Source organism: Campylobacter sp. RM16704, assembly GCF_000816245.1.
Taxonomy (GTDB): domain Bacteria; phylum Campylobacterota; class Campylobacteria; order Campylobacterales; family Campylobacteraceae; genus Campylobacter_D.
In genome coordinates, this window is the sequence record NZ_CP007769.1 from 687197 (window position 1) to 744867 (window position 57671).

Here is a 57671-nt window from a genome sequence, read left to right on the forward strand (position 1 = left end):
ACCAATACTAATAATTATAAAATTTCATATGTTTTAATGGTTTAACTATTTTTAAAGCCTTATGAATAAAATAAAAAATTTAATGTATTTAGTTTTATACTGTTTTCTTTTAATAAAAAAAGAAATAGAGAATGAATTAGCAATTGAATGTAAAAAAGTAGAATGTATTTTCTATTTTATTCTTTTTTAAATATTTTTATAAAAGTCAATTTCTTTTTTGGATTATAATGATAAATTGTATTATTTTAGAATATAGAGTGTTAAAATTAATTTTTAAGAAAAAAACTGCTCCCTGAGTTTTTTAAAAATTTTAGAAAACACTTTGAAATATAATGGTGCCCGAGGTCGCCATATGATTTATTAATCAAACCCCTAAGTATCCATACTTTAAAAATTAAATATCTCAATAACATATACTTTTTAAAATTCAATAATTTGTATGGTTAAATTTCATTTTAAAGATTTAACCCCCCCCCACTTGATATAATTTTAGCTATTTTTTTCAATGCTATAAACATTTTTTAAAACCATTACTATTTAAATTTTTTTCTAATATTTATAAATTCTACATTATACTATGTTTATACTGGTAAAATAAAATATGAATACTATGCTTTAGACAGTTTTAGAAGCTAGTAGAAATATTGTATGCTTAAAATAATAACTATTTTGATTTTGGGATTGTATTTTATAGAAGGTGCTAGCGATATTGAAGATGAGGATACTCAAGTTGGTATTAATGACGCAAACAACAATGGCTGGGAAGATGATGGTTCTTGTGGAGGACAAATTTTTATCTTTAATGGAAAAGATAATAGATGTCGCTCTAAAGACAAATTTTTTGGCTTAACTGGTGGTGGTTGCTGTGATAAAGATAAAGTATTTATAGGGCTTGTACCTTGTAAAGAAGATGAAAAAAAGTTAGCAAAACTCAATAAGCAAAATAGATGTGTTGAAATAGGTGAATATTGCTCTAAAAAAATTAAATTTATAGGTTGTATTCAGCATAAAAAAACACATTGTTGTTTTAATTCAAAATTAGCAAGAATATTTAATGAGCAAGGACGCCCACAAATTAAAAGAGGGTGGGGTTCTCCAAAGAGTCCTGATTGTAGAGGATTTACTCCAGAAGAATTTCAAAAGTTAGACTTTAGCGAAATAGATTTAAGTGAATTTATTGCTGATATTGTTGGAAGTATTGATGTAGATAAGATACAAGCTGATTCTATAAAAATACAAGAAAAGATTGAAAGCAATCTTGAGAATTTAACAAGAAAACCTGCTAATTAAAAAGAAAATAAAACTAAAAGAAAGGAGATAAAGTTTAGTTAAAAGTTTGTTTGGTAAGCCAAAGGGATTATCCTAAACCCTGCAAAAGCAGGGGATACTCAATAAGCCTTGACATAGCAAAGCGTTAAGAGTATAATTATAAGGATAATTTTTATTAGCATTAAGCTCACCTCCCTTCTGGGCGGTAAATTAACGCTAAAGGGTTGCGCCCCTTTGGCGTTGCACCCTTAATACAATTATACCAAACAAACTTTTAACTTCTTTAATACAACTGATGAAAAGATTTTATATTTTATTCTTTAGTGTTTTATTTTTTGCACCTTCTTTATTATTTGGTGCTACAAATATAGATGATGATCATATCATCTTTACTTGGGGTTATGGTGAAGTAGTAAATGAATTTTATAAGTCACAAAAGATGTTTTATCTTTTCTACGCTTTTATCTTTGCTTCGATTAACTAAGAAAAGTAAAGAAATCTTTTTATATTAATATCTTAATCAATAGTGATACACTTTATAAAAACACTTTATTACAATATAATATTAATAGAAAAATTTCTAAAGATGAAAATATCATTTATGCTTTAAAAAATACTTCTAGTATCAATCAATCTTTTAAAAACTTAAAAGAATTACAAGAAGTATTATCAAAAGAAAATATATTTTTAAATTTTATAGACTTAAACAATAAAGAAAATCTTTCAGGTTTTTATAATCAAATATTAAGTAATAATCATCTTAAAGATTATTTTTATATAAAAAATAATCAATTTTTTATTAAAGAAGATATAAAAAATAAAATTGTATTTCATAATATCAATTCTTCTTCTATTATAAGTAATTATCTTAGCTTGTTAAATGATTTTAATACTTTAAGCAAAATAGAGCTTATAAATATATTAGAAAGTTTAAGTTTATACAATCTTTCAACTTTAATACAAGATATACAAAAAAGATACTTAAAACTAGAATATAACTTAAAAGGCTTTGATAAAGATAATATCTTTTTATCTAATATGATTATGAATGCGAGATTGAAGTAGGGGAAAGTAGAAAGTAGTAAGTGTGTGATTTGTTAATCAAAATAAAAACTTTGCAATTGCTTTAGAAAATATCGTGTTTTTATAAAGGCTATTTTTAAAGAATTTGGGTAATGCAATTGAATGCAACTGGGTTTTAGTAGATATATGCTTTTAAAACAAGGTTTTGTAAACCCAAATTCACAAGATGAAGTTTTTTATGATGATATTAAATCAATAACCTTGAGTGATATAAAGGTTTATATTAATCTAGATATAAATTTAAATAAAATTTATCAAGAAGCTTTTTCTATAAAGACTATGCATTTTTAAAAAAATATTTTTAAACCAAAGTTTTTACTATGACAATAAAACCTATCATTTAAGAAATTAAAACTTAAAAATGAAAATTTGATTATCAAAGTTCCTAGTGATTTTCAAAGCTTTAGAAAATATTATAAAGTATGATAATAACTCACATAGTATAATCAGTTTTATCTATGAAAAAGATTTATACCTAATATATAATTTAGATGTAAAATAAATTGTTATTATGGTTATTTATATTTATATAATATACAAAAAGCTATTTTTGAAAATATAAAAACTCTATTTTTGAGATTTTAAATATAATTTGTTAAAAAATAACACTTGAGAGTAAAAAACAAATGGTGCCTGAGGTCGGACTCGAACCGACACAAGGTTGCCCTTACCAGATTTTGAGTCTGGCGCGTCTACCAGTTTCACCACTCAGGCTTTATAAATTTTGAATTATAATATATATTTTTTTAAAATAATATAAATATGAATGCATTAAGAATAGTTTTATATTGGAACTTTTTTTGCTTATAAAATCTAAAAATAAATAACTTGTGGAGCAAAAAAATGAGAATTAGTAATCAGTACACTTTTTATACTTCAATAAAAAATTACACAGATGGGCAATCTTTACTTAACAAGTATAATTTGCAATTACAAACAGGACAAATTATTCAGCATTCTTGGGAAAATGCAAATATCTATATTAATGGTTCAAGGTTAGAATATGAGATGGCTAATATAGGTCAAATTATAGAGGGAACTAAAGCAGCACAAGAAATGGCTAAAAATACAGATACAGCTTTAAAAAATATTACAGAGCTTTTAGAAAAATTTAAAACTCTTTTGGTAAAAGCATCTAGTGATGGGAATTCACAAACTTCAAGAGAAGCAATAGCTAAAGAATTAAAACTTATAAAAGAATCTATAGTAAATATTGCTAATACTAGTATAAATGGGCAATATTTATTTGCTGGATCAAATACAGCTACTAAACCTTTTGATAAATATGGAAATTATACTGGCAATAAAGATAATATTTTTGTTGTAAGTGGAGCTGGTACGCAAATACCATATAATATACCAGGTTGGGATTTATTCTTTAAGCCCGATTCTAATGAGAATAAGCTTATTTCTACTAATGTATCTTTTATAGATAATCGTTATGATGTTATGAAAAATCCTGAACAAAAAAAATATTTAGATGAAAATTCTAAATTTTCTTATTTAATAGGACAAAATTATGTTCAACATGGTCCTTTAGATCCTGATAAAGATTTTGATTATATAGATAGTAAATTACCTTTCCCAAGTTCATCTATGTATATTCAAGGTGTTAGACCTGATGGAACCAGTTTTAAAGCTACTTTGAATATAGGTCCTGAAGATAAAATAGGTGATGTCTTAGAGAATATAGGAAAATTATATGGCAATACCGCTGGCAATAAAGTTGTAGATGTTACTATGAATGATAGTGGGCAGATTGAAATAAAAAATTTAAAAGAAGGAAATAGCTCTTTAGATTTTCACGCTGTTGCTATGACTCCACAACTTCAGGATGCAGAAGAAATTAAAGATTTAAGTGCTGCAGCTGCAGCTGAAGGTATTACAATGGATCAGTTAGCTGATCGTATTATGCAAGCAACTCATGGTGGAAATTTAAATAATGCTGTAAATCCAGTCACTGTTACAGTTAATGGACAAAATTTCACTATGAATATTCATACAACAGATTTTATAAAAAGCAGTATTAATGGCAACAGGACTAATGGAGGTGATTTTGATGTGCCTTTTGAAAAAGATGGAAATAAAGTATTTGGAAATGTTTCGCAAATTATTAAAGGTACCAGCGAATATGCTACAGAAAGTACAAAATTAAGTGAAGTTATAGCTAATGCAAATGGAAGTATGAATGGTCAAAAGCTTGAAATGAATATCACTTCAAAAAGTGGTCAAAACTATAAAGTAGAAATTGATCTTGGAAATTCTATGGTCAGTTATGTTGATCCGGCAACTGGAGCAAATATAAATTTTCCAATAATACATTCTCAGTATAACGAAGCAACTGGAACTTCATCGGGCGTACAGACAAGACCTGAAGATATCACTTATGGACAGTTAAATGATATTATTAGTATGTTTGCGGCTGATAAAGCACCAACTGCAAGTATATCTGTAGGTACTGGTGGTACTATTAGTAATAGTGATTTCCAAACCATTCAAACAAATATTTCTGATTCTAAGGATTTTATAGAAGTAAGTATGGATTATAAAGGGCGTATTACTATTAGTGATAAATTTTCAACAAATACCAATATAGGATTAACTATTAAAGATTCTAATTCAAATGCAGGTTTTCCTACGACTGGAGGTCAAGTAAATAGTGGTTCTGGCTTTGTATTTAGTGCAAATAATTCACTAACAATAGATGATCCAAATGTTGATTTGATTAAAGATTTAGATGAAATGATTGATGCTGTTTTAAATGGCAATATGAGAGCTGATTCTGAAGGTAAAGATCCTAGAAATACAGGATTGCAAGGTGCATTAGAAAGAATAGATCATTTACAAGATCATGTAAGAAAAATGCATACAACCATAGGTTCATATACTAATACCATAGAAGAGACTAATAAAAGAATGACTTTCTTAAATGTTAATGTAGCTTCTATTAAAAGTGGAGTAACTGATGCTGATTATGGACAAACATATATGCAATTTATGCAAACTATGATTTCTTATCAAGCTATGCTTTCAGCCACTTCTAAAATTTCTCAGATTAGTTTATTAAACTACTTATAATTTTTTGATATAATAGCTTTTTTCTTTTATAAAGGATGTGTTATAAAAAAAGAAGCTATTTTTGTAATTTTAAATATTTCAATTTTTTATTTTTGCCTATGTGCTTTAATACCCGAACAAGCTTTAGTAAGCATTATAGGGTATTTTTTAGCAAAGCTTAGTTATTTCTTATTTGGTTCTTTGACTAAAGTTTATCCTTTTATCTTTTTTTGGTTTAATTATCTTTTGTATAAAAATAATTATAATTTAGAGGTTATAGAGCGTAGATTTGTTGTAGCTGTATTTACTTGTATTTTTGCTTCATTTGTTTTTGCATCAATGTTTTTGCAAGATAAAGGTTATATAGCATCGGCTATGTTTGTTGTGTTAAATGATTTTTTTGGAAAAATAGGAAGTTTGATTTTGGTAATCTTACTTTTAGTTTTTGCTTTTAGTATTTCTTTTCCACAAGTGATAAAAGAAATTTTTAAAATAGAATTAGATTTTGATTTTTATTTAAAACTTGAAACTTTAATGAAAAACAAAATATTTGGTTTCTTTGGTGGCGATAAGTATGAAAATGAAACAAAGGAAGAACAAGAAAAACTTAAACAAGAACTTTTAATCAAAGAAAAAATAGAAAAAGATAAAGAGTCAAACGAATTATTAAAACAAGAAACACAAGAAAATAAAAAATTTAATCTTGAAGATTTAAAAAATCAAGAATTAGAAGAAGTGACAATTAACGAAGAAGATAAAAAATTAGGGACAAGTTATATCTATGAACTTTCAGAACCTATTGCAAATTTTGCTCAAAAAGCAAGTAAAATAAATACAAAGGAAAATAAAATGACCCCTGAAGAGTATTTATCAAAATATAAAAACAAAAGTGAAGATATTTATACTCAAACTTTAATAAGCAAGAATTTAGATGAACCAAGTTATAAAAGACGTAATATAGATTTAAATGAAGAAAAAGAACAAGAAATAGAAGAAAATTTTTTATTTGCTAAAGAACTTAAAGAGCGTGAACAGATGTTGCAAAAAGCGAAGTTGTTAGAAGAATATAAAGCTTTGCAAAAAGAAAAAATTTTAGAAGAATTAAGCGAAGATTTTAAAAAAATTGAAGAATTAAATGCTATTGAGGCTCAAAAAGAAGTTGAATTTAAAAAAATTCAAGATAAAACAAGTTTTTTAGGGGTTAAAGACTTTAAAGATGAAGATTTTATCCCGCAAAATGAAACAAAAGAATTGGATTTTAGTGAAGATGAATTTACTAAACCTATAAGCATAGAAGAATTAAGAAGCAAAAAATCCTCTGAAAGTTCTTTTGTAGTAGAAAAAATACAAAACACAGCCATATATGATATTTTAGATGATAATATTCAAAAACCTTTAGTGGAAGATTTTGAAGGTAAAATTCATCATTCTATCACCAATGAAGTAAGTGAAAATAAAGCTTTATTAAAAGATCTTGATTTTGGAAATTTTGAAAAACCAAAAGATTTTTCTTTACCTCCTTTGGACTTTCTAACTATGTCAAAAGAAGATAAAAGTGAAATTGATGAAGAGGAAATCGATAGAAAAATTTATGATTTACTTGAAAAGTTAAGACGTTTTAAGATAGGTGGAGATGTAGTAAGAACTTACACAGGACCCGTTGTAACTACTTTTGAATTTCGTCCAGCAGCTGATGTTAAAGTGAGTAAGATTTTATCTTTACAAGATGATTTGGCAATGGCTTTAAAGGCTCAAACAATAAGAATTCAAGCTCCAATCCCAGGAAAAGATGTAGTAGGTATAGAAGTGCCAAATGAAAAAATCAATACTATTTATTTAAGAGAAATTTTAGAAAGTGAAGTGTTTAAAAATTCAAGTTCGCCATTAACCATAGCCTTGGGTAAAGATATAGTAGGTGATCCTTTTGTAACTGATCTTAAGAAACTTCCTCATCTTTTGATAGCAGGAACTACAGGAAGTGGTAAAAGTGTGGGAATTAATTCTATGCTTTTATCTTTGCTTTATAGAAATTCGCCAAAAACTTTAAGACTTATGATGATAGATCCTAAAATGCTTGAATTTAGTATTTATAATGATATACCGCATTTACTTACTCCAGTTATCACAGATCCTAAAAAGGCTGTAAATGCTTTATCAAATATGGTAGCTGAAATGGAGCGAAGGTATCGTTTGATGGCTGAAGCAAAAACTAAAAATATAGAAAATTACAATGAAAAAATCAAAGAACAAGGTGGAGAAATCTTACCATTTATTGTAGTGATTATTGATGAATTAGCTGATTTAATGATGACTGCAGGCAAAGATGTGGAGTTTTATATAGGTCGTTTGGCTCAAATGGCAAGAGCTAGTGGAATTCACTTAATCGTAGCTACACAACGCCCTTCAGTGGATGTGGTTACTGGAGTTGTAAAAGCAAATTTACCAAGTAGAATTTCTTATAAAGTAGGACAAAAGATAGATTCTAAGGTTATATTAGATTCTATGGGTGCTGAAAGCTTATTAGGGCGTGGAGATTGTTTATTTACCCCTCCTGGAGTAAGTGGACTTGTGCGTTTGCATGCGCCTTTTGCAAGTGAGAGTGAAATAGAAAATATAGTAGAGTTTTTAAAAGCTCAGCAAGTGGTAGAATATGATGAAAGCTTTTTAAAAGATGATAATCAAGATAGTGTTTATAGAAAAAGCGAATTTAATGATAGTGATTTAGATGAGCTTTACGAAGAAGCCAAGGCTGTGATTTTAGAAGATAAAAAAACAAGTATTTCTTATTTACAAAGACGATTAAAAATAGGCTATAACCGTGCTGCAAATATTATAGAACAACTTTCACAAACAGGTATTTTGAGTGAGCCTGATGCAAAAGGGCAAAGAGAAATTTTATAATTAATTTCTTATAGCCTTGTTATGATCTTTTAAAGTGGAGGTAAAAATATGTTTGTTTGTTTTTTTATCTCTTACAAAGTATAAATAATCAGTTTTTGCAGGAAAAATCGCCGCTTTAATTGCTTCAAAAGATACATTACATACTGCTTCATTTGGTATACCATTAAATTTATAAGTATTATATGAGCTATTGTCTGATTTTATTCTTTGTGGGGTAATTTTTTCATGAGAATATTTTCCGTAATTTAGTGTCCCATCCATTTGAAGTTTCATTCCTTTTTTTAAACGATTTCTAATTACCGATGAAACTATAGGCATTTCTTCGTTGCTGGCTGCTTCTTTTTGGATAATGGATGCTATGATGATATATTCATACCATTTTTTTTCATTATATTCTCTAAAAATTTTATACGAAAATTTTTTAAATTCACTTGTAGAATATGCTAAAAGATATTTAATTAATAATTCTTCTGTAATACCTTTTGGAATTTTATAAGTTTCAGGAAAAAGCATACCTTCTTTAAAAGGACTTTGCTTGTTAAATTCTTGTATTAAAATCTTAGGATTTAAATTAAGTTTAGGAGCAAGTTCTTCAAAAAAAATTTCTGTAGTTTCACCAGGGATTAAAGTGATGGTTTCAAGTGCTGCCTTTGCTATTGTAAGTTTATGTAAAAATTCAGCCCTATTTAGCTCTTTTGTGCCTATATTTATCCAACCAGATTGTGGATGACCTAAAAAGTATAAAGTATATTTATCAATAGTACTCATTTTATAATTATTTTTATCTAATTGCGTTATAATCTTACCAATAGAACCTTGTGGTATAAATACTACAGAATTAGTTTGTATGGGCAAAAGAAGATAATAAAAAATGGATAAAAGAAAGATTAAAATTAAATCACAACTTATTAAAAAAATTCTTAAATTTTTAATTATACCTATAATACTTTTCATTGCTTTGTTTATTTACCTTAAAAATGGAATTTACATAGAAAAATTAGAATTTTTTTCTGTTAATTTTGAAAAATTATATATTAAATTAGATAAAAAACTTATTTTAAATGCAAAAAAAATCACTGTTATTTCCAAAGATGAAAATATACAAAGCGATAGTAGTTTAAATAAAGCTTTTAAATTAATAAAAGATATAAAATATCTTTATTGGTTTTTCCAAGAATTTAATGCTGAAAAATTTTTTGTAAATGATTATCCAATTGAATTCATTTACAAAGATAATTTGTTCTTTGTTGATGGTAAAGATTTAAATGTAAAACTTAATTTACAAGCAGATAGTAAAAAAATACAAATAACTATTAATGAGTTTTTTTTAAAAGATTATAATTTAAGTATCATGGGTTTTTTAATAATAAACCCTCAAACTAAATTTTATAATTTTAAAGGAAAAGTTGATAGTGATTTTTTGAAAAGTAATGTTAACTTGTCGCTTAAAAGAAAGGAAGTTGCTTATGAGTTAGAAAATATCAGTACTGATAATATATCTAAAATTTTTAATATTTTAATTGAAAGTGGAATAAAACTTCCAAAAAATTTAGATCTTTGGGTAGGTGGAAAAGTTAAGGCAGATTTTTATTTTATTGAGAAACTTAGTGGTTTTATTGATTTTGGAAAACATAGGTATTATTTAAATGATATTAAAGCAAAGGGATATGTTAGAAATTTAAAAATCATTCTAGATAAAGATATAGACCCTATTGTTAGTTCTTTTGTAAAGCTTGACTTTTCCAAACAAAGACTTGATTTTTCTTATGATGAATTACAATTTAATGATTATGATTTAACACAAAGCAAAATTTATATTGATAATATGCTAAATGAAAAGGCAGGAATTTATATTCATATAAAAAGTGATAATGCTAGGGCAGATTATAGAGTCTATAGGATTTTGCAATTATATGACATATATCTACCTTTTTTGCAAAACAATGGTGTAACTAAAACTGATTTGATTTTAAAAATTCCTTTTGATGAACCTGAAAAAATTTCTTATGAGGGTAAATTTAATATAGTTAATTCTAGTATAAATATAAGAGATTTTAAAATAATTCAAGCTGATGTAGATTTGAAAAAAGATAAATTAGAGATAAAAAATGTTAAAGTACAAAGTGAGTTAATTAGTGGTGATACAAATGCAAGTATTAATTTAAAACAAAAAAAAGGAAAATTAAAAACTTATATCAGCAAGATTGTTTTACCTCAAGATAGCTTAAAGCTTGAAGATAAAATTTTAGATCTAGAGTTAGATTTTGAACAAAATACAAGTGTATATAATAAAGAATTTATCACCACATTAAATTTTAATCAAGGCATGGATATTTATGTTAATAAACTTTCCAAATTTAAAGACTATTCTAAATTTATGCAAGAAAATAAAATATACGATGGAGAGTTATTTTTAAGCACCAATGATTTTTATAATTTTAATGTAGATTTAAATAATACAACTTTTGATTCATTTTTACTTTATAAAGATAACAATCCTTATGAGTATGATAGTTTTAATATAAAAATTAAAGGAAGTGATTTTAATCTTACGAGTTTAAGTGGAAATATTTTTGCACAAAAAGATAATAATGATGTTAATATAACTTTACATAATTTAAATTTATTAATTTCTCAGCAAGATACAAAGAATACTTTATATAATTTTGAAAATTCAAACTATAATATTGATGCTAAGAATATAGACTTAATTTTAAAAGATTTTAATAAAACTTTAGATTTTGATCAATTTAATGCAAAAATCTACAATGGAAATGTCCAAGCATGGGCGAATAGAAGTGAATCTAAATTTGATTTTTTTCTCAACGAAAATCAATTTCAAGTTAGAGCCTTAAAAATGGATGATGATTTTTTAAACACATTTATGAGAGAAAATATCTTTGAAAATGGCGAATTTAACCTTTATATAGATGGAAATAGCACTGATTTTTTCAAAGGTAAATTTTTATTTAAGGATACTTATTTAAAAGATTTAAAGTTCCATCAACAACTTTTAAGTTTTATAGATACTATTCCTAGTTTGCTTTTGTTTAAAGCTCCAACATTTAATGAAAAAGGCTTTAGTGTAGAAAACGCAGGCATTAGCTTTAATAGAAAAAAAGATTTATTTGATATAGATGCTCTTAATTTTAATGGCGATAGTGCTGATGTTTTAGGGCAGATAAAAATTAATTTGCGAAACAATCAAATTGATGGATTGTTAGAACTTAGAACGCTTAAATCTGCGAGTTCTGTAATTTCTAAAGTTCCAATTATAAATCAAATTATTTTAGGTAAAGATAGACAAATTAGCACACAAATTAAATTAACTGGTTTTGTGGATAATCCTGAATTTAAAACTCAACTTATAACTCAAGGATTACAACTTCCTTATCATTTGATAAAAAATATATTTGAGTTGCCAACGAATTTAATCAAATAATTATTATTAGGAGTGAAAATGAAAATTACAATTATTGGTGCAGGAAATGTTGGATCTAGTGTGGCTTATGCTTTGATTTTAAGAGAACTTGTAGATGAGCTTGTTTTAATTGATATAAATGAAGATTTATTATTAGCCAAAGAATTAGAATTAACTCAAAGTATTGCTGCTTTTAATTTTGCCATAAAAATTACTTGTTCGAATGATTATGAACATACTAAAGATAGTGATATAGTGATTTTTAGTGCAGGTGTTGCTAGAAAAGAAGGACAAAGTAGAGATGAATTATTTGCTATAAATTCAAAAATTATGTTAGATTGTGCAAAGTCAATTAAAAATTTTAGTAATAATCCTTTATTTATCATAGTAAGTAATCCAGTAGATTTTTTACTCAATGCTTTATATGAAAGTGAGCTTTTTTCTTCTAAAAAAATAATTGCTATGGCTGGAGTTTTAGATAATGCAAGATTTAAATATGAAATTGCTAAAAGATTAAATATCAAAACATCTATTGTTGATAGTAAGCTTATAGGTTTTCATAATGATAGTATGGTTTTGGTAAAATCACAATCAAAAATTTCAAATAAAACTTTAAATGAAATTTTAAATGAGCAAGATATTGAAAATATAGAGCAAGATGTTAAAACAGGTGGAGCTAAGGTAATTAAATATTTAAAAACTTCAGCTTATTTAGCTCCAGCAAGTGCTTGTGTAAGAATGATAGAATCAATAAAAAGCGGAGAATTTTTACCAATCAGTGTTATACTAAATGGAGAGTATGGTATAAAAGATAAAGCTTTTGGGGTAATGGCTAGAATTAATCTTGATGGTGTTGTAGAAACCTTAGAATTAAAATTAGATGATAAAGAGCAACTTGCTCTAGAAAAATCACTTATGCAATATAAATATAAATAAATTTAGGAGTTTATAACTCCTAATGTTACTTTGTGTTATAAAACTTATATTCTTTTTCTTTATATTTTGAATATTATTTTATCATTTTATATTTTGGATATAATAAAAAGTTTGTTGTTAGAGTGTTTTATAAAAATTTTATTCATAAGTTACTGAGAGAAAGGAAGATTAATGATTGCTCCGAATAATACACCAGTTTGGGTAGATGAAACAAGATGTAAAGCATGTAATATTTGTGTGAGTTATTGTCCAGCTGGGGTTTTGGCAATGAGAGATGAAATAAGTGCAGTTTTGGGACAAATGATAGAAGTAGTTCATCCTAATTCCTGTATAGGATGTAGTGAGTGTGAAGTGCATTGTCCTGATTTTGCAATTTTTGTTGCTAAAAGAGATGAGTTTAAATTTGCAAAACTTACTCCAGAAGCTAAAGAGAGAGCTTTGGCTATTAAAGAAAATAAATATAAAAAATTAAACGTATAGGAAAAATAATGAGAGAAGTTATATCAACAGGCAATAATTTAGTAGCAAAAGCAGCAATTGATTGTGGTTGTAAATTTTTTGGTGGTTATCCTATTACCCCAAGCTCTGAAATTGCACATGAATTGAGCCATTTATTACCAAAAAATGATGGAACTTTTATACAAATGGAAGATGAAATTTCTGGTATTAGCGTTGCAATAGGTGCTTCTATGAGTGGGGTTAAATCAATGACTGCAAGTAGTGGTCCTGGAATTTCTTTAAAGGCTGAACAAATAGGTCTTGCATTTATTGCAGAAATTCCACTTGTTATAGTAAATGTTATGAGAGGTGGTCCTTCAACTGGACTTCCAACAAGAGTTGCTCAAGGTGATTTATTTCAAGCAAAAGCACCAACACACGGAGATTATGCAAGCATTGCTTTAGCTCCTGCTTCATTAGAAGAAGCATATAGTGAAACTATTAGAGCGTTTAATCTAGCTGAAAAATATATGACCCCAGTATTTTTACTTTTAGATGAAACCATAGGGCATATGAATGGTAAGGCAAAATTACCTAAAATAGATGAGCTAAAGATAATTAATCGTAAAAAATTTAATGGAGATAAAAAAGATTATAAGCCTTATGCAGCAGGAGAAAATGAAGCTGCTATACTTAATCCTTTCTTTGAAGGCTATCGCTATCATATTACAGGACTTCATCATGGAGATATAGGTTTTCCTACAGAAGATGGTGAAATAGTTGATAAGAATATTAAAAGATTATTTGGAAAAATTAAAAATAACACAGATGAAATTTGCACTTGGGAAGAATTTATGCTTGAAGATGCGCAGTTTTTAATCATAGCTTATGGTAGTGTTGCAAGATCGGCTAAAGAAGCTATTTTAAGACTTAGAGAAGAAGGTTTAAAAGTAGGGCTTTTTAGACCTATTACTTTATATCCAGTGGCAGAGAAAAAAATAGCTCAAGTTGTATCTAAATTTGAAAAAGTTATGGTAAGTGAGCTTAATATGGGGCAGTATTTAGAAGAAATTCAAAGAGTAAGTAAAAGAGATGATTTTATTAGTTTACACCGTGCAAATGGTCGTCCTATAACACCTAGTGAGATTATTGCTAAAGTAAAGGAGAATATATAAATGGCTTTTGATTATGATGAATATTTAAGAGTAGATAAACTTCCAACTCAATGGTGTTGGGGTTGCGGAGATGGTGTTGTTTTAAAAGCTATTATTAGGGCTATACAAAAAATAGGTTGGAATATGGATGATGTTTGTGTAGTTTCTGGTATAGGTTGTAGTGGTAGAATGAGTTCTTATGTAAATTGTAACACAGTTCATACAACTCATGGTAGAGCAATAGCTTATGCAACTGGTATAAAACTAGCAAATCCTAAAAAACATGTAATTGTAGTAAGCGGTGATGGGGATACTTTAGCAATAGGTGGAAATCATACTATTCATGGATGTAGAAGAAATATAGATTTGACTCATATTTTAATTAATAATTTTATTTATGGTCTTACAAACTCACAAACTTCACCAACAACTCCACAAGGCTTTTACACAGTAACGGCTCAAGCTGGAAATATAGATCCAAATTTTGATGCTTGTGAATTAACAAAAGCAGCTGGAGCTTCTTTTGTGGCAAGAACGAATGTGATAGAAGCAAACAAACTTGAAAATATTATCTATAAAGCTTTAGCACACAAAGGTTATAGTTTTGTTGATGTATTTTCTAATTGTCATATAAATTTGGGTAGAAAAAATAAAATGGGTGAAGCAGTAAGTATACTTGAATGGATAAAGAATCGTTGTGTTGAAAAGACCAAATTTGAGCAATTAGACTATGAGCAAAGAATGGATAAATTCCCTACAGGAATTTTATATCAAGATGGAAGTAAAGTAGAATATTGCGAAGCTTATGAAGAGGTTAGAAGAGCTTTAAAAGAAAAAAGAATGGTTGATTTAGGAGCACTAAAATGAAATACCAATTAAGATTTTGCGGTGAAGGTGGTCAAGGAGTAATCACAGCAGGTGAAATTCTAGCTAAAGCTGCTATTAAAGAAGGACGTAATGCTTTTAAAGCTTCAACATATACTTCTCAAGTTAGAGGTGGACCAACTAAAGTTGATATAATCATAGATGAAAATGAAATATTTTTTCCTTATGCAGTAGAAGGAGAAGTGAGCTTTATGCTTTCAACTGCAGACAAAGGTTATAAAAGTTTTAAAGATGGTGTTATGAAAAGTGGGGTTATAGTCATAGAGCCAAACTTAGTTCATCCTAGTAAGGATGATTATGAAAATTGGAAAATTTATGAAATTCCTATTATTAATATAGCTAAAGATGAAGTAGGAAATGTAGCTACACAATCTGTTGTAGCATTGGCTATAGCTGCTTATATGAGTAAATGCATAGATATAGAAGCATTAAAACAAACTATGCTGGATATGGTACCTGCAAAAACTAAAGAAGCTAATGCAAAAGCTTTTGATTTAGGTATAGAATACGCTAAAAAATCACAAGTAGTTTCTTGATTTTTCAAGAAACTTTCCCTTATAAAACAATATTTATTAAATTATCGTTATAATATTCTTTATTTTTAGCTAAAGGAAAATAATGAAAGAGCTAAACGGTTCGCAAATGATTTGCGAAGCATTAAAAGAAGAAAATATTAAAGTAGTATTTGGTTATCCTGGTGGAGCGGCCTTAAATATATACGATGAAATTTACAAGCAAAATTATTTTAAACATATTTTAGTTAGACATGAACAAGCAGCGCTACATAGTGCAGATGCCTATGCAAGAATGAGCGGAGAAGTAGGGGTTGCTATAGTTACAAGCGGTCCAGGTTTTACCAATACTGTTACAGGTTTAGCTACTGCTTATAGTGATTCTATACCTTTAGTTTTAATTTCTGCTCAAGTTGCTAATTCTTTAATAGGAACAGATGCTTTTCAAGAAATTGATGCTATAGGAATTTCAAGACCTTGTGTGAAGCATAATTATTTAGTAAAAAATATAGAAGAATTACCAAAAATTTTAAAAGAAGCATTTTATATTGCCACAACAGGTAGAAAAGGACCTGTGCATATTGATATACCAAAAGATGTAACAGCGACTATAGGTACTTGGCATTATCCTAGAGAAATCACTATGAAAACTTACAAACCAACTTATAAAGGTAATATCAAACAAATTAAAAAATTAGTAAGTTTAATTAAAAATGCACAAAAACCTTTATTTTATTTAGGTGGAGGTTGTATAGCATCTAATGCTAGTAATGAACTTAGAGAGTTGATTCATTTTTGTAAAATTCCTGCGGTTGAAACTTTAATGGCACTAGGAACTTTAAGAAGTGATGATGAACTTAATTTAAAAATGGCTGGTATGCATGGGGGTTATTGTGCAAATATTGCCTTGAGTGAATGTGATTTATTAATTGCTATAGGTGCAAGGTTTGATGATAGAATTACTGGCAAAACAAGTGAATTTGCTAAGAGTGCAAAAATCGTTCATATTGATATAGATCCAAGTTCTATTTCTAAAATTATTGAAGCACATTTTCCTATAGTAGGTGATATTAAAAGTGTAGTGATAGATACTTTAGATGAATTAAAAAAAGAAAATTTTGATAATACTAAATATCAAGAATGGTTCAAAACTTTACAAAAATACCAGCAATTATATCCTTTGTTTTACGAAGATAGCAATGACATTTTAAAACCGCAATGGGTTATAGAAGAATGTGCTAGATTAGCTCCTGATGCAAGGATAATTACTGATGTGGGGCAACATCAAATGTGGGTGGCACAATTTTATCCTTTTAATTATGCAAGACAACTTGCAACAAGTGGTGGTCAAGGAACTATGGGTTATTCTCTACCAGCTGCACTTGGAGCTAAATTAGCTGTAGGTGAGGAAGTAGTAGTAAATTTTGTAGGCGATGGTTCTTTTTTAATGAATATACAAGAGTTGATGACTGCAAGTGCTTATGATATAAAAGTGATTAATATCATTTTAAATAATTCTTTTTTGGGTATGGTAAGACAATGGCAAAGTATGTTTTATAAAGAAAGATTTTCTAATACAGATTTAACCAATCAACCTGATTTTATTACCATCGCAAAAGGCTTTCATTGTGAAGGATATAATGTTTTTACAAAAGAAGAATTTAATAATGCTTTTTTGAAAGCCTTAAAATCAAAAAAAACTTGTGTTTTAAATGTAGCTATAGATCGTTATGAGAATGTTTTACCTATGGTTCCAGCAGGCGGAGCGATTTATAATATGATTTTACCTAGCTATAAAAACAAGGATAAAAAATGAAAAGAAGAGTAATTTCTGTCATTGTGTTAAATGAGCATGGGGTATTATCACGTGTAGTTGGGCTTTTTTCAGGAAGAGGATATAATATAGAATCTCTTACTGTGGCTCCGCTTGATAATGATGAATTTTCAAGAATAAATATAGTAACTTTAGGTGATGAAAGAGTTTTTGAACAAATCATTAAACAACTTCACAAGCTCATACCTACTTATAAAGTGATTGATTCAAGTGATTTTATAGAAAAAGAAACAGCTTTAGTAAAGATTGCAATAAGCGAAAATTTTGCAGGGTTAGATGCAATATTAAAAGCTTATAATGGTAGTGTAACTTATAGTGATGGTGAATTTATTATAGCAATGGTAAGTGATGATGCAGATAAAATTGATAATTTTTTAAAGACTATAAAAAAATATAATCCCATTAGTGTTGTTAGAAGTGGTTCTATTTTGATGGAGGTAAAATGAAAATTAGTGAAATTGCTAAATTTTTAGGTATAGAATATTATGGAGATGATATAGAAATTGTTGCTTTAAATTCATTAAATAATGCAAGTTTTAATGAGCTTAGTTATTGTGATGGAGAAAAAAATTCTAAAAAAATAGTAAGCAGTGGAGCAGGTGCTATTTTAGTTTCAAAAGAATTTGAAAATTTGGTGTCAAAAGATTGTGTTAAACTTGTGGTAGATAATCCACATTTGTCTTTTGCTCTTTTAAGTAAACTTTTTGCAAAACCTTTATTTTGTGATAAACAAGATAAAAAAACTAAAATAGCAAAAAGTGCTAAGATTATGCCAAATGTTTATATAGGCAATAATGTTCAAATATCAGAACACGTTGTGATTATGGCAGGAGTTTATATAGGAGACAATGTAAGCATAGGCGAATATACTATAATCCATCCTAATGTAGTAATTTATAATGATACGCAAATTGGAAAAAAATGCCATTTACTAGCAAATTGTGTTATAGGTAGCGATGGTTTTGGTTATGCACATACAAAAAATGGAGAGCACTATAAAATTTATCATAATGGCAATGTGATTTTAGAAGATTTTGTTGAAATTGGAGCTTGTACCACTATAGATAGAGCAGTTTTTGAAAGTACCATAATTAAACAAGGAACCAAGATTGATAATTTAGTTCAAGTTGGACATAATTGCGAAATAGGAGAAAATTGTCTTATAGTGGCTCAAAGTGGAATTTCAGGTTCGAGTGTCTTAGGTAAAAATGTTGTTATGGGTGGACAAAGTGCAACAAGTGGTCATTTAGAAATTGGAGATTTTGCTACTATAGCTGCAAGAGGTGGAGTTACTAAAAATTTAGAAGGTGCTAGAGTTTATGGAGGTTTTCCTATTATGCTTCAAAAAGATTGGTTAAAATTTCAAGCCAAAATTATTACAGCTTTTAGGGATAAACATGAGTAAAAAAATATTTAAAACTATAGAATTACATGGTAGTAAAAGTGGTGAGATTAGTTTATGTAATCTTTCTAATCCTTATGGTATAGGTAGTAGTGATATTTTAAGTATAGGTGTTGCTTTAAAAAAAGAAAGTGGTATTGATTGGAAAGTTCATATCCCTTATGAAAATTTAAAAGATCTTATTACAGCTCTTCAAGAAATAGAAAAAAATAACACCTAGTTTTTAAAAATTAGGTGTTTGTAGATCTCTTTTAAAACTAGCACTTACTATCAAAATAAAATTAATTATTACCAAAACATATATAAAAGTTGGTATGGGAAATGAATCTCCGCTTGCGTATGAATGAAGTCCTGAAAGATAAAAATTTACCCCAAAATAAGTCATTAAAATACTATAAAATGCCAAAACACTAGCACACGCAAAAACAAAAATAAAATGCGTTTTAAAGATAAATCTTAAGTGAAGCACCATGGCATAAATTACAATAGAAATTAAAGCCCAAGTTTCTTTTGGATCCCAACCCCAATATCTACCCCAACTCTCATTCGCCCAAATACCACCTAAAAAATTCCCTATAGTAAGCATAGCAAGACCTATAATCATAGACATTTCATTTATACAATGAAGTTTGATAATATTTTGATCTATGTTAGTGTTTTTTCCTCTTAGTATAAAAAGAATTAAACTTAAAATTCCAATCATAAAACAAAGAGCTAAAAATCCATAGCTTGCTGTAATAACAGATACATGTATATTAAGCCAATAAGATTTTAACACTGGAATTAAATTTCCTATTTGAGGATCCATAAAACCAAGATGAGCGACAAAAAGAGTAATACCCGCTAAGAAACTAGCACAACTAAGTGCTAATGGAGAATTTTTAAAAAATATTAAAGCACTTATTGCACAGGCAAAAGCAATATATATCATACTTTCATAAGCATTACTCCAAGGTGCATGATCACCTACATACCACCTTGTTATTAGTGCTATAGTATGTATAAAAACACATAAAGATAAAATAAAATATAAAATTTTATAAATAAATTTAGATAAAGGCATGTTTTTAAACATAGTATAAAAACATAAAATAAATAGAATCAAAGCAAAACTTATATAAGCAAAAGTGAGATTGTCAAAAATATTATAATGATTTAGTAAAATCTCAAAGTCAATTCTTTCTTTTTGCGGTAATACCTTGCTTCCATAGTGCAATTGGTAATCCTTTAATGATTGTAAAATTTCATTCGGTGCTTGCCATTCATTATTTTCAACACTTTTGCGTGTTTGTAGAAAATAGTTAACCAAAAGCATTTGTAAGCGTTCTACATCTTCTTTTGCAAATGGTAAAATTTGAACAGGCGAGAACCATTTCAAAGTTTGTTCGTTAATATCAGGAATGATAGTTAAAGCTTGGCCGCTATAAATATAATAAGCATGATTGATTTTTTCATCTAATGCCAATATATCTTTATCAAAATTTGTTCGTAAGGCAGGTTTTTTTCTATTAGCTTCTTCTACATAATTAGTTAATTTATAAGTTCCATTGTCAAAAACATCATTAAAGGCTATATATTTTTCATCTTTATCAGCTCCTATTAATTCTCTAAGTTGCGTAGTTTTTGTAGCTATCATCTTAATTTGTCTAAATTCTTGAGGATAAATCATCATAGCTAAAAAAATTTGATTATAATGTAGTTTTAAAAAATTATCTTTCCCTGTAATTTTATAAATAAATTCCATAGCAAGGGTATCTAGAGGTTTAATTCTACCATTATAATCTTGAATTAAAAGTTTTCCAAAATTTAAAGAATGCTCGTAAGTATTTTTTTGTAAATTATTTATGAGTTTTAAAATATCTTCTTTTTCATTTTGTGCATAAAGTGGAATTTGGAAACTAGCAAAAAACAAAAATACTAGTATAAAATTTTGTCTTTTTTTTAAATATACGCTTAAACGATGAAATCTTGAATTTTTATCAAATAAAATCCATAAAAATCCTAAGATAAGCAAACTATAGCCTATATAAGTAGGAAATTTGCCAGGATCTTTATTAACAGAAAGTATAGTTCCTTGCTCATCTTGATCATAAGAACTTTGGAAAAATCTATATCCTCCATAATCAAGAACATTATTCATAAAAATATCATAATATAAATTAGTATTATTGTTTTGATCTATAATTTTTACTTTAGAAGTATATGATGATGGACTCATAGAACCTAAATATCGTTCCAATGAAAAATCTTCTAGATATAGCGAAAAAGGAAGTTTTATTTCTTTTGGCCCCCAATTAATGCCAAAATTTTTTCCTTCAAAATTAAAACTAAGTATTTCTTTACCATTATAATTTGGATTTAATGTTAGAGTTTTATTTTTATTTTGATAGTCAATATTTAATTCCAAACTTGCAGGTGTGAGTGCATCTTTTTGTGGTGTATAATTTATAGATTTAATAGATATTTTTTCGTTTTCAAAAATAAAAGTTTTTTCAAAATGATTTTGAGTGAGTGAAGTAAAACTAATGGGAAATTCTAAACTTAAATTTGTATCAAAGTCTATAATTTTTATAAATTCTTCTCTAGTAACAATAGTATTAGAACTTTCTCCTTCTCTAATGTGCATACCACCTTCTAAGCCAAAATATCTAGTCAATCCTGCTCCAATTAAAATGACAATAAAAGATACATGTAAAAGTAGGCTAGGATATTTTTTTCTTTGAATGAGTTTATTATAATAAATAATTCCAATTAGATTAATTCCTAGTAGTAAGTGTAATATATCAAACCAAGCATTATCATAAATTAAGGCTTTAGCGGCACTAATGCCAAAATCATTTTCTATAAAAGTTGCGATAGCACACGATAATGCATACAAACTCATTAGTAAAAAACTCATTGCAAAGGAAAAAAAATAATGCATCAATATCCTTTATGTTAAATTTTATTTTCTTTGTAAAAATGTAAAAGTTTTTTTGCTATCGTTTCTTCATCTAAATTTTGATTCTCTTTTTGATTTAAAAACTCCATTGTAGCACTAAGTCTTTTAGCACTAATAAATCCAGGATAGTTAAATAGAGTTTGGCTTTTTTTATTGAGTATTACTATAGTAGGAGTGGCTATTATGTTGTAAATACCTGAAAGTTCACTAGTACTTAAATCACTTTTTTGATTTTTATAAAATATATGAATTTTTTTATAACTTATATTTATATAGTATGAACTATAATCATTTTTAATTTGTTTTTGTATTTTTTCATTTTGAATTATTTCTTCTTTTAATTTATCACAATATGTGCAATGATTAGCACTGAATATAATTAGAATATTTTTATCGTTACTTTTAATGTCTGTATTATCTTTAAATAAATGTGCAATTTCTTCATAAGATTTTTTATCCAAATCATTGGCTTTTTTTTGATTTTCTTTTGTGTATTGAGTTCCATCTGAAATTAAATTTGAATCAATTTTATCGCTATTTGAACAAGCAATGAAAGCCATACTTAAAATACTAAGTGAAATTGTTTTTTTAAACATTATAAATTCCTTAAAAATGTTTAGGAGAAAAAGTCCTTATTCGCTATTATAGCGAATAAGGTTATAAGATAGTATTAAAGAAAGTATAAAGCATTAAGAATAAGAACACTAAACCAGTAATTAGCATTGCAAAACCAGCAAATTTCGCTAACCATTGATATGATTTAAAGTTACTTTTATTTTCATACAATGAACTTAATTTTCCACTTTCTTTTAAGCGTTTATACCATACGCTTCTTTCTTGTTTAATCTCTTCTTCTGTGATACTTCCTGAGAAAATTACCATATCCATAGGGAAGCGATCTGCTCTAAAGTGTGTATTGAAGAAGTGAATTGCAAAAATAAATCCTGTTGCAAGTAAAGCTTCATCAGAGTGAAGTAGGGTTGCTAGATTAATAGCTTCTCCTGGTAAAAATTTACCAAAGAATGCAGGGAACCATAGAACAAGTCCTGAAATACCGATGATAAACATACCCCAAAATACCGCTAAATAATCAAATTTTTCCCAATAAGTCCAACGATCAAATTGAGGTCTTGGGCCAAAACCAAAAAACCATTTAAAATGATCTTTCATATCTTTAAAGTCTTGCCAATTTGGCATTAAAGAATCAGGACCAAAGGTTGCTTTCAATACTTTCATAAAGCTTAATTTACCGGTAATAGGATCTCTTGCCACATCACGACGATTCCAGTTTACAATGATAATTTCACCAATGTGTGAGAAGAATACTGCAAACATTACAATAGCAGATATATGGTGAATGGTAGCTGCATTGATAATATCACCGCCCATTAAATCGATCATAGGTTTAGCCCAAGGTGCATCATAGAATTTTTGTGGTAAGCCTGAGAATGCAAGTCCTAAGAAGCTTGCTGCCATAAAGAAATGCTGAATTCTATGGAAAGTACTAAATCTTCTTACTCTGACTTTATCTTCATGTGCTGCCTCTCTTGCTTCTTTCCATTCTTTAGGATATTTTATACGCATAGCAATTAAGCGTAAACACCAAAGTATAGTATGAGCTCCAAAAAATACAAACACAGAAATAACTAAAGCTGTCATAAAAATATATGCTCCATGTAATCCTGGGTAGTTTTCTCCATCACTATGATCAGCATGTGCTATCCAATTTGCAAAATTTTCATTAGAATTTGGGTGACATGATTTACAAGTTTCAACACGATTAATTGGTGATAAAGTTGAATTTCTTTCGCTAGATTTTAAAATATTATGCTTACCATGGCAATCAGAACATGTAGCAACACTTGGCGTATCACCAGGAGTGCTTAAAATCATACCTTTTCCGTGGAAAGTCATATGGAATGTTTGTGCTTTTTGCTTATGACATTGTGCACACTTTTGATCTACTAATTGCTTTTGTGAAAAAATTCCTGAGTGTTTTGGCGTTACATGCACAGAGTGACAAGTCGCACAAGAAGGTTTTTCTTTCTTTTTTTCTCCATTTTGAATAGGTAAGAAATTTTCAATTCCATGAGCACTTTTTGCTAAAGCATTACTTGCTTTTTCATGGCATGTAGCACATTTTTGATTGATTAAATTTTTACTAGCAGCAATATCTGCTCTAATTCCTTTGCCTTTTTGAGCATGGCAATCACGGCAAGATGGAGTATCGCTAAATTTAAATCTTGAGTGGATAGTATCTTTAAATTCTATCACATCTTTAGCTTTTTCCCATTTTACAGTGTCTATTTTTTCTACTTTTCTTCCAGAGGTTGCCCATGATTCTATACCATCAAGCATAACAACTGAATTTTTATATCCTAGCTCTATAGCTATAGCTGCTGCTTGAGAAGCTTCAAATCCAAAACGATTTAAACCATAAAATACTAAATTTGCATTTTTATCATTAGGTAGTAAACTTTCCCAGTTTTCTACATAAGTTGATATAGAATTAGGTATATATCCATTAGCTTGTCTATCTTGCTCTGAATTTACATCAAAAAAATAGGTATTATTTTGATCAAGCATATCTTGTGCTTGAGCTAAACTAATTGTTTTAACACCTTCTATTGACCCAATTTCTCCATTAGCTTCAGCAAATAAAAATCCTGATGGTGTAAAAAGAGTAAAAAGAACAATAAAAAGTCGAGTAATTAAATTTTTCAAGACTAACTCCTCATTTTACAAAGGAAGAATTAAAAATTCTTCCTAATTTTTATTTACCTAGGATATTTTGAGCTTCTTGGATATAAATTAAAGCTTCTTCTATAATTTTCTTAGAATAAGCAGGTCCATGAACACCCCAAGATCCATCTTTTTCTAATCTATCTGCTATAGCTTGTGCTTGATTAGTAAGGTTTAAAACTCTTGATTTTTGTTCCACTGAAAGTCTTGTTTTTTCAGCAAAAGTTTTATCAATACTTGCTATACCTTTTCTAATTTTTTCATAACCTTCTTTAACGGGATTTTGCCATTGCATTACTTTATCATAAATCATTTCTTGATTTGTAAAATGAAGTTTTTCAGGTAATGTTGATTGAACTGCACTATGACATCCACTAGCTCCTGGTCCCATTAAGTTGATATCACTAAAGCTTGTTCTACCACAACTCCACATTAAATCAATAAAAAATCTTCCTTCATCATCTCTAGCAATAGTCCATCCACCAACTTTAGGTGATCTTTCTTTGCCTTCTGGTGGATTAAGAGTTTTAGCAGTTTTATCTACTTTAATATTCCAAATATGAGATGCTCTAACATTATCAAAACCACCCTTATCTGGATTTTGAACTGCACCAAAGTTTTCACAACTCATCATATTCGGCATATGGCAAGCTGTACAATTATCTTTTGCGTGAATTCCACCTTTTTTAAAGAAACTTGCTTGAGTTTCGTGACATTCTTTACAAGTTTTTTTAAGTTTTGTTTTAGTATATCCACTTTTCCAATCATTAAAAGTTACTTCATGTGGGTCATGACAAGTATTACATCTCATACCTTTATCATAGTGAGCTGAAGAATACATTTGCGCCCCTTCGGTCCCACATGCTGGACAACTTGATTTAAAATAAGCATTTAAAGGTTTTCTAGGATTGATTTTAGCATCAGTTTCATTGTATGAAAATCTTTGATGACATCTTTCACAATTTGATGGCATACCTGCACCTCTTGCGCCATAAAGGTGTGCTCCAGCTCCGTGACACTCTTCACAGGTGATACCTTTTGAAACAGTGTGTTTTTGAAGTTCTTTTGGATTACCTAAAGCTTTATAAAATTCTTCTTTACTTTTAAAATCAAATTTAAAAGTGTGACAGGTTTCACAATATGCAGTCGCAGGTTGAAAAACAGCTTTTTCTTTATAAGTAGCAGCATAAGAATTTGTTCCCCAAACTTGAGAACCATTACCACCAAAATCTTCCATTTTAGTAGGAAATCCTGGTGCAAAAGCAGCAATTTTTTGTGCCATTTCAGGAGTTAAAAATTCACTCCAAAGCCTTGAAAATTGATTGCCACCAGCAGTTAGTTTACCAGTTAAATCACTTAAATTTCCATCTTCAACATGATAGGTTCCGCGTAATAGCCATCTATCGATAAAACCATATTTTGTTCTAGGAGTACCAATTAATGCATAAACATCATTTGGATAAATTCCATCAGGTAAAATAGTAGCTTGAGAGTTATACATAGGTTTTTTTAAACCTTCAGCACCACCAACTTCTTCCATTTCATGTGGGAAACGCACGGTTTTGGCATGGCGAGAGCGTTCCCAAGAGGCATATTGAGCAGGATGACACTCACCACATTTTTTTGGACCTACGAATTTGTTTGGAAAATCTAAAAAAGACTCATAAGGTAGACGATAAGTAATAGAAGTTTGCTTTAAACCATGTTCTTTAGCAAATTTAGGTCCATTTTGATTTAAAACCCAATTTTCAGTTCTATCACTATGGGTAAATTTTCCCACCAAGCGACCTTCTTTTTCATACTTGAAAATAGGATGGTTTTTATATAGATAGTCAAAGAATGCATCTTCTTGACTTACATAACCATCAAGAGTTCTAGGTTCTGAAGATGCAAAGGATTGAGTAGCTAAACCAATTCCTAAAGCCAAACACGAGTATGTAACAACTTTAGCTAATTTGTGTTTCATAACTTCCCTTTCATGTGAATTATTAACAGATAAAAATACTCTTATTTTCCATCTGTTAACTATTAAATTATAATTATAGATTTATTTCATTAATTTTTGCTTAAAAATTAGTATATTTTTTAATGATTAGTTAATTTAAATTAATAATTTTTATCGGTTTATATAAAAATAAAATATTTTTAAATTCGACTTATAGTACCTACTACTTTTCCTACTATCAAAAAGTCTCCGTTTTGGTAATGCACATCAGCATAACTAAGATTAAACGAATGTAAATAAACTCCACCTTTATTACTTTTAAAAACTTGTTTAATGAATAAACCATCTCTAGTATTTACAGCAAAAACTCCACCTTCTTTAAAATTTTTACTTTTATCAACCAAACATAATGAATCATCTTTGATTTCAGGTTCCATGCTATCACCAATACAAGGGATGATATCACAATCTTTTGAGCCAAAAAAATCACTTAATTTTTCATCAATAACTACTTCAGAAAAACTTATATTATCATTTAAAGCGCCACCACCCATAGAAGCATTAATATCGTAATATTTTAAGATATTGTAGTTTAGATCAAGCGAAGTGGAGTTGTTTTCTAGTGAATTTTCATAAAAAAACGTATTAATGTTGATATTTCTTTCATTTAAAAATTGAAGTATTTGTTTATATGGTATAGAATTTCTAAATTTCATACTATAAAAAGTATCAGATTTTATATTTAATGTTTTTGCTACATCAGAATCTTTGGCATTTTTTATACCTTCTTTTTGGAGTATAAATTTAAGTTTATCAATAATTTCATTCATTTGCATAAAAATCCTTTTTAAATAAAAAGTATTTTAGCAAATTTACTTTTATTTTGCAAGAATTATTTTAAATTAAAAGATATTTAGCTTCCATGAATTTGGAAGCTAAAAAATTATTTATTGATTAAATTTTTAATATATTGATCTACCATATATAAGCCATTGCAATTGTCGCCAATGAGTTTAATTTTATCAACTATACCTCTAAAAAGTGCTTCTTCTTCGTGCTGTTCGCTTACATACCATTGTAAAAAATTAAAAGTTGAATAATCCTTATTTGAAAGCATAAAATCAACAAGATTGTTAATAGAAGCGGTAATACTTTTTTCGTGTTCAAATGTTTTTTCAAAAACATCTAATAATGATTTAAAATCACTATCAGGTTTTTTAACTTCTTTTAATTCTACTTTAGAGTCTGTTTCATTTAAATAAGTGATGAGTTTTCCAGCATGATCACTTTCTTCTCTTGCATGTTCGAACAAAAACGCCCCCGCACCATCAAAACTATGCTCATAGCACCATGAACTCATACTTAAATACAAATTTGCTGCATACATTTCTTTATTAATCTGCTCATTTAATAAAGCCACTACTTCTTTAGAAAGCATTTTTTCTCCTTAATATTGTGATAATTTAACTTTATTATATTAATTTGAATTTAATTAAAATCATATTAATAATAGATTTTTACTATAAAGAATTAATAGTAAAAGAAAAAATGCTACATTTTTTAGGAGTAGATTGAATTTTTAAAGAGCTTTTATGTAAAGTGAGTATTTTTTTTACTAAAAACAATCCTAGTCCAAAAGAATTATTTTGACTAGTATCGATTTTATAAAATTTTTTTGTGATTAGTTTTAAGTATTTTTCCTCTATACCTATACCTTGATCTTGTATAGTAAATTCTTGATTTTTAACTTCAATAAAAATACCTTTTTGGCTATATTTTAGCGCATTGCTAATGAGATTAATAATAACTTGCTCAATGAGAAAAGAATCTGCTTTTATGAAAGTTTGCTCTCCTTGAATTTTAATCCTGCTTTCATTAAAATTTTCAACAATATCTTTACTTAAAGCATATAAATCGAATTTTTCTTTGTTTAAAGATATTGTATTTAAATTAAAAACAAAATTAAGTTTGTGTGTTAGTTGGTTGATTTTTACGCTTTGCTTGTGAATTTTTTCAAGTAAAAATTTTCTCATAGTTTCATTATGTTCTTCTTCTAAAGACTGCAAACTTAAATTTATAACGCTTAAAGGATTTTTTAACTCGTGTGATATAGCACTGATTAAATTTGAAAGCTGAGTGTTTTTCATTTTAATTTTTTTGGCTTGTTTTTTATTTTGTAATTCTTTTTCATAAAATAATTTTTTAATTTTTAATAATCTTAAATTTAAAGAATTTAAATCATAAAAAAAGTTTTTTGTAAAATGAAATTCTGATTGACTTTTTATGTTTTTAATAAATAAAAGTAATTCTTGAAAGTATTTTTTAAAAAAATTAAATATAAAAATATATATTGCAGTTAATATTGCCAAAAAAAGCAAAAAAATCAAAATATTTTTTATCCAAAAATCTTGTATTTTTGCGTTTATTTTTGGATAAACAATGATGATGTATTTATATCCTTCATATTGATACGCCTTATAATAAATTTCTTTATTATTAAAAAATTCATGTGTAAAATCTGTGTTAAATTGATTTTTAAAAAATTCAAAATCATCTAAAGATGAGATGATTTTTTTATCTTTTTCTATGATGAAATCTGCTCTTGTTTGTTGGGAAAAATCTTTAATGTTATTTACATTAAGTGTTTTTATAATATTAAATTTTAATGTATCGTTTAAGGTTTTTAATTTTTGCTCATAAGTGCTTTTTATGGTGTTATTTATATATTGCTCATTAACAAAATAAAATAACCCTATAAAAAATATACAAAAATATATAAAAAATAAAGCAAAAAAATTTCTGATTTTTAACACAATTTATAACCCACTGAGCGCACTGAAATGATATTTTCCTTAATTTGTGGAATTTTTTGTTTTAATCTTAAAATAGCTGTATTGATTGTCTTATCGCTTGTTGCATCATTTTTCCATACTTGTTCGCTTAAAAACTGACGACTTAGAAGTTGATTTTTGTGATTAAAAAAACACTTGAGTAGTTCTACATCTAGGGTTGATAAATTTTCAAATGTATTTGCTTGATGGATTAATTTTCTTTCTTCTATATATAAAGTAAAATCTTGATAAGAAATTTGTTCTTTTTGGGTTTTATTTCTTTTGGTTGCGACTTTAATTCTAAATAAAAGCTCATTAAAATTAAAAGGTTTGCATATATAATCATCACAACCTTGCTCAAAACCTTCTAAAATATCTTTTTGTAAAGTCTTTGCACTAAGAAAAATCACAGGCTCTATATAACCTTTTTTTCTTAATTGTTTTATCATCTCTACACTATCGCCACTTGGTAAATTTCTATCCATGATGATTAAATCTATTTCGTTTGTATCTAGAAAGGTTTCTAAGTCAAAAAAATCAAAATAACTATAAATTTTTATATTTTCTTGACTAAGTCTTAGTGTGATTAATTCGTTTAAGTCTTTATCATCTTCTATCAAAATAACATTTAACATACAAAAATTATATCAAAAAATACATGTATCCAAAATGTTTCCAAGTTTTTTTAAATTTTCATTACTTTTTTAAAACAAGGAGAAAAAATGAAAAAACTTTTGGCTTTAAGTGTGGCTACTTTTGTTAGTTTAAACGCAGCAGAATTAAAAATAGCTGGTTCATCTACTGTCTATCCTTTTACTTCTTTTGTTGCTGAAGAGTATGCTTCTATAAAAAATACAAAAACACCTATAGTTGAAAGTCTTGGTACAGGTGGTGGTTTTAAAGTTTTTTGCGAGGGTGTTACTGATATTTCTAATGCTTCAAGAGCAATTAAGCCAAGTGAATTTGAAACTTGTAAAAAATCAGGCGTGAGTGATATAGTCGGGATTATGATAGGTTATGATGGCATAGTTTTAGCTCAAAATAAAATCAATGCCCCGTTAAATATAAGCTTGCATGAGTTATTTTTAGCTTTGGCTAAAGAAATTCCACAAGATGGAAAATTAATCCCAAATCCTTACACAAATTGGCAACAAATCAATAAAAATCTACCAAATAGAAAAATTACAATCTATGGTCCTCCATCAAGTTCAGGAACAAGAGATAGTATAGAAGAGCTTGTGATGGTAGATATTTCTAAAAAAATTCCTGAATACAAAGGTGTATATAAAACTATACGCCAAGATGGAGCATTTATACCAAGTGGAGAAAATGATAATTTAATTGTTTCAAAACTTTCTGTTGATAAAGAAGCTTTTGGGCTTTTTGGATACGGATTTTTAGCTAGTAATGATGATAAGATTAATGCTGCTTACATTGATGGTGTAAAGGCTGATGAAAAAAATATTTCCGAAGGAAAATATAAACTAGCTCGTTCTTTGTTTATATATATGAATGCTAAGAAAAATCCAGAAGTATTTGAATTTGCAAAAATTTATATGAGCGATGATTTAGCCAAAAGTGGAGCAGAATTAGAAAAAATAGGATTAGTTTCTTTGGATGAAAAAACTTTAAAACAAACCCAAAAACATATAGAAGAAAAAGGTTTATTAACTGATGAGCTTGTTAAAGCAGGAAAAGTTTTTTAATTTTTAGGATGAAAAATTGATAAAAGAAAAACTAATAAAATTAACGCTTTTTCTTTGTGCTTTTGTTAGTGTAGTAGTAAGCTTTGCTATTATGCTAACCATTTTAATTGAGGCTTTAAAATTTTTTCAAAAAGAAAGCGTATTTACTTTTTTGTTTTCAAGTCAGTGGGCAGCAGATGCTGCGTTTGTAGGTGCTGATGGAAGTAGCAAGCATGGGATTTTTGGTGCTTTGAGTTTATTTTGGGGAACTTTTTATATATCTTTAATAGCTATGCTTACTGCTTTACCTTTAGGTGTAATGTGTGCTATTTATCTTGGAGTATTTGCGGGTAAAAAATCTAAAAACTATTTAAAGCCTATTTTAGAAATCATAGCAGGAATTCCTACTGTAGTTTTTGGGTTTTTTGCAGCCATAGTTGTAGCTCCTTTTATAGTATGGTTTTTCTCTCTTTTTAGTATCAAAGCTAGTTTTCAAAGTGCCCTAGGTGCAGGTTTTATCATGGGTATTATGATAGTTCCTATAGTGGCTTCTTTGTCGCAAGATTGCATTGAAGCTGTAAGTTTAAAAAGGATAAATGGGGCTTATGCTTTAGGTATGACTAAAAAAGAAGTCGTTTTTGCAGTGATTTTACCAGAAGCAATGCCAGGTATAGTTGCAGCTTGTCTTTTAGGACTTTCAAGAGCTTTAGGCGAAACGATGATAGTTGTTATGGCCGCCTCGTTGCGTCCAAATTTAACAATGAATTTTTTAGAAGATATGACAACAGTGACAGTAAAAATAGTAGAAGCATTAAGTGGTGATCAAGCTTTTGATAGCTCTTTGGCTTTAAGTGCATTTTCTTTAGGTCTTGTGCTTTTTATCATTACATTAATCATTAATATTTTTAGTGTTTATTTAATAAATCGCTTCCATAAAAGGAAAAATTTATGAAAAAACTTTTTAAACAAAGAAAAAAAGCTTCAAAAAATTTCAAAAGATTCTGTAAAATAGGGCTTTATATAAACCTTATTTTTCTTTGTATTTTTTTATCAAGTGTAGGGTATCTTGGGATAGGAGCTTTTAAGCAAACTTACATTTATGCTTATGCTGATAGAAATAGCCCTTCATATGAGCTTTTATCACGTGCTGAACAAAGGAAAATAAGAACGGGTCAAATCAAAGAAAAAACTTGGCTTTTAGCAAATTCTGAAGTTGATCAATATATGAAAAAAAACTACAATAAATTAAGTGATGAGCAAAAAAAATTAGTTGATGAATTAGTTCAAAAGCAAGAAATCAAACTGAGTTTTAACACTAATTTTTTCCTTAATGGAGACTCTAAATCACCTGAAAATTCAGGAATCTTTGCTTCTGTGGTTGGAACTTTGCTTGTAATGTTAGTATGTATGGCTGTGAGTATCCCAATAGGAGTTGGAGCAGCTATTTATTTAGAAGAATTTGCTCCGCAAAATGTATTTACTCATTTTATAGAAGTTTGTATAAATAATTTAGCTAGCATTCCTAGTATTTTATTTGGACTTTTAGGTCTTGGAGTGTTTATTAATCTTTTTGGCATGCCTCGTTCTAGTGCTTTAGTCGGGGGATTGACTTTAGCTATTATGAGTTTGCCTATTATTATCGTTTCAACTAAAGCTGCTTTAAAAAGTGTTGATGTAAATATGAAAAATGCTGCATATGCTTTAGGTATGACTAAAATTCAAATGATAAAAGGTATTATGCTACCTTTGGCAATGCCTATGATTTTAACAGGTTCTATTTTAACTTTAGCAGGGGCTATTGGCGAAACTGCACCTTTGATGATTATAGGTATGATAGCTTTTATACCTGATGTAGCAAATAGTATTTTTGCACCAACAAGTGTTTTACCAGCTCAAATTTTTTCATGGTCAGCTATGCCAGAGCGTGCATTTTTAGAAAGAACAGCAGCTGGGATTATAGTGCTTTTATCTCTTTTGGTGATTTTAAATTTAGCAGCAATACTTTTAAGAAGATATTTTCAAGGAAAATTAAAATGATAGCAAAAACAACAAATTTAAATTTATTTTATGGTAAAAAACAGGCTTTGTTTGATATTAACATGGAAGTACAAAAAAATAAAATAACAGCTTTAATAGGTGCTTCAGGTTGTGGAAAATCCACATTTTTGCGTTGTTTTAATAGAATGAATGACAAAATAGCAAAAATCGATGGTCTTGTTGAGATTGATGGAAAAGATGTTAAAAATCAAGATTTAGTTGTGCTTAGAAAAAAAGTTGGAATGGTATTTCAACAACCTAATGTTTTTGTGAAAAGCACTTATGATAATATTTCTTATGCTCCTAAACTCCATGGGATGATTAAAAATAAAGATGAAGAAGATGCTTTAGTGGAAGATTGTCTTAAAAAAGTAGGTCTTTTTGAGGAGGTAAAAGATAAACTAAAACAAAATGCTCTAGCACTTTCAGGTGGTCAGCAACAACGCCTTTGTATAGCAAGAGCCTTAGCTATAAAACCAAAATTATTACTTTTAGATGAACCTACTTCAGCACTTGATCCTATATCTTCAAGTGTTATAGAAGAACTTATCAAAGAGTTAAGTTATAATCTTTCTATGATCATGGTAACACATAATATGCAACAAGGCAAACGCGTGGCTGATTATACTGCATTTTTTCATTTAGGAGAGCTTATAGAATTTGGAGAAAGCAAGGAATTTTTTGAAGATCCAAAAGAAGAAAAAACCAAGACTTATTTAAGCGGAGCATTTGGGTAATCTGTAACTTTAAAGAAATTTTGATGATATAATATTGTTAAAATTTCAAAAGGCTTAAAATGCTTATTAATAAAACATATTTTATAGATTCTTGTGATGATATAGAGTTGAATATAAAAAGAGAAAGTAAATTAGAATATAAAATTACTTACGATGATAGTAAACAAATGAAAGCTGTAGTTTGTATTATTCCTGGATTTGGAGAAGATACAAATAGTGATTACAAAAGACATTTAGCTGAAATTATTTGTAGTAGTTTTGATGTGCTTGTGCTTAATGTTGAATATCATTGTATAGGAGCGAGATTAAATAATGGTGCAAAAATAACATTTGATAATATAGATAAATTTATATTAGAGCATTCATGTAAAGCATTTGGTATAAATTGGAAAGATTTTTCTTATGATGATTTAAAATATATAGATCAACAAATGGTTGAACTAAAATCAATAAATAAAAATATTTATAGTCAGAGTAAAATTCGGCTTAGTGGTAGTTTTGAGCCAACCAAAAACGAGTATCAAAATTTTGGTATTATGCAAGCAACGGATATATCTAATGCTATATTACATGTAGAAAAAAATATGGGGGGGGGCATACCAGTAATTTTAGTCGGTAGCTCTCATGGGGGATATTTAGCAAATTTATGTGCTAAAATATGCCCTTGGATTATAGATGGTATAATAGATAATTCTTCTTATGCTTTAACACCTCTTGCGTATTTGGGTTTTGCTAAAGAAATTGATTATACTAGATATTATGAATTTTATATAAAATATTCAGAAAATATTGATTTATTTTTGTTTACTAAAAGTTTTTGGACATCTAATCAATATTCTCCTTACTATTTTTCCAATGCAAGAAAAAGTATTAGGGATATTTTAAATTATGATCATTTAAAACTTCAATCAAGTTATGGAAAAATTCCTTATATTAGTTATCATAGCGTCTATGATACAATAGCTCCTTATAAAGATAAGGAGAAATTATATGAAATTTTAAATAAACTAGGATTTGATGTTTTTTTATATGAAATTAATTGCGAAAAACAAATAGATGGTAGATTGATTAAAAATTTAGATCACGGACTAGGAATGTCTATAAAAACTTTAATCAAAAAACATTTACCCCAAATTTTACAAAAACCTTTAAAAGATAAAACTTGTAAAAAAGAAATCTCATATAAATGTGATGATTTAGTTTATACTTTTAAAGAGAAAAACAATCAAATTATTTTAAATATTATAAAATTAAATTAGTGTTATTTATTTTTTAAAAAGTCATTTTTAAGTAAAATTATTCTTTATTTCAAAATTATTATTAAAAAAGAGTATTTATGGCAAGTAAGCAACTTTCACTCAAGCATCTTAGTATGCCTATACTACTTGAAATGTTTTTAAGATATTTTTCTTTGATTATTAATACTGTGATGGTTTCACAATATTCTAACTTTTTAGTTGGAGCTATGGGTGCAGGTAACCAAGTAGCAGATTTATTTATCATCATTTTTAGTTTTTTAAGTGTGGGTTGTAGTGTGGTAATAGCACAAGCTTTGGGAGCTAAAAACCATACTTTAGCTAGAAAAGTGATTCATCAAAGTTTATTTTTGAATGGCTTGATTGGACTTGTGTGTGGAAGTTTGATTTTGTGGCATGGAGAGCTTTTGCTTTATCTTTTACAAATTCCAAATGAACTTTTAAAAGATAGTGAAATTTACTTACATATGCTTGGAATTTGTTTGTTTTTTGATGCTATGGGTATAGTTTTAGCGGCAATTATTAGGGTGTATAATATGGCTTATTGGGTTATGTTTACAACCTTGTTGATGAATATTGTGATATTTATAGGTAATTTTTATGTATTACATTTTACTAAGCTAGAGCTTTTTGGAGTAGGGCTTAGTAATATACTTGGGCGTTTAGTAGCCTTTAGTATGCTTGTTGCTATACTTAGCTTTAAACTTAAAATTCGTCTAAAATTTAAAGAGATGATAAGCCTTGAAAAAGCAGTGCTTAAAAAGATTTTAAATATAGGTGGATTTGCTGCTGGGGAGAATTTAATATGGTTTGTTCAATACACCATAGCCTTTGCTTTTGTAGCAAGTTTAGGTAAAGAAAATTTAAGCGTTCAAACGATTTATTTTCAAATTTCTTTGCTTATCATGCTAGTAGGACAAGCCATAAGTGTAGCAAATGAAATCATCATAGGTAAATTAGTCGGTGCAAAATACTTAAATGTAGCCTACAAACACACTTGGATAGCTTTGTATTTTAGCGTGGTGGTAAGTGCTTTTGTAGCTTTACTAAATTTTGTTTTACAAGATTTTACTATGGGTGTGGTAAAGCTTGAAGAGAGTTTAAAAGATCTTATGATACCACTTTTTACTCTTTCGATTTTTTTAGAAATTTCAAGAACCTTTAATATAGTTATGGTGAATTCTCTAAGAGCAAGTGGCGATGCAAGGTTTCCCTTCTTTAGTGGAGTGGTATTTATGCTTGGAGTTTCTTTGCCTGTAGGTTATGTGCTTTGTTTTTATGCTGGACTTGGAATTTTAGGAGTATGGATAGGATTTTGTATGGATGAGTTTTTACGTGGTATTGTAAATTCATATAGATGGAAAAGTAAAAAATGGCAAGGCAAAGTGTTAGTATAAAAGGAATTTTAGAATTTAAAGAATTTCGTTTTGCTTTTGAAAAGAAAAAACTTAAATATCTAAGACTTAGAATAGATAGAGATTTAAATTTCAAGCTTAGCATACCGCTATATTATGAGCAAAGAGATGTTTTAAGATTTTTAGAAAAAAATGAAAGTTGGATTAGAGCTAAAGAAAAAGAAATTTCTACAAAGCGAGTGGTTTTAGCAAGTGATGAGTTGTATTTTTTAGGTAAAAAATATCATTTAATATTAGATGAAAATCGCAATAAAGTTTTTATAAAAAAAGATAAGATTTATGCAAAAGATCAAAATGCTTTAGAAAATTTTTTAAAACATAGTGCTAGGGTGGTTTTTGATTTTTTCATTCGCAAATGGCAATTTGCCTTTGAAAAAAAAGTGCAAAGAATTTGTATTAAAAAAATGACTTCAAGATGGGGTTCTTGTAATCATCACAAAGCATATATAAATTTAAATTTAAAACTTATGCAAAAACCCGTCAAAACCATAGAATGTGTAATTTTACATGAATTAACTCATTTAATTTATCCACACCATCAAAAAGATTTTTATATTTTTTTGCACACTTTAATGCCTGATTATAGTGAAAGAGAATTAAGTCTTAAAAATTTATCTATATAACAAAAATTTATTTTTATTTAAAAAAATATTTATTAAAATTAATAGTTTTTAAATTTCTTTTAAAGGAGAAAACATGAAAAGAAGAAACATGTTAAAAATAGGTGCTCTTGGCTTAGCTGCTATGCTTTTTAGCGGAATTGCTCTAAATGCAAAATCAAATGATGTGATTAATTTTCCAAAAGATAAACAAAAAGCATTATTACTTTCAAGCTCTGGATATAAAGATACAGGTTATTTAAACCATGCATTACCTTGGCTTAAAGATTTTGTTGAAAAAAATAATCTTAAAGGTAAAAAAGTTGCTTTTATTCCTTATGCAGGTGTTAGAAAAACTTATGAGCAATACGAAGCTCAAGTTGCTAAAGCTTTAGAAAGTTTAGGACTTCAAATAGTGAGTGTTCATAGAGGTAATGCAGCTGATATAGTAAAAAGTGCTGATGCGATTTTTGTAGGCGGTGGAAATACTTTTGAACTAGTTAATCAACTATATAACAATAACCTTGTGGAATTGATTGCAAAAAGAGTAAGTGAAGGAACTCCATATGTTGGATGGTCAGCAGGCTCAAATGTAGCGGGAGCAACTATGATGACAACTAATGATATGCCTATAGTTGAACCAAAATCATTTAATACTTTCAACATCTTCCCTCATCAAATTAACCCACATTTTATCTCAGGTAAACCAGTAGGTCATAATGGTGAAAGCCGTGAGGAAAGATTAGAAGAATTTTTAATTGTAAACCCTAAAACCATTGTTTATGCTTTACCAGAAGGTGTGGCTTTATTAATTAATGGTAAGAAAGCAAAAGTTTTAGGTATGGACAAAAATGCACCTCTTTTAAAACTTGAAAACAAAAAAGAAATTCAAAAAATTTCAATTGGCTCTGAAATTAACTACTAAAAATTAAAAAGCTATCTATGTTTTAGATAGCTTTTTAAGCTTTCCTTAGAATTAAAATTGTTATATTTATATTTTTAAATTTTTTTTTAAGGTTTTAACTTGCTTTTAGAAATTACTTTTGATTACAAATCTAAAAATGATATTTTTGAGTATTTGTTGCATTATTATGCTAAAAATTATATATATGATTACAAGCAAAGTGATGAAAAAATTATTGTTAAACTTAAAGGCGAAAAAGATGAAATTCAAGCATTTTGTGCAAATTTAGAAAATATCAGCCATAGTGTATTTTTAAATAAATTTGATTTAAAGGTTATAGAGGAAGATTTTGTATCTACAAAAAACGAAAAAAACTTTATTAAAAGATCTTTTTTAACAAGACTTAATGCAAATGCATATACTCAAGGTGAACTTTTGGAAAATGAGTGGGGTGTTTTTGTAGAAGAAGAATTTAAAATTGAAGATGATTTTGCTAAAATTACCAAAGAAAACTTTCATGATAATTTAAAAAAGACTTTAGAAAAATTAAAAAATAAACAAAAAATTCAATTTAAAAACTCAAAAGGAATTTATTCTTTTGAAATTTTCAATGAGTGTTTAGGTAGTTTTTTAATGCCAAGTGATCCTAAGCATATTAATGTATTTTTTTCTTGTAATAATGAGCAATTTAAAATTTTAGCAGGGGTTGAAAAACCCTTAATGAAACTCAAATTTAATGCTATTTTTAGACAAAATCATAATTTTAAGCAAGGTTATTTCAAAGTAAAATTCTATGATAATCTTTTTATTTTTGCTTTATGTTATGAACTAGAAAAAGAAGGTATCAAATTTTTAAATTTTGAAAAATTAGAACATTTTGAAGATGATTTTGAAGTAGCTTTAATAGAAAATGAATTATTGGTATGTAGGGGTTATGATTATATTTTACCTGAGTTTAAAAATTTAATTTTTCAAAAAGAAGATAAGAATTTTGCAAGAATATCTTGTATATTGTCTGATTTTAAGGATAAAAAGCCTTTGCTTTTAGAACTTAGTAAAAAATATGATGATATTATTTTACTTGATAAAGAAATAAACCTTTTAAAACTTTGCTTGCCAAAAAGTTTTGATGAATTTTATGAATTATTAAATCAAGATGATACTGCTAAAAGATTATTAGTTAATTATGAAAAAGAATTTACTTTACCTAGAAAAAATTTAATTATTACCAATAGTTTTTTTAGTCTTTTTGGTATGATTGGGATGATTTTGGAGCTTGATGACGAGCTAGGAAAAGCAGCATTAAAGCTTTTAAACTTAGCAGATGAGAGTAAGATGGCAAAAGGTGTTAGAATAGATTTTAAATTTAATAAACAAAAAGAGTTTGATTACACTAAAACTATAAGAAGTGTGATGAGTTTTAAACTTGCTGGTGTTGAAGATCAAATCATAGCTTTAGGTGTTGTTGAAAGTTTGGCGTATTTTTTAAGAGATTTATTTGATGATTTAAAAGCTAAAGACCAAGCAGATTGTGCTGTGCTTAGTGGAAGTTTATTTGAACATAAAAGTCTTAGCAAAAATGTGTTTAAACATATACCATTTTTTAAGATAAGTGATGTCCCTCTTTGGATATGAAATTCATATAAAAGGATTAGTGCAAGGGGTTGGTTTTCGCCCTTTTGTTTTTAATCTAGCTAAAGAGTTTAATTTAAAAGGTGAGGTGTATAATAATAGCTTGGGTGTTGTTGTAATACTTCAATGTGATGAAAAAAATATATTGCTTTTTAAAGAAAAACTTTTTGCTAATTTACCACCTTTGGCTAGGATAGATGATTTTAGTTTTTCTTATAAAAAACTTCAAAAAACTTATAATGAATTTAGTATAAGCACTTCACAAGATAGTGAAAAATTTAGCCCTATTTTGAGTGATTTTGCACTTTGTGAAGATTGTTATAATGAATTTTATGATGAAAAAAACTCTCGTTTTAAATACCCTTTTATTACTTGTACAAATTGTGGACCAAGATTTTCTATAATCAAAAAGCTACCTTATGATAGAGTTAATACTGCTATGAATGTTTTTAAAATGTGTTCTTTTTGTCAAAGTGAATATAATGATCTAAACAACCGTCGTTTTCATGCTCAACCACTTTCATGTCCAAAGTGTAAAATTTCCATTTTTTTAAAAGATAAAAACCAAAATATTTTAGCTAAAGATGAAGAAGCTTTTATTTTACTTGCAAAACTTTTAGAAGAAGGCAAAATCATAGCTTTTAAAGGTATGGGCGGGTTTCATTTAATTTGTGACAGCACGAATGAAAATGTTATAAATGAGCTTAGAATACGCAAAAATCGCCATAAAAAGCCTTTTGCTATTATGGTAAAAGATCTTAAAATGGCTCAAGAATTAGCTTTTATCAATGAAGCTGAAGCAAAACTTTTAACTTCAAATTTAAAACCAATAGTTATTTTAAAAAGCAAAAATATCCATAAAAGCTTAGCTCCTGATACTGACAAAATAGGAATAATGTTGGCGTATATGGGAACACATTTGTCATTATTTGAGTATTTTAAAAAACCTATTGTAGCAACAAGTGCTAATCCTAGTTCTCAAAGTATTATTTATGAAGAAACAAAACTTTTAGAAAAACTTTCTAATGTATTTGATTTTTATCTTGATTATGATAGGCAAATATACAATAGTAGTGATGATAGTATTGCACAAGTAATTGATGATAATAAGATAATGTTTTTAAGAACTTCAAGAGGGCTTAATCCAGTTTATATTAATGCTAAAGATATATTTAATTCAAAAGAAAATGTTCTTGCGTTGGGTAGTGAGTTAAAAAATGAATTTGCTTGTTTTTTTAAAGAGCAAATTTTTATTTCTCCATATATAGGAGATATGAAAGATTTAGATACTCAAGAAAGATTTTTTAATATATTAGAATTCTTTCAAAACTCATATAATGTTGAATTTGACAAAGTAATATGCGACAAACACCCGCATTTTAACTATACAAAAGAATTTAAAGATTATAAAAATTTTCGCATGCAACATCATTATGCACATTTGTGTGCTTGTTTATTCGAGCATAAAATTTACAATGATGAAGTTTTAGCTTTTGTTTTTGATGGAACTGGCTATGGAGATGATGGTAAAATTTGGGGTGGAGAGATTTTTAGAGCAAATTTAAAAAGCTATGAAAGGCTAAATCATTTTAAAAATTTCAAGCTGATTAATGCAGATATTAAAAATATTGCAAATTTAGCTTTAGCTTTGATTTTTGATTTTAATTTAGAAAGCAAAGCCAGCGAGTTTTTGGCTAAATTTTCTCAAATAAAATTAAATAATCTTAAAAAAATTCATTCCCAAAGTTCTTTATACACTAGCTCTCTTGGAAGAATTATTGATGCTTTTGGCGCTGTTGCTTTTGATATTCAAAGACTTGATTATGAAGCTCAAATTGGACTTTTAATGGAAAAATACTACGATCAAAATCTTAATTATAGTTATCATTTTAACATTAAAGAAAATGAAATTTGTTTTAAAAAAGCTTTTTTACAAGCCCTAAAAGATAAAGATAAGGTCAAAATTAGCACAGGTTTGCTAAATGCTATAGCAAATTGCATTATAGAATATTCAAAAGGTTTTAAAGAAGAAGTTATTTTAGGTGGAGGGGTATTTCAAAATAAAACCTTACTTGAAATTTTAATCAGAAAAAAATTTAATTATAAAACATCTTTAAAATTTCCTTGTAATGATAGTTCTATTGCACTAGGGCAACTTGTGCATTATTTATCTTTAAAAACTTAATAAAACTCATATTTTTTTAATGCTTTTTAATATACAATAAAATAAAAATTATAAAGGATAGATTATGTGTAAAGATTGTGGCTGTTCTATTAATGGACATGAACATCATCATGATCACCATCATGAAAATCCAGCTTTAAAAGATGAAAAAACTATTAATGTTATTAGTAAAATTTTATCAAAAAATGATCATCAAGCAGCTCATAATAGAGAGCATTTTAATGAGTACAATACTCTTTGTATTAATCTAATGAGCTCTCCAGGAAGTGGCAAAACAACGCTTTTAGAAGAAACTATAAAAACTTTAAAAGATGATTTAAAAATAGCTGTGGTTGAAGGGGATTTAGAAACTAATAATGATGCAAATCGCATTATCAAAGCAGGAGGATTAGCTCATCAAATCACTACAGGACAAACTTGTCATTTAGATGCTTTTATGGTACATGAAGCTTTGCATCATTTTAAACTTAGTGAACTTGATATAGTTTTTGTTGAAAATGTGGGAAATTTAGTATGCCCTGCAAGTTATGATTTGGGTGAGCATTTAAATGTAGTTTTGCTTTCAGTAACAGAAGGTAGTGATAAGGTAGAAAAATATCCAGTGATGTTTAGAAAGGCTGATTTATTAATCATTACTAAAGCTGATTTAGCTCAGCATTTTGACTTTGATTTTAAAGTAGCTTCCATGGCAGCTAAAAGATTAAATCCTAAAATAGATATTATGATTTTAGATAGCAAAACAAAAACAGGATTTGATCTTTGGATAAATTATCTAAAAATGAAAAAGGAGCTTAGCTAATGTGTCTTTCTATACCTTCTAAAATTTTAGAAATTGATGAGCTAAATTCAGCCATAGTAGAAACTTTAGGGGTTAAAAGAAGAGTGAGTTTGGATTTAATAAGCGAGCCTTTAAAAGTAGGCGATTATGTGCTTATACATGTGGGTTTTGCTATGGAAAAAATCGACACTCAAGCTGCACAAGAGAGTTTAAAAATTTATACCGATATAGCAGAGAAAATGCAAAATGGCCAAATTGATGAAAATGAAGGCGATATGGGGCTAAAAAATGGATTTAATTAATGATTTTAGAGATAAAGAAAGAATTTTAGCCTTAAAAGAACTTATTGCTTCTAAAATTACTAAGCCTATTAATATCATGGAAATTTGCGGTGGACATACGCATAGCATTATGAAATTTGGTTTACCTGATTTATTACCCAAAGAAATTAATTTTGTTCATGGTCCAGGCTGTCCTGTGTGTGTTATGCCAAGAGAGCGTATTGATGTGGCTTTAAAGCTTGCAAGTATGTCAAATACTATCTTTTGTGTATTAGGCGATATGCTTAAAGTGCCAGGAAGCTATGAAAGCTTAATTGATCTTAGAGCTAAAGGAGCTGATGTTAGAGCGCTTTATACACCTTTGGATGTGATAGACATAGCTTTAAAAAACCCTGAAAAAAATATAATCTTTTTTACCATAGGTTTTGAGACAACTACACCTATGAGTGGGGTGATTATAGAAAAAAGCATGGCTTTAAATTTAAAAAATTTATTTTTTCATATCAATCATGTGTTGGTTCCACCTGCAGTAGAAGCTATCATGCAAGATAAAAATGTAAAAATTGACGCCTTTTTAGGACCTTCTCATGTAAGCGTTATCACAGGATCAAACATTTATAAACCTATTGCTAAAAAATACAAAACTCCTATAGCAGTGAGTGGTTTTGAGCCAGTTGATATAATGCTTAGTGTGTTAAATATAGTAGAGCAAATGAATGTAAATACTTTTGAAGTTTATAATGAATATCACAGAGTAGTTAGCAAAGAGGGAAATTTAAAAGCCAAAGCTTTAGTAGAAAAATACTTTAAACCTTGTGATTTTGAATTTAGAGGTCTTGGAGTGATTGCAAATGGTGGACTTTGTTTAAAAGATGAATTTGCACACTTAGATGCTAGCAAAGTGTTTGATTGTAAAGTACAAAGTAAAGATGAAAGCAAAGCTTGTATTTGTGGTCAAATTTTAAGAGGCTTAGCTAAACCTTATGATTGTAAGGTGTTTGCAAAAGCTTGTACTCCAAAAAATCCCATAGGTAGCTGTATGGTTTCTAGTGAAGGAGCTTGTGCGGCTTATTATAAATACTATCAAGATAAGGCATAAAATGAAGCAAATTACTCTAGCTCATGGTGGCGGTGGCGAAGAAATGAATGCTTTGATAAACGAAATTTTTTCTATTTTTGAAAATGATGTTTTAAAAGAGGCAAATGATGCTGCTATTTTAGATGATTTGGCTTTTAGCACCGATTCTTTTGTACTAAATCCTATCTTTTTAAAAGATATAAATATAGGAAAATTAGCAGTTTGTGGTAGCGTAAATGATGTATTAATGGTGGGAGCAAAACCGCTATATTTATCGCTAGCTTTGATTTTAGAAGAGGGTTTTGAGATAGAAAAGTTAAAAATTATACTAAAATCTATAAAAGAAGAATGCGATAAAGCGGGAGTAAAACTAGTTTGTGGGGATACTAAAGTTGTTCCTAAAAATAAAGGCGATGAAATATATATTAATACTTCATGTATAGGTAAAAATATACAAAAAATCAATACCAAAGACTTAAAAAGTGGTTGTAGTATCTTAGTTTCAAGGGATATTGGAGCTCATGGTTGTGCAGTTTTGGTTGAAAGAAATAATTTAGAGGCAAATATCCAAAGTGATTGCAAAAGCTTAAAAGATGAAGTTTTAACACTTTTAAATGCAGATATTTCTATAAAAGCAATGCGTGATGCTACGCGTGGTGGGCTTAGTGCGGTTTTAAATGAATGGTCTAAATTGAGTAATTTAGAGCTTTTAATATATGAAGAAAAAATCCCAGTTTGCGATGAAGTTTTAGGGGTTTGTGAGCTTTTTGGGTATGAGCCTTATGAGCTTGCAAATGAAGGAACTTTTATTATTTGTGTAGATAAAAAAGATGAGCAAAAAACATTAGAAATTTTAAAACAATTCAATGCTAATGCAGCTATTATAGGTGAAATCACAGCTAATAAAAAAGCAAGAGTGGTTTTAGAAAATGCTTATGGAGCAAAACGCATTTTAGAAGCTCCAAAAGGCGAACTTTTGCCAAGAATTTGCTAATGCATGAGTTAAGCATTACAGAATCATTACTAGAGCTTTGCGAAGAATATGCTCAAGGAAAAATTATTGAAGAAGTGCATGTTAAAATAGGGCGCTTAAGCGGGGTTGAACCTCCACTTTTGCAAAGAAGCTTTGAAACTTTTAAAGAAAATAGTTCCTTATGTAAGAATGCTAAATTTATCATGCACATTCAAGAAGTAGTAGTTGAGTGTCAAAAATGCCATTTTAGCGGAGTGCTTGAAAATAATATCTTTTGGTGTCCAAAATGTGAAGATAAAGATTTAAAAATCATAGATGGGGAAGAACTTTATCTTATACAACTTGTTTTAAAAGAAAATGAGGATTTAGAAGACAATGGTAAATAAGGAAACCATTTTAGGTGTAGATTGTTTTTGGTGTACTCAGGCTGTGTTTGATGAAATTAAAAGTATAGTTTATACAGAAGTGGGTTATAGTGGTGGCAATCCAAATCCAAGTTATATAAAAGCGTGATAAATGGCGATGAAAATATAGAAGTAGCTAAGATAATATATGGTGAAAAACAAATTTCATTAGAAAAATATTAGATTTTTCTAAAAATGAACAATCCAACAAGCTTGGATAAACAAGGAATTGATGAGGAAATACAATATAGATCAGTTATTTTTTATCAAACCAATGAGGAGTTAAAAACTATTAGCAATCTTTTACAAAAGGTGCAAAAATATTATGCTAAAAGCATAGTTACGCAAGTTTTAAAACTAGAAAAATTTTATAAGGCAGAGGATTATCATCAAAAATATTTTAAAAATAATCCCAGCCAAGCTTATTGTAGATTTGTCATTGTGCTAAAGCTAGAAAAAAATAGTAAATCACTTCTAGTTTTTCTTTTTAGAAATAGGGCAAACTCCAAGCGGACAAGCTTGTTTTCCACTAAGTACTCTTATAGGACAAACAGCAAAAATACCTGTTAATAAAGGAATTAAGCCTAATAATCCCCACCAAGTTGAAAAATAAACCCCTAAAGAAAACGCCACTATGGCTAAAGCTATCCTTAACACTCTTTCTAATTTACTCATAATTTCTCCTTTTTGCTAATATTATAAATAAATTTTAAAAGTATTTCTGTGATAAAGTTACAAAGAAATTAGTATTATTTTAGATCTTTCAAGTTTGATTTTACCTTCTTTTTCTAATTCTTTTAAAATTCTTGAAACAGCTTCTCTAGCACTTCCTAGGTGATTGGCTAAAGCTTCATGGGTAATTTTTAAAGTATTATTACTAGCATTTTCTTTTAAAAAATCACAAATTCTAGAAGATAAAGGCATAAACAAAGCTTGTTCTAAAACTTTGATTAAAGTATTGAAACGCATGGTGATTAAACTTAAAACATAATTATTAATTTTTGGATATTTATTCTTTAAAATTTGAAAAATTGATGAGGGGATGATGGCTATACTTGTATTTTGAGTGCTTTGTATAAAAACATCATAAGATATACCATCCATACTACACTCAGAGCAAATAATACATTCATCATTTTCTTTAAGATGAAAAAGTGTAATCTCTTTTGCATTTGGAGTTAAAATAAAAGTTCTAAGTTCACCTTTTAAAATTTTAATAAAACCCAAGCATTTATTGTTTACTTTAAAGTTTTTTTCAATATTTTTTATTTGTACGTGTTTTTGCACAAGTTCAAGATCTTGTTTTTCTATTTCAAAACGAGAAAGAAAATTTTCCATGTTTTTAGGATTTTAAAAGCATTTTATATGCTTTAAAATTTTTAGTGGCAACTACAACCGCCACATTCACAACTTTGATTAAAGAATTTTTCTAAGGCATACATATTGGGTAGTTCAGTTACCTCATTTACCAATTCTTTATAAACAACCACACCATTTTTCACTACAAACACCGCTCTAGCTAAAATTCCCTCAAGTGGACCATCAGCCATTAAAACTCCATACTTTTCACCAAATTCTTTGGATACAAAATCACTTGCAACACTTAGATTATCTATACCCTCAGTTAAGCAAAAACGACTCATTGCAAAAGGTAAATCCATACTAATAATAATTACTTCTACTCCACTTGATGCTGCTTTTTTGTTAAATTCTCTTGCTTCAGTTGCACATACTGGAGTATCAAGGCTTGGCACACTAATAATGATTTGGGTTTTATCTTTTGGGGCGATTTCAATACCTGAAAGATCTCTAGCTTTTAAAGTGATATTTGGGGCTATATCGCCAACTTGAATATTATTACCTTTTAAATTTACTTTATTACCTTTAAATAACACACTATTCATTCTATCTCCTTTAATAATTTGTATTAATCATAATATAAAAAGATTAATAAAGTCTTATTTGCACATACCTGCTTCGATTAGAAAGCAAGAAGGTTGATAATTACTCTTTTTTATTTTATCGTATTTTGCATAGCTTAGATATAAAGTGTCTTTAGCTCTAGTCACTGCTACATAAAAAAGTCTTCTTTCTTCTTCTAAACTTCCACCCATACTCATAAGCTTTTGATTAGGAAATCTTCCTTGTGCAAGATCAATTACAAATACAAGTTCAAACTCAAGACCCTTACTAGCATGAATGCTTAAAAGATTAACCCCACTACCACTACTCATTTCACTAGCTCCAAGAGTTAAGAAATTATAGTATTTATAATTATCACTATAATTTTTTGCAAGCTCTTTTAATACAAACATTTTAGCTTCGATTTTTTCCAAAATTTCATTTTTTTTATTCAAATCCACATTTGAGTTTTTGTTAGTTGCTCTTTTGGTTGCTAAAATATCACAAATTTCTTTAAAATAATCATTTTCTAGAATTAAATTTACTAATCGGCTTGAAATTTTACATTCACTTGCCTTTTTTATAAAAATATAAATTTTTTCAAGATTTTTCGCACAAAGCTCATTGATTTTAGGTAGGCTTAAAATAGGATGGGTATTAAATTCACTTTCTAGGTTGAATCTTGATGGAGAAGCTAGTTCTTCAATATCATCAAAAAGCCCTAGTTGATAACTTTGCTTTTTGTATTTTTTTAAACTTACATTAGCATCAGGGTCTAAAAAACCTTTAATCAAACTAGAATGTCCAAGTTTTAATAAAGCATCGAAAATATCTTTTGCCAAAACTCCACCAACCCCTTTGGTGTATTCAAGTAAATGTATAAAAGCCATAATATCTTTTGGATTAAGTACAATTGCAAGCATAGAGCAAAAATTTTTAACTTCTAAACTTTCAAAAAAACTTCCTCCGCCTTTTCTTTTGCTTGCTATACCAAGTTCTCTTAAGGCTACTTCTACTCCATCAGCACTTGAATTATTTCGAAAAATAACAGCAATTTCATTAAGATGAACTCCACTTTGTAAAATAATTTTTGCAATGGTAGAGTATTGATCAAATAATTCATTAAAAGTTAGTAAGCTTGGGGCCTTAAAATTTCCCTCTCTAGTTACAATTAATTCTTTAGGATATAATCTTTCATTGTTTAAAATCACCTTATTAGCTAGTGCAAGTATGTTTTTGCTAGAACGATAGTTTTTATTTAAAGTAAAAATATTTGCATCGGCAAATCTATCTTTAAAGCTTCCTATAATAGAAATATCAGCTCCGTTAAAAGCATAAATACTTTGATCGTAATCTCCTACACAAAATAAACTCTTACTTTTAAAAGCGTCAATTAACGATCCTTGCAAGATATTTGTATCTTGATATTCATCAACTAAAATTTCATCAAATTCAAAATGATGTGAAATTAATACTTGTTTTAACTTAATGAGTAAGTCGTTAAAATCAATATAGTTAAATCGTGATTTTTCCTCTTCGTATTCTTTTAAAATATCTTCATAAATTTCAGCATAAATAGCTTGTTCATCATAATTTTGGCAAAACCAATTATAAAACTCATCCAAATTTATATTAGTATTTTGAAATAAAGAATATATATCATACAAATAGCTTGACATATAAGGTTTAGTGTCGCTTAAATGATGAAAAGTACGTTTTTCAAAAATAGAACGCAAAAGAATTTTAAGTTCACTTGCTGGCTTTAAAATAATATCGTGATTTAATTCTTTTAATAAAGTATAAGCTATACTGTGAAAAGTTCCTGCAGTTATCTTTAAAGTAATGCTTTTATCAAAATATCTATTAAGTCTTTCTATCATCTCTTTGCTAGCTTTATTAGTAAAGGTTAAAAGCATAATTTTTTCAGGCTTTATACCATTTTGAAGTAAAAATGCTATTCTTGCAACTATAGTTGAAGTTTTACCAGTTCCTGCACTTGCTATGATTAAATTATGTCCAAAAGGAGCACTAGCGGCTTTATATTGTTCTTCATTTAAACGAGATAAAGGCATAAAATTCCTAATTTAAAATTATATTTTGTATATCATTAAAATAAAAATGATTAACACCATCTTTATATTCATAATAAAGCGTAAGTTTATGAGAATCTAATATGGTTTTAACTATGTAAAGTCCAAGTCCAAAACTATCTTTGTTTTTTTTACCTTGGGTAAAAGCTTGAGTATAATATTTTAAATCTTTATCTAAAGACTTACCTTTATTCTTAAAACACAAATATTCTTTAGTTATTTCTATTGTTACTGTATTTTCTTCAGAATATTTTATAGCGTTATCTATCATATTTTTTATAGCTGTTGTAAAAAGCTTAAAGTCGACATTAACACTAAAGCTTTCTTTAATACTAATTTTAATTTTTTCATCATCATTCATAGCAATATCTTTTGCTTCATCTAAAAGATCTAAGATATTGTATTTTTTTAAATTGATTAAGCCAACTCCTGATGTAATTTGCTCGATAGCTGCAAATTCATTAATTAAAACTTCTAAACGATTGAAAGTCCCGATTAATCTTTCTTTATATTTACTATCTTTGATCATTTCAAGTGTTATTAAACCTTTGGTAATTGGAGTTTTTAATTCATGCATAATATTTCTTAAAAAAAACTGTCTTGAAGTATTGAGTTTTTGAATTCTTAAAATAGATTCATAAAAAGCCGTTGCTACTTGAGAAATTTCATCATTTCCTTTGCTGACATTTTGAATTTCATCAAGTTTATTTTCACCAAATTTATCAATTTGTCTTTTTAAGGCTCTTAATGGTTTTAATTTTCTAATAATAAAAACATATAAAATAAACAATACTAGCATTACTATACTGGCAATAAGTTTAATAACAAAATAACGATAACCTTGATATTCTAAATCTTTATACAAATAAAGTTTACCATTAAAAATGATTTTTAAATATACATTATCCTTTAAAGTGATAATCTCAACTACACCTGTACTAGTTTGGGCTCTTGCAATGGTTTCTGCTTTATATATGATTTTTCTAATAGAAACTGGATTAATTAATTCTACTATTTTGTAGTTTTTGGTTTGTTCTTGAAATTCTTTTTCACTAATTACATTATTAAAATATAGTAATCTAACATTAGCTATGAAAGAATATTTTGCATTAAGTTCATTAGTGTAATTTTGCTGATCGTATTTTATAAGCCACAAAAAAGCTAAAATCACACTAACGCTAGCAAGTAAAAAAACAAAGGTTATAGTATAAAAAATTGATGATTTATTCATTGGGTTAATTTATATCCTATACCTCTGATAGAATGAATATATTTTGGAGTTTTAGGATCATCACCAATTTTCTGTCTAATTCTACTAATGATTACATCTATGCTTTTATTACTAGAATCTTCACTAATAGAACTACAATTATATACAAGTTCTTCACGACTTACCACGCCACCTTCTTTTTTGATTAAATAACTTAGAATATCAAATTCGGCATTAGTAAAATTAATTTCTTGATCTTTCATAGTAATAGTATGCTTAAATTTGTCATAAACCAAATCTTTTTGTACTTGAGCTTGAGCAGTTTTGGTATTTGAAATTCTTCTTAAATGGCTTTTAATTCTTGCCTGAAGCTCTTGAGGATTATATGGTTTTGGTAAATAATCATCAGCACCTAAGTCAAGTGCTGCAACTTTATCACTAATATCATGTCTAGCACTTGAAATAATGATAGGTGTGTTATATTTTTTACGTATTTCTTCACAGACTTCAAGTCCATCAAGACCTGGTAAGCTTAAATCTAAAATAATTAAATCATAAGGATTTAAGGCAAGTCTTGAAAGACCTATATAAGGTTCATGTGCAATATCTACTTTCATATCAAACTGCTCTAAATATTCGGCTATAATCTCAGCTAATTCTAAATCATCTTCTATCATTAAAATATTTATCATTGTTTTCCTTTCTTAAAAAAGTAATGCTTTTACAAAACCACCTCTATTAATCCAAATTTTAACATATTCTTTGCCTTTATTCAATTCTAATGCTTTATTTAACTCTTTAAAATCAGATACTTCATATTGATCTACCCCTACGATAATATCTCCTTGTTCAAAACCTATTTTTTCAGCTTTTGATTTTGGAGTAACTTCGGTGATTAAAATACCACTAATATTTTCAGGTATGCGGTATTGCTGTTTATTTTTAGAATTTAATTCTACTAATTTTAAACCATCAATATAACCTTTTTCATATTGTAATGTTTTTTCATCAGTTTTTAACATAAATTTGACTGTTTTTATTTTATTATCTCTTTCGTAAGTTAATTCAATAGTTTGTTTTGGATCGATACTTCCTATATAATTTTTTAAATCCATAGGATTTTTAATAGTGGTTTTATCTGCTTTTATAATTAAATCACCTCTTTTTAATCCTGCATTATAAGCTGCTGAATCTTTTTGAACTTCTGTAATTAAAGCTCCTTCTTGATTTGTATAAGCTTTTTTAATATCTTGAGTTAAAGCTCCTATAACTACGCCTAAATATCCTCTTTCGATCTTGCCATACTCGATTAGTTTTTGTGCAATAGATTTAGCCATATTTGAAGGGATTGCAAATCCTATGCCGTTATTTCCTCCACTTCTTGAAAGTATAGCTGAATTTATCCCAACCAAGGCTCCTCTGCTATCTACTAAAGCTCCACCAGAATTTCCAGGATTAATAGAAGCATCTGTTTGAATAAAATTTTCGTATTGATTTAAACCTATATTATTTTTATTTAATGCTGAGATTATTCCGCTTGTTACACTACTTCCAACGCCAAAAGGATTACCTAATGCAAAAACAACATCACCTTCTAATAATTTATCAGAATCTGCAAAAGTTATAGCAGGCAAATTTTTAGCTTCAATTTTAATCACAGCTAAATCTGTTTTGGGATCAGCTCCAATTAATTTTGCTTTATATTCAGTACTAGAATCAGGTAAATTTACGGTTATTTTTTCTGCTCCTTCTATAACATGATTGTTTGTGATGATGTAACCATCATTTGAAATAATTACTCCAGAGCCAAGAGAACTAACTACTTCTTTTTCTTTATTTTTTTTATTTTTAGGAATTTGAGGAAAATCAAACCCAAAGAATTGTTTAAAATAAGGATCATTAAAAAAATCATCAATCCCAAAAGAATTGTTTCTCACTGTTTTAGTTGTTGAGATATTTACAACTGAATTTTTAACTTTTTGTATAGAATCATGATAAGAAAGTATAGTGTTTGGATTATTTGTTGGCAAAGATCTTTGAATATTATCTTCAGCTTGCTTAAAGTTAATATTAGCACTAAAAAGACTAGAAGCTGCCATTAAAGATAGAATTATTGATTTTTTCATTATTATTTCCTTTTATAAAATATTTTTACACAAGTATAAAATTTTATTTTTACACAATTGTAAATAAAAACCTTTAGTTTTAAAACTTATAAAAGTTGATTGACTAAGACTAAAGTTTATGATATAATCATGTAAAAAAAGGGATAATTAATGAGTAATAGTTTATATGAAACATTAGGCGTTTCACAAAATGCTAGCGCAGATGAGATAAAAAAAGCTTATAGAAAATTAGCAAGACGATATCACCCTGATATCAACAAAGAAAGTGGCGCTGAAGAAAAATTTAAAGAAATTAATGCAGCTTATGAGATTTTAAGTGATGAGAAAAAAAGAGCTCAATATGATAGATATGGAGATTCTATGTTTGGCGGGCAAAGCTTTCATGATTTTTCAAGAAATGCAGGTGGAGCTGATATAAACGATATTTTAAATAATATTTTTAATGGTGGTTTTGGAGGATTTGGTAGAGGTTTTAGCTCTAGTAATAATTTTAGTAGTGGTTTTGGAGGATTTGGAGGTTTTGAAGAAGATTTAGATTTGCAAGCTAGCGTAAAAATTCCTTTTGAAAAAGGAATTTTGGGTGGTGAACATCTAATAAATATTAGCAATGAACAGGTTAAAATTAAAATTCCTCATGGTATTAAAGATGGTGAAAAATTACGCATAAGAGGTAAAGGAAAAAGTTTTCAAGGTCAAAGAGGTGATTTAATTTTAAAAGTTGAGCTTGAAAAAAGTCAAGAATACAAAAGAGAAGATGATGATTTGTATAAAAAAATAGAAATTAGCCTAAAAACAGCACTTTTTGGAAATAAAATTAGTGTAAAAACTCCGAGAAAAGAAGTAAAAATTACCATACCACCAAATTCAAAAAATAACCAAAAGATTAGACTTAAAGGTTATGGAGTTCAAAATAGAAAAACAGATTTATATGGAGATTTGTATTTAATTTTAAATGTCAAACTTCCCGATATAAATACCTTAGAAGCTGATTTTGTAAAAATTTTAGAAGAGAAATTACCAAAGGAGTAAAAATGGAACATAGTTATGATGAGCCAGTATATTTAATAAGTGTAGTAGCTAAAGTTTTAAGTATCCATCCACAAACTCTAAGACAATACGAAAAAGAAGGTTTGGTAGAACCTAGTAGAACTGATGGTAAGATGAGACTTTATTCTCAAAAAGATATAGATAGGATTAAAATGATTTTACGTTTAACTAGAGATCTTGGAGTAAATTTAGCAGGTGTTGATGTAATTTTGAAACTTAAAACCAAAATAGATGAGTTTGAAAATACCATAGAAGAATTAAGACTAGAACTTGATAGAAGAGATAATCCCTCTAAATCAAGAGCAGTAATAAAACATAGAAGTAATTTTGATTTGATTTTTTTGGAAAAAATTAAATAATATTTTTTATATAAAAAGGTTGGTGAGTGGATGCTTTTTTAAATATTTTTTTAATAGCGGTGGCTTTTGCTGTAGTCTTAAATGTAATATTAAAGAAATTTGGAATTCCAACAATTATAGGCTATATAGCTACAGGATTATTTGTACGTGAATTTTATGGTTTTGGAACAAATGAAATAATCATACATGTGGCTGAATTTGGCATAGTTTTTTTGATGTTTACCATTGGACTTGAGTTTTCATTTAAACATCTTTTAGCTATGAAAAAAGAAGTATTTTTAAATGGAAGTCTACAAATGCTAACATGCGGTTTGGTTTGTACTTTATTGGTTACTTATATTTTGGGTGTAGCAAGTCATATTGCCATGATAGCAGGTTTTGCCCTAGCTTTATCTTCTACTGCTATTGTATTAAAAATTTTAAATGATAGTGGAGATATTAACGAAGAATATGGTAGAAAAGCCTTAGGAATTCTACTTTTTCAAGATATAGCTGTAATACCATTGTTATTAATGATTGATATTTTTAGTTCGCAAAATGCAGATATTTCTAAACTTTTATTTACCACTATAATTAGTGCTATTATTTTACTTGTTTTGCTTTATTTTATAGGAAAATATCTTTTTACTTATATTTTAAAATTTATCGTTAAAACTAATGCTAATGAAATTTTTATAGCAACTATACTTTTTACTGTTATTGGTGCAAGTTTTTTAGCACATACTTTTGGTTTTTCTTATTCCCTTGGAGCTTTTATTGCTGGAGCTTTGATTGCTGAAACTAAATATAAACACAAAATTGAAGCAGATTTAATTCCTTTTAGAGATCTACTTTTAGGTTTTTTCTTTATAAGTGTTGGTCTGCAAATTGACTTTCATATAGTATTTGAAAATTGGTTTTTGATTTTTGTATTTGTGGGTTTAATTTTGATTGTAAAATTCGTAGTTATTTATGGTCTTTTAAATCTTTATACAAGAAAAAGAGTAGCTTTAAAGACCGCTTTAAGTATTTCTCAAATTGGAGAATTTGCTTTAGCTGTATTTTCACTTATGCAAGTAAATTCACTTTTAGATGAAAAAACAGCACAAATTTTTATCATTGTTTCTATTATAACTATGGTTGCTACACCTTTTATTTTAAATAATCTTAGAAAGATAGCAAATGCTGCCGAAGGTGAGCAAAATGAAATGGCAAAATTTTATCTTTGTGATCAAAAAATGAAAGATCATTTTATCATCTTTGGCTATGCAAGATTAGGACAAGAGGTGGTTCAAAAAATTAAAAAGACTGGAATTCCATATTTAGTCTTGGAGAGTGATTTAAATTTGGTTGAACTTGGTCGTAGTAGAAATGAAAATGTATTTTTTGCAAATGTTGCACAAGTAGAAACTTTAAAAATAGCTAATATAGAGGAATGTTCAGTTGCCATTATTACCATAAATAATGAAGCTAAACTTGATATGCTTTATCAAATTCTTTCAAATTTAAAAAAACCTATACAGACAGTTTTAAAGATAAGTGGAACAGGGGCTAAAATTATTTTTCCACATACTGATAAATATTTACATATTATAGATGCAGAGGCTTCTATAGCTAGAAATTTAGTTCAAGAGGCTTTACAATGTAGAATTAACACGAGTGCAGCAGAATGAAAAATGAAGAAAAATTTTTAAGAGTGAAATATATAAGAGCTTTGGAAAAATTTGCAAATTCTGCTGTAAATGCTTTAAAAAGAGAAGATTTTAATATAATGCTTTTTAGGGAAAGAATGCAAAAAAATGCTAAAATTTTTGAAAAATTGCAAGCTGTTTTTTTAGATTCTACTTATACTAAAGCCCTAGAAAATTTTGTTAATGAGTGCTTAGATGAAAGGTTAGATCAAAAAACATTAATATTAAGGGCTAATGCTTTATATAAATTAAAAAATAAACAAAGCTATAAAAAAAATATGCGCCAAATTAATTTTAAGGATGAATATTGATAAATATAATTTTTGATATGGATGGAACTTTAATAGATAGTGCCAATGCTATTGTATGTGCAGTAAATGAAATAAGAGCTGATTTAAATTTAGAGCCTTTAAAAAGAGATTTTATTTTAAATACTATAAATACTCCAGGACAAAACTATGCTAAAATTTTTTATGGTGTTGATACTTATTCACATACTAGTTTTAAAGAAGGTTATGAGAAGTATTTTATTAAGCATTATGATCAAAGTGTAATGCTTTTTGATGGTGTGCTTGATGTTTTGAAATTTTGTAAAAAAAATAATTGTTATCTAGCTATAGCGACTAATGCACCTCAAGAAAGCTTAGTGCCTATTTTAAAAAAACAAAACATTCTTTCGTATTTTGATAAAATACTAGGTGTTAGTTATGGTATAGAGGCTAAGCCTGATCCTATGATGTTAAGATTAATCACAGATGAAGCAAAATATGAAAAAAGTATTTTTATAGGTGACAGTTTAAAAGATAGACTTTGTGCTAAAAATGCTAAGATGGATTATATACATGTTTCTTGGCATAAAGAAATCAAAGATTTAGATGAAGCTAATGATAAAACTACTTTAATAGAAAAAATTCAAACTTACATAAAAGGTTAAAATATGGATATTTTTGATGAAATGTTTTCAAAAAGCCCTAAAGAAAAATTTATTGAAACAATAAAATATGCAAATTTAAGTGCATTAGAAAACGTAATGGAAAAATTACTAGCTGATCATATTACTATGATAGAGCTTTTAGAAAAAAATAATTTGAATGAAACCGATGTAGCACAATTTCAAATGGAAAATTCGCTCTTGATAGATGATAGAAAAAATGATTTTTATATAGGCTTAAGTGCTGAAATTCTAGGACATGAGGGTTAGTTTTGCGTTTATTTTTATTTTTATTTTTGATATTTAATTTTTTAAAGGCCGAAGTATTTTTTGATTATACTTATAAATTTACCTTAAGTAAAGATGAAAAAGCAAGTGTAAAAATAAAAGAAATTGACTATCCTGATGAGATTTATTATTTTGACTTTTCATGGACTTTATTCGATCAAACTAATATCATCGTTCATTCAAGATATAAAAAATATCCTAGGCAATTTGTTATGTCTTTAAGAAGAAATTTAAATTGGGTAGATCAAACTTTAGTACCTAACTATAAAAATCCTCATATAGATAGAGCAAGATTAATACTTGAATTTAGTGATTTTAAAAAAGGTGAAGCTATTTTTACCGTTTATATAGAAGATAGAGATAAAAGATTAGAAGTAGAATTTTTAGACCCTAGAAAAGCTACTCTTAACCAAAACTAAAGTAAAATTTAATAAAATATAATTATAAGAAAACAAGGAAAGCATAGTGCAAAAAATTGATCAGTATATGCATGAATTTTTATCTGAATTAAATTATAAACCTATTTTAACAATGAGTTCAAAACTTCAAGGTGGTAAAAAGCTACGCTCAAAACTGCTATTAAAAATAGCAGGTAAAAGTGATATTAGCTATAAAATTTGTGCCATTATAGAGTTAATTCATGCTGCAAGCTTATTACACGATGATGTGATTGATGAAGCAAAATTAAGAAGAGGGGCACAATCTATCAATGCCGAATTTGGTGCAAAAAATG

At 27.9% G+C, this 57671-nt stretch carries 55 protein-coding genes, 1 tRNA gene and 1 pseudogene (1 of these 57 cut by a window edge); 40 read left to right on the top strand and 17 right to left on the bottom strand.

The features are described from left to right. Positions 1-648 precede the first annotated feature (648 nt). The 4 genes from traN to CAQ16704_RS03585 all read left to right on the top strand — a co-directional run bounded on the left by traN (position 649) and on the right by CAQ16704_RS03585 (position 2643). The gene (traN, locus tag CAQ16704_RS03575) at positions 649-1290 is read left to right on the top strand and encodes a conjugal transfer protein TraN (protein ID WP_082020051.1); all 642 of its coding nucleotides are present in this window, start codon (positions 649-651) and stop codon (positions 1288-1290) included. Between the two features lie 274 nt (positions 1291-1564). Further along, positions 1565-1753 carry a hypothetical protein gene (locus tag CAQ16704_RS08300; RefSeq protein WP_162473453.1) on the top strand — a complete coding sequence of 63 codons (189 nt, stop codon included), beginning with the start codon at positions 1565-1567 and terminating at the stop codon, positions 1751-1753. Positions 1754-2142: 389 nt separating this feature from the next. After that, the gene (locus tag CAQ16704_RS08460; protein WP_235361659.1) at positions 2143-2334 is read left to right on the top strand and encodes a hypothetical protein; all 192 of its coding nucleotides are present in this window, start codon (positions 2143-2145) and stop codon (positions 2332-2334) included. Between the two features lie 120 nt (positions 2335-2454). Continuing rightward, entirely contained in the window at positions 2455-2643 is a 189-nt protein-coding gene (locus CAQ16704_RS03585; RefSeq protein WP_039666905.1) for a hypothetical protein, read from the top strand. 336 nt (positions 2644-2979) lie between these two features. Here the strand turns inward: CAQ16704_RS03585 and CAQ16704_RS03590 are convergent. Continuing rightward, positions 2980-3066: transfer RNA gene (locus tag CAQ16704_RS03590), tRNA-Leu, on the bottom strand. Positions 3067-3195: 129 nt separating this feature from the next. On the opposite strand from CAQ16704_RS03590, the gene flgL reads away from it, so the two are divergent. Then, the gene (gene flgL, locus CAQ16704_RS03595; protein WP_039666906.1) at positions 3196-5430 is read left to right on the top strand and encodes a flagellar hook-associated protein FlgL; all 2235 of its coding nucleotides are present in this window, start codon (positions 3196-3198) and stop codon (positions 5428-5430) included. A gap of 354 nt (positions 5431-5784) precedes the next feature. Beyond that, positions 5785-8310 carry a DNA translocase FtsK gene (locus CAQ16704_RS03600; protein WP_442856709.1) on the top strand — a complete coding sequence of 842 codons (2526 nt, stop codon included), beginning with the start codon at positions 5785-5787 and terminating at the stop codon, positions 8308-8310. Here CAQ16704_RS03600 and mltG read toward each other — a convergent pair whose 3' ends face one another. Continuing rightward, positions 8311-9264: an endolytic transglycosylase MltG gene (mltG, locus tag CAQ16704_RS03605; protein WP_052244989.1), complete on the bottom strand. Its 954-nt coding sequence runs from the start codon at positions 9262-9264 to the stop codon at positions 8311-8313. On the opposite strand from mltG, the gene CAQ16704_RS03610 reads away from it, so the two are divergent. From CAQ16704_RS03610 to CAQ16704_RS03655, 10 genes are all read left to right on the top strand, one after another. Continuing rightward, on the top strand, positions 9182-11752 hold the full coding sequence (locus CAQ16704_RS03610; protein ID WP_039666909.1) for a YhdP family protein: 2571 nt from the start codon (positions 9182-9184) through the stop codon (positions 11750-11752). The genes mltG and CAQ16704_RS03610 overlap by 83 nt on opposite strands. Positions 11753-11770: 18 nt before the next feature. Then, positions 11771-12667 (top strand): malate dehydrogenase, encoded by an 897-nt coding sequence (locus CAQ16704_RS03615; protein ID WP_039666910.1) that lies wholly within the window; start codon positions 11771-11773, stop codon positions 12665-12667. Between the two features lie 171 nt (positions 12668-12838). Next, positions 12839-13147, top strand: a complete 309-nt coding sequence (locus CAQ16704_RS03620; RefSeq protein WP_039666911.1) for a 2-oxoglutarate:acceptor oxidoreductase, delta subunit — start codon at positions 12839-12841, stop codon at positions 13145-13147. Between the two features lie 8 nt (positions 13148-13155). Next, entirely contained in the window at positions 13156-14280 is a 1125-nt protein-coding gene (locus CAQ16704_RS03625; protein WP_039666912.1) for a 2-oxoglutarate synthase subunit alpha, read from the top strand. Continuing rightward, the gene (locus tag CAQ16704_RS03630; protein ID WP_039666913.1) at positions 14281-15126 is read left to right on the top strand and encodes a 2-oxoglutarate ferredoxin oxidoreductase subunit beta; all 846 of its coding nucleotides are present in this window, start codon (positions 14281-14283) and stop codon (positions 15124-15126) included. Further along, a complete protein-coding gene (locus CAQ16704_RS03635) occupies positions 15123-15680 on the top strand; it encodes a 2-oxoglutarate:acceptor oxidoreductase, gamma subunit (RefSeq protein WP_039666914.1) in 558 nt (185 codons plus the stop codon). Before CAQ16704_RS03630 ends, CAQ16704_RS03635 begins: the two co-directional genes overlap by 4 nt. Before the next feature lie 82 nt (positions 15681-15762). Next, complete coding sequence (locus CAQ16704_RS03640; protein WP_039666915.1) at positions 15763-17472, top strand: acetolactate synthase III, valine-sensitive, catalytic subunit; 1710 nt, start codon at positions 15763-15765, stop codon at positions 17470-17472. Continuing rightward, positions 17469-17936 (top strand): acetolactate synthase small subunit, encoded by a 468-nt coding sequence (ilvN, locus tag CAQ16704_RS03645; protein ID WP_039666916.1) that lies wholly within the window; start codon positions 17469-17471, stop codon positions 17934-17936. Before CAQ16704_RS03640 ends, ilvN begins: the two co-directional genes overlap by 4 nt. Continuing rightward, complete coding sequence (gene lpxD, locus CAQ16704_RS03650; protein ID WP_039666917.1) at positions 17933-18895, top strand: UDP-3-O-(3-hydroxymyristoyl)glucosamine N-acyltransferase; 963 nt, start codon at positions 17933-17935, stop codon at positions 18893-18895. Before ilvN ends, lpxD begins: the two co-directional genes overlap by 4 nt. After that, on the top strand, positions 18888-19112 hold the full coding sequence (locus CAQ16704_RS03655) for a hypothetical protein (protein ID WP_052244991.1): 225 nt from the start codon (positions 18888-18890) through the stop codon (positions 19110-19112). The genes lpxD and CAQ16704_RS03655 overlap by 8 nt, the downstream gene beginning before the upstream one ends. 3 nt (positions 19113-19115) lie before the next feature. On the opposite strand, the gene CAQ16704_RS03660 is transcribed toward CAQ16704_RS03655, so the two are convergent. The 8 genes from CAQ16704_RS03660 to CAQ16704_RS03695 form a co-directional block, all read right to left on the bottom strand. Then, positions 19116-21815 (bottom strand): cytochrome c biogenesis protein, encoded by a 2700-nt coding sequence (locus tag CAQ16704_RS03660; RefSeq protein WP_039666919.1) that lies wholly within the window; start codon positions 21813-21815, stop codon positions 19116-19118. A 14-nt stretch (positions 21816-21829) separates the two neighbouring features. After that, on the bottom strand, positions 21830-22429 hold the full coding sequence (locus CAQ16704_RS03665) for a SoxW family protein (protein WP_039666920.1): 600 nt from the start codon (positions 22427-22429) through the stop codon (positions 21830-21832). A 61-nt stretch (positions 22430-22490) separates the two neighbouring features. Then, positions 22491-24557, bottom strand: coding sequence for a cytochrome c family protein (locus CAQ16704_RS03670; RefSeq protein WP_039666921.1), 2067 nt, complete (start codon positions 24555-24557; stop codon positions 22491-22493). A gap of 49 nt (positions 24558-24606) precedes the next feature. Continuing rightward, entirely contained in the window at positions 24607-26541 is a 1935-nt protein-coding gene (locus CAQ16704_RS03675; protein ID WP_039666922.1) for a cytochrome c family protein, read from the bottom strand. A 179-nt stretch (positions 26542-26720) separates the two neighbouring features. Beyond that, on the bottom strand, positions 26721-27356 hold the full coding sequence (locus CAQ16704_RS03680) for a LexA family transcriptional regulator (protein ID WP_039666923.1): 636 nt from the start codon (positions 27354-27356) through the stop codon (positions 26721-26723). Positions 27357-27463: 107 nt separating this feature from the next. Beyond that, complete coding sequence (locus CAQ16704_RS03685; protein WP_039666924.1) at positions 27464-27958, bottom strand: ferritin; 495 nt, start codon at positions 27956-27958, stop codon at positions 27464-27466. A gap of 82 nt (positions 27959-28040) precedes the next feature. Next, positions 28041-29333 (bottom strand): sensor histidine kinase, encoded by a 1293-nt coding sequence (locus CAQ16704_RS03690; protein WP_039666925.1) that lies wholly within the window; start codon positions 29331-29333, stop codon positions 28041-28043. Then, the gene (locus CAQ16704_RS03695) at positions 29327-29986 is read right to left on the bottom strand and encodes a response regulator transcription factor (protein ID WP_039666926.1); all 660 of its coding nucleotides are present in this window, start codon (positions 29984-29986) and stop codon (positions 29327-29329) included. The genes CAQ16704_RS03690 and CAQ16704_RS03695 overlap by 7 nt, the downstream gene beginning before the upstream one ends. A gap of 87 nt (positions 29987-30073) precedes the next feature. Here CAQ16704_RS03695 and CAQ16704_RS03700 point away from each other — a divergent pair, with 87 nt between their 5' ends. The 16 genes and pseudogenes from CAQ16704_RS03700 to msrA all read left to right on the top strand — a co-directional run. Further along, positions 30074-31057 carry a substrate-binding domain-containing protein gene (locus tag CAQ16704_RS03700; RefSeq protein ID WP_039666927.1) on the top strand — a complete coding sequence of 328 codons (984 nt, stop codon included), beginning with the start codon at positions 30074-30076 and terminating at the stop codon, positions 31055-31057. A gap of 16 nt (positions 31058-31073) precedes the next feature. After that, positions 31074-31988 (top strand): phosphate ABC transporter permease subunit PstC, encoded by a 915-nt coding sequence (pstC, locus tag CAQ16704_RS03705; RefSeq protein ID WP_039666928.1) that lies wholly within the window; start codon positions 31074-31076, stop codon positions 31986-31988. After that, the gene (gene pstA / locus CAQ16704_RS03710) at positions 31985-33073 is read left to right on the top strand and encodes a phosphate ABC transporter permease PstA (protein WP_039666929.1); all 1089 of its coding nucleotides are present in this window, start codon (positions 31985-31987) and stop codon (positions 33071-33073) included. Before pstC ends, pstA begins: the two co-directional genes overlap by 4 nt. After that, positions 33070-33810 (top strand): phosphate ABC transporter ATP-binding protein PstB, encoded by a 741-nt coding sequence (gene pstB, locus CAQ16704_RS03715; RefSeq protein WP_039666930.1) that lies wholly within the window; start codon positions 33070-33072, stop codon positions 33808-33810. The genes pstA and pstB overlap by 4 nt, the downstream gene beginning before the upstream one ends. Before the next feature lie 59 nt (positions 33811-33869). Beyond that, a complete protein-coding gene (locus CAQ16704_RS03720) occupies positions 33870-35069 on the top strand; it encodes a DUF2920 family protein (RefSeq protein WP_039666931.1) in 1200 nt (399 codons plus the stop codon). A 77-nt stretch (positions 35070-35146) separates the two neighbouring features. Beyond that, positions 35147-36463, top strand: coding sequence for an MATE family efflux transporter (locus CAQ16704_RS03725; protein WP_039666932.1), 1317 nt, complete (start codon positions 35147-35149; stop codon positions 36461-36463). Further along, positions 36439-37104 (top strand): M48 family metallopeptidase, encoded by a 666-nt coding sequence (locus tag CAQ16704_RS03730; RefSeq protein WP_039666933.1) that lies wholly within the window; start codon positions 36439-36441, stop codon positions 37102-37104. The genes CAQ16704_RS03725 and CAQ16704_RS03730 overlap by 25 nt, the downstream gene beginning before the upstream one ends. A gap of 73 nt (positions 37105-37177) precedes the next feature. Further along, positions 37178-38005: a dipeptidase PepE gene (pepE, locus tag CAQ16704_RS03735; protein WP_052244992.1), complete on the top strand. Its 828-nt coding sequence runs from the start codon at positions 37178-37180 to the stop codon at positions 38003-38005. 99 nt (positions 38006-38104) lie between these two features. Continuing rightward, positions 38105-39619, top strand: a complete 1515-nt coding sequence (locus CAQ16704_RS03740) for a hypothetical protein (RefSeq protein ID WP_039666934.1) — start codon at positions 38105-38107, stop codon at positions 39617-39619. Next, entirely contained in the window at positions 39600-41801 is a 2202-nt protein-coding gene (hypF, locus tag CAQ16704_RS03745; RefSeq protein WP_039666935.1) for a carbamoyltransferase HypF, read from the top strand. Before CAQ16704_RS03740 ends, hypF begins: the two co-directional genes overlap by 20 nt. Positions 41802-41865: 64 nt before the next feature. Next, entirely contained in the window at positions 41866-42600 is a 735-nt protein-coding gene (hypB, locus tag CAQ16704_RS03750) for a hydrogenase nickel incorporation protein HypB (protein WP_039666936.1), read from the top strand. Next, the gene (locus CAQ16704_RS03755) at positions 42600-42881 is read left to right on the top strand and encodes a HypC/HybG/HupF family hydrogenase formation chaperone (RefSeq protein ID WP_039618343.1); all 282 of its coding nucleotides are present in this window, start codon (positions 42600-42602) and stop codon (positions 42879-42881) included. Before hypB ends, CAQ16704_RS03755 begins: the two co-directional genes overlap by 1 nt. Next, positions 42868-43959, top strand: a complete 1092-nt coding sequence (gene hypD / locus CAQ16704_RS03760; RefSeq protein WP_039666937.1) for a hydrogenase formation protein HypD — start codon at positions 42868-42870, stop codon at positions 43957-43959. Before CAQ16704_RS03755 ends, hypD begins: the two co-directional genes overlap by 14 nt. Position 43960: 1 nt before the next feature. Continuing rightward, on the top strand, positions 43961-44932 hold the full coding sequence (gene hypE, locus CAQ16704_RS03765) for a hydrogenase expression/formation protein HypE (RefSeq protein WP_039666938.1): 972 nt from the start codon (positions 43961-43963) through the stop codon (positions 44930-44932). Beyond that, positions 44932-45297, top strand: a complete 366-nt coding sequence (locus CAQ16704_RS03770; RefSeq protein ID WP_039666939.1) for a hydrogenase maturation nickel metallochaperone HypA/HybF — start codon at positions 44932-44934, stop codon at positions 45295-45297. The genes hypE and CAQ16704_RS03770 overlap by 1 nt, the downstream gene beginning before the upstream one ends. After that, positions 45287-45774, top strand: a pseudogene (gene msrA, locus CAQ16704_RS08155) (peptide-methionine (S)-S-oxide reductase MsrA); the annotation flags it as partial. The gene CAQ16704_RS03770 and the pseudogene msrA, both read left to right, overlap by 11 nt. A gap of 15 nt (positions 45775-45789) precedes the next feature. Here msrA and CAQ16704_RS03780 read toward each other — a convergent pair. The 7 genes from CAQ16704_RS03780 to CAQ16704_RS03810 are packed head-to-tail and all read right to left on the bottom strand — an operon-like array spanning position 45790 to position 52643. Next, the gene (locus CAQ16704_RS03780) at positions 45790-45990 is read right to left on the bottom strand and encodes a YgaP family membrane protein (protein ID WP_012661495.1); all 201 of its coding nucleotides are present in this window, start codon (positions 45988-45990) and stop codon (positions 45790-45792) included. A 57-nt stretch (positions 45991-46047) separates the two neighbouring features. Continuing rightward, entirely contained in the window at positions 46048-46653 is a 606-nt protein-coding gene (locus tag CAQ16704_RS03785) for a Crp/Fnr family transcriptional regulator (protein WP_039666940.1), read from the bottom strand. Positions 46654-46694: 41 nt separating this feature from the next. After that, complete coding sequence (gene tpx / locus CAQ16704_RS03790; protein WP_039666941.1) at positions 46695-47219, bottom strand: thiol peroxidase; 525 nt, start codon at positions 47217-47219, stop codon at positions 46695-46697. A 54-nt stretch (positions 47220-47273) separates the two neighbouring features. Then, complete coding sequence (locus CAQ16704_RS03795) at positions 47274-49289, bottom strand: ATP-dependent helicase (protein WP_039666942.1); 2016 nt, start codon at positions 49287-49289, stop codon at positions 47274-47276. A 7-nt stretch (positions 49290-49296) separates the two neighbouring features. Continuing rightward, complete coding sequence (locus CAQ16704_RS03800) at positions 49297-50538, bottom strand: ArsS family sensor histidine kinase (RefSeq protein ID WP_039666943.1); 1242 nt, start codon at positions 50536-50538, stop codon at positions 49297-49299. Further along, positions 50535-51209, bottom strand: a complete 675-nt coding sequence (locus CAQ16704_RS03805; RefSeq protein ID WP_039666944.1) for a response regulator transcription factor — start codon at positions 51207-51209, stop codon at positions 50535-50537. Before CAQ16704_RS03805 ends, CAQ16704_RS03800 begins: the two co-directional genes overlap by 4 nt. Positions 51210-51221: 12 nt before the next feature. Beyond that, entirely contained in the window at positions 51222-52643 is a 1422-nt protein-coding gene (locus CAQ16704_RS03810) for a DegQ family serine endoprotease (protein WP_039666945.1), read from the bottom strand. Positions 52644-52793: 150 nt separating this feature from the next. On the opposite strand from CAQ16704_RS03810, the gene CAQ16704_RS03815 reads away from it, so the two are divergent. The 8 genes in view from CAQ16704_RS03815 to CAQ16704_RS03850 are tightly spaced (at most 46 nt apart) and all read left to right on the top strand, a layout consistent with a single transcriptional unit that may run on beyond the window. Further along, positions 52794-53672 (top strand): co-chaperone-curved DNA binding protein A, encoded by an 879-nt coding sequence (locus CAQ16704_RS03815; RefSeq protein ID WP_039666946.1) that lies wholly within the window; start codon positions 52794-52796, stop codon positions 53670-53672. Between the two features lie 2 nt (positions 53673-53674). Continuing rightward, positions 53675-54049: a heat shock protein transcriptional repressor HspR gene (locus CAQ16704_RS03820; protein ID WP_039666947.1), complete on the top strand. Its 375-nt coding sequence runs from the start codon at positions 53675-53677 to the stop codon at positions 54047-54049. A gap of 26 nt (positions 54050-54075) precedes the next feature. Further along, positions 54076-55701: a glutathione-regulated potassium-efflux system protein KefB gene (locus CAQ16704_RS03825; RefSeq protein ID WP_039666948.1), complete on the top strand. Its 1626-nt coding sequence runs from the start codon at positions 54076-54078 to the stop codon at positions 55699-55701. Next, positions 55698-56030, top strand: a complete 333-nt coding sequence (locus CAQ16704_RS03830; RefSeq protein ID WP_039666949.1) for a hypothetical protein — start codon at positions 55698-55700, stop codon at positions 56028-56030. The genes CAQ16704_RS03825 and CAQ16704_RS03830 overlap by 4 nt, the downstream gene beginning before the upstream one ends. Further along, positions 56027-56653 (top strand): HAD family hydrolase, encoded by a 627-nt coding sequence (locus CAQ16704_RS03835; RefSeq protein WP_039666950.1) that lies wholly within the window; start codon positions 56027-56029, stop codon positions 56651-56653. The genes CAQ16704_RS03830 and CAQ16704_RS03835 overlap by 4 nt, the downstream gene beginning before the upstream one ends. Positions 56654-56656: 3 nt before the next feature. Then, positions 56657-56920 carry a DUF2018 family protein gene (locus CAQ16704_RS03840; protein ID WP_039666951.1) on the top strand — a complete coding sequence of 88 codons (264 nt, stop codon included), beginning with the start codon at positions 56657-56659 and terminating at the stop codon, positions 56918-56920. 2 nt (positions 56921-56922) lie between these two features. Next, positions 56923-57357 (top strand): hypothetical protein, encoded by a 435-nt coding sequence (locus tag CAQ16704_RS03845; protein ID WP_052244993.1) that lies wholly within the window; start codon positions 56923-56925, stop codon positions 57355-57357. 46 nt (positions 57358-57403) lie between these two features. Beyond that, positions 57404-57671, top strand: partial view of a polyprenyl synthetase family protein gene (locus tag CAQ16704_RS03850; protein ID WP_039666952.1) — the 5' portion only. The gene runs 626 nt beyond the window's last position; the window shows 268 of its 894 coding nt (coding positions 1-268); the start codon lies at positions 57404-57406; its stop codon lies off the right edge, out of view.

Bases quoted from the DNA above. Each gene is read 5' to 3' on its own strand.
- CAQ16704_RS03810 (WP_039666945.1), bottom strand. From the start codon at position 52,643: ATGAAAAAATCAATAATTCTATCTTTAATGGCAGCTTCTAGTCTTTTT.
- CAQ16704_RS03785 (WP_039666940.1), bottom strand. From the start codon at position 46,653: ATGGAAAATTTTCTTTCTCGTTTTGAAATAGAAAAACAAGATCTTGAA.
- pstB (WP_039666930.1), top strand. From the start codon at position 33,070: ATGATAGCAAAAACAACAAATTTAAATTTATTTTATGGTAAAAAACAG.
- CAQ16704_RS03805 (WP_039666944.1), bottom strand. From the start codon at position 51,209: ATGATAAATATTTTAATGATAGAAGATGATTTAGAATTAGCTGAGATT.
- CAQ16704_RS08300 (WP_162473453.1), top strand. From the start codon at position 1,565: ATGAAAAGATTTTATATTTTATTCTTTAGTGTTTTATTTTTTGCACCT.
- CAQ16704_RS03680 (WP_039666923.1), bottom strand. From the start codon at position 27,356: ATGCAAATGAATGAAATTATTGATAAACTTAAATTTATACTCCAAAAA.
- CAQ16704_RS03685 (WP_039666924.1), bottom strand. From the start codon at position 27,958: ATGCTTTCTAAAGAAGTAGTGGCTTTATTAAATGAGCAGATTAATAAA.
- CAQ16704_RS03640 (WP_039666915.1), top strand. From the start codon at position 15,763: ATGAAAGAGCTAAACGGTTCGCAAATGATTTGCGAAGCATTAAAAGAA.
- CAQ16704_RS03840 (WP_039666951.1), top strand. From the start codon at position 56,657: ATGGATATTTTTGATGAAATGTTTTCAAAAAGCCCTAAAGAAAAATTT.
- CAQ16704_RS03600 (WP_442856709.1), top strand. From the start codon at position 5,785: ATGTTTGTTGTGTTAAATGATTTTTTTGGAAAAATAGGAAGTTTGATT.
- CAQ16704_RS03585 (WP_039666905.1), top strand. From the start codon at position 2,455: ATGCAACTGGGTTTTAGTAGATATATGCTTTTAAAACAAGGTTTTGTA.
- CAQ16704_RS03720 (WP_039666931.1), top strand. From the start codon at position 33,870: ATGCTTATTAATAAAACATATTTTATAGATTCTTGTGATGATATAGAG.
- CAQ16704_RS03675 (WP_039666922.1), bottom strand. From the start codon at position 26,541: ATGAAACACAAATTAGCTAAAGTTGTTACATACTCGTGTTTGGCTTTA.
- CAQ16704_RS03700 (WP_039666927.1), top strand. From the start codon at position 30,074: ATGAAAAAACTTTTGGCTTTAAGTGTGGCTACTTTTGTTAGTTTAAAC.
- CAQ16704_RS03795 (WP_039666942.1), bottom strand. From the start codon at position 49,289: ATGCCTTTATCTCGTTTAAATGAAGAACAATATAAAGCCGCTAGTGCT.
- lpxD (WP_039666917.1), top strand. From the start codon at position 17,933: ATGAAAATTAGTGAAATTGCTAAATTTTTAGGTATAGAATATTATGGA.
- CAQ16704_RS03730 (WP_039666933.1), top strand. From the start codon at position 36,439: ATGGCAAGGCAAAGTGTTAGTATAAAAGGAATTTTAGAATTTAAAGAA.
- pepE (WP_052244992.1), top strand. From the start codon at position 37,178: ATGAAAAGAAGAAACATGTTAAAAATAGGTGCTCTTGGCTTAGCTGCT.
- CAQ16704_RS03655 (WP_052244991.1), top strand. From the start codon at position 18,888: ATGAGTAAAAAAATATTTAAAACTATAGAATTACATGGTAGTAAAAGT.
- CAQ16704_RS03660 (WP_039666919.1), bottom strand. From the start codon at position 21,815: ATGCATTATTTTTTTTCCTTTGCAATGAGTTTTTTACTAATGAGTTTG.
- CAQ16704_RS03830 (WP_039666949.1), top strand. From the start codon at position 55,698: ATGAAAAATGAAGAAAAATTTTTAAGAGTGAAATATATAAGAGCTTTG.
- CAQ16704_RS03610 (WP_039666909.1), top strand. From the start codon at position 9,182: ATGGATAAAAGAAAGATTAAAATTAAATCACAACTTATTAAAAAAATT.
- CAQ16704_RS03820 (WP_039666947.1), top strand. From the start codon at position 53,675: ATGGAACATAGTTATGATGAGCCAGTATATTTAATAAGTGTAGTAGCT.
- hypE (WP_039666938.1), top strand. From the start codon at position 43,961: ATGAAGCAAATTACTCTAGCTCATGGTGGCGGTGGCGAAGAAATGAAT.
- CAQ16704_RS03725 (WP_039666932.1), top strand. From the start codon at position 35,147: ATGGCAAGTAAGCAACTTTCACTCAAGCATCTTAGTATGCCTATACTA.
- CAQ16704_RS03695 (WP_039666926.1), bottom strand. From the start codon at position 29,986: ATGTTAAATGTTATTTTGATAGAAGATGATAAAGACTTAAACGAATTA.
- pstA (WP_039666929.1), top strand. From the start codon at position 31,985: ATGAAAAAACTTTTTAAACAAAGAAAAAAAGCTTCAAAAAATTTCAAA.
- traN (WP_082020051.1), top strand. From the start codon at position 649: ATGCTTAAAATAATAACTATTTTGATTTTGGGATTGTATTTTATAGAA.
- ilvN (WP_039666916.1), top strand. From the start codon at position 17,469: ATGAAAAGAAGAGTAATTTCTGTCATTGTGTTAAATGAGCATGGGGTA.
- hypB (WP_039666936.1), top strand. From the start codon at position 41,866: ATGTGTAAAGATTGTGGCTGTTCTATTAATGGACATGAACATCATCAT.
- CAQ16704_RS03625 (WP_039666912.1), top strand. From the start codon at position 13,156: ATGAGAGAAGTTATATCAACAGGCAATAATTTAGTAGCAAAAGCAGCA.
- CAQ16704_RS03635 (WP_039666914.1), top strand. From the start codon at position 15,123: ATGAAATACCAATTAAGATTTTGCGGTGAAGGTGGTCAAGGAGTAATC.
- CAQ16704_RS03620 (WP_039666911.1), top strand. From the start codon at position 12,839: ATGATTGCTCCGAATAATACACCAGTTTGGGTAGATGAAACAAGATGT.
- CAQ16704_RS03815 (WP_039666946.1), top strand. From the start codon at position 52,794: ATGAGTAATAGTTTATATGAAACATTAGGCGTTTCACAAAATGCTAGC.
- CAQ16704_RS03800 (WP_039666943.1), bottom strand. From the start codon at position 50,538: ATGAATAAATCATCAATTTTTTATACTATAACCTTTGTTTTTTTACTT.
- hypD (WP_039666937.1), top strand. From the start codon at position 42,868: ATGGATTTAATTAATGATTTTAGAGATAAAGAAAGAATTTTAGCCTTA.
- CAQ16704_RS03615 (WP_039666910.1), top strand. From the start codon at position 11,771: ATGAAAATTACAATTATTGGTGCAGGAAATGTTGGATCTAGTGTGGCT.
- flgL (WP_039666906.1), top strand. From the start codon at position 3,196: ATGAGAATTAGTAATCAGTACACTTTTTATACTTCAATAAAAAATTAC.
- CAQ16704_RS03665 (WP_039666920.1), bottom strand. From the start codon at position 22,429: ATGTTTAAAAAAACAATTTCACTTAGTATTTTAAGTATGGCTTTCATT.
- hypF (WP_039666935.1), top strand. From the start codon at position 39,600: ATGTCCCTCTTTGGATATGAAATTCATATAAAAGGATTAGTGCAAGGG.
- mltG (WP_052244989.1), bottom strand. From the start codon at position 9,264: ATGAAAAGTATTATAGGTATAATTAAAAATTTAAGAATTTTTTTAATA.
- CAQ16704_RS03770 (WP_039666939.1), top strand. From the start codon at position 44,932: ATGCATGAGTTAAGCATTACAGAATCATTACTAGAGCTTTGCGAAGAA.
- CAQ16704_RS03630 (WP_039666913.1), top strand. From the start codon at position 14,281: ATGGCTTTTGATTATGATGAATATTTAAGAGTAGATAAACTTCCAACT.
- CAQ16704_RS03780 (WP_012661495.1), bottom strand. From the start codon at position 45,990: ATGAGTAAATTAGAAAGAGTGTTAAGGATAGCTTTAGCCATAGTGGCG.
- tpx (WP_039666941.1), bottom strand. From the start codon at position 47,219: ATGAATAGTGTGTTATTTAAAGGTAATAAAGTAAATTTAAAAGGTAAT.
- CAQ16704_RS03755 (WP_039618343.1), top strand. From the start codon at position 42,600: ATGTGTCTTTCTATACCTTCTAAAATTTTAGAAATTGATGAGCTAAAT.